This window comes from Xenorhabdus koppenhoeferi (assembly GCF_900116635.1).
GTDB classification, from domain to species: domain Bacteria; phylum Pseudomonadota; class Gammaproteobacteria; order Enterobacterales; family Enterobacteriaceae; genus Xenorhabdus; species Xenorhabdus koppenhoeferi.
Genome location: NZ_FPBJ01000025.1, coordinates 1 through 48,224, shown reverse-complemented (window position 1 = coordinate 48,224; position 48,224 = coordinate 1). Strand labels below are relative to the sequence as shown.

The window sequence follows — 48,224 nt, the reverse complement described above, 5'->3', positions numbered from 1 at the left end:
ACCCGTTACGCCAAAAACAGTGCATCGTTTCTTGCCGCAGTCCAAATCCGCTGCCTTGCTCTTTGGTTGAGTATTTCATGACGACGCCATCTAATCATTTGTTTTTTATGCTGAATGTGTGTTGTTGTCATTAGGACGCTATATGAGTAATGTTAGCTGTGTTTTTGGAGGATTTATTTTCAGGGCGTAAATGACACGTAATTGGGGTCTATTGAATATATCTGTCTAATAATCAAAATAATGTCATTTTTAAGAAAATTATGGTCTTCGGATGAGTCATAGCTTTTTGGAGGGTGGAGTGAGAAAAGTTTCCATTATCGGATTGGGTTGGTTAGGTATGCCACTGGCGCAAGCACTACAAAGCAGGGGCATGCAAATTGTTGGCAGTAAAACAACACTAGATGGCGTTGAAGCTGCATGTATGTGTGGTATAGATTGTTATCTGTTGAATTTGAACCCCCAGATTATTTGTGAAGCGGATAATCTCGATCAATTGATGTCCGTCGATGTGTTGGTTTTGACGCTACCCGTTAGTGGTGTTGCTGGTGGTGGGGAAGGGTATGTTAAAGCTGTGCAGTTAGTTGTTGATACAGCACTTTCTTATTCGGTTCCGCGGATTATTTTCACTAGTTCAACCTCAGTTTATGGTTCGGCTGTTGGTTGTCTCAATGAAGATGTGTCCTTTTCCCCTGAAACACGATCTGCAAGAGCATTGGTTGAATTGGAAAATTGGCTGCATCAACTACCCAATACATCAACTGATGTATTGCGTTTGGCTGGTTTAGTAGGCAATGGGCGTCATGCAGGGCGTTTTCTTTCTGGGCGCAAGGCTGTTGCAGGTGGGGATAATGTGGTTAATCTGGTTCATCAGGATGATGTGATTTCTGCCATTAAACTGCTTATCCAACAACCGGAGGGTGGGCATATTTATAACCTGTGTGCACCAATACACCCTAAAAAATCAGAATATTATCCATTGGTCAGCCGTCAACTCGATTTGGTGCCACCGGAATTTTTACAATCAGAAGACAAAAATATTGAAAGTAAGATAATTGATGGTAGCCGTATCTGTCGGGAACTGGGATTTGTGTATCAGTTTCCAGATCCCGGTAGAATGCTAATGACTTAATGACTCACTTATTTCGGTCATAAAAATTTATTTGTAAATAAAAAGTCGGGTAGTAGAGAAAAAGGGCGAGCGATGATGAAAAAAAGACGACAGACACCGGTAATAAAATCTTTTGCTGTTGGCTTGAGTGTTTTTTGGTTGGCGAATGTCAATGTATATGCAATGGACGAACCCGCAGCACCAGAAATTGATGCTAAGGCCTATGTTTTAATGGATTATTCCAGTGGGAAAATTTTGGTCTCAAATAACGCTGATGAGCGGTTAGACCCAGCCAGTTTGACAAAGATGATGACCAGCTATGTTGTTGGGCTGGCGATCGCGTCAGGAAAAATTTCCACAGAAGATATGGTGACAGTGGGTAAAGATGCTTGGGCGACGGGTAATCCAGTGCTTAAAGGTTCGTCCCTGATGTTTTTGAAGCCCGGGGACAGAGTTAAGGTTATTGATCTGAATCGCGGCGTTGTTATCCAATCAGGTAATGATGCCAGTATTGCTTTGGCGGATTATGTGGCTGGCAGTCAGGATTCTTTCGTCGATTTGATGAATAAATACTCGAAAACACTGGGATTAACGAATACTCATTTCAAGACTGTGCATGGTTTGGATGCAGCGGGACAGTATAGTACAGCCCATGATATGGCACTTTTAAGTCAAGCTATGATCCGTGATGTGCCGGATGAATATGCGTTGAATAAAGAAAAAGAATTTACTTTTAATAATATCCGCCAGCCTAACCGCAATCGTTTATTGTGGAATAAAAATATGAGTGTGGATGGTGTGAAAACCGGACACACCAGTGGTGCTGGCTATAACCTTGTTGCATCAGCAACGGAAGGGCCAACGCGTCTGATTTCAGTGGTGTTGGGCGCTCCCAGTGATCGGGTTCGTTTTTCTGAGAGCGAAAAACTATTGTCGTGGGGATTCCGTTTTTATGAATCGGTAACACTACTGAAGGCCTCTGACACACTGATGACAAAAAAAGTGTGGTACGGAACTCATTCCGAAGTAGCTTTGGGAGTGGAAAAAGATGCTTCGATAGTAGTACCTCGGGGACAGGTTGGGAATTTAAAAGCGAGTTTTACATTGAGTCAAGAATCCCTTGAAGCACCATTGATGAAAAACCAAGTGGTGGGAACTGTGAATTTTATGCTGAATGATAAAATGATCGATCAGTGTCCATTGGTTGTTAAAGAGGCTGTCGAGGAGAGTGGCTTTTTTGGACGTATATGGGATTTTGTTGTCAAGACGGTTAGTAGCTGGTTTAAGTCGATTTTCAGTTAGTGGAAGTGCGAAAGATGTAAATTGTCAACAAATAGAATAATGCCAGCCATTGATAAAGATGACTGGCATTTTTTTCGGCGTTGCCCAGTGATAAAGAGTAACCCAACTCTTTGAGTTAAAGCAGAGAATAAACAGCAGCAGAAATTGCAATGCTTCCCATCACAACAACAAAGATGTTGCTTAGTTTGCCGGAGTATTTGTGCATAGCTGGAATTTTGCTAATAGCATACATTGGCATGATGAACAGGATTATAGCAATGACTGGTCCACCCAAGGTTTCGATGATATTCAGGATACTTGGATTAAGAGTTGCAATCGCCCAAGCACTCACCAACATAAAGACACTAGTGATACGATTCAGCGTCTCATGCTGAATAATTTTGCCTTGAGCGCTTAACGCCTTGTTTACGATACCGTTGAAACCTTCACGAGCACCCAGATAGTGGCCCAGGAAAGATTTAGTAATTGCAATGAAAGCGATAAATGGAGCAATGTACTCAATAGTTGGCACTCGGAAGTGGTTAGCCAGATAAGAGAGGATGGTAATGTTCTGTGCTTTTGCTTCTGCCAAATTTTCAGGTGACAGGCTCAGTACGCAACTGAAGACAAAGAACATGACTGTCAGAACCATCATGATGTGGGCATAGGCAAGAATATGTGAACATTTTTTCTCTGCGTTCTTACCATATTCCTCACGTTTTGCCACTGCAAATGCAGAGATGATTGGGGAATGGTTAAAAGAGAAAACCATGACAGGAATTGCCAGCCACAGAGTGAACAGAAGGCCATTACTGTTTGTTGAAGATATTGCGCTATCCAGTGACAGGGTGTCAAAGATAGTCGTGTTCCAGTGTGGGATAAGATACACGGCCAATAGCATCAAAACAGTAACAAACGGGAATACCAGTACACTCATTGCCTTGACGATGGTTTGCTCACCGAAGCGGATAATGCTCATCACGCCAAGAAGCAATACCAGAGCTAATAGTGCACGTGGAGGGGCATCTATTTGCAGCTGGTGGATGATAAAACTCTCTACTGTGTTGGTCAGCGCAACGCTGTAAACCAGCAAAATAGGATAAATAGCAAAAAAGTAGAGGATCGTAATCAGAAAACCTGCAACTTTACCAAAATGTTCTTCTACCACACCGGTGATATCTTCACCTGTGGCTTTGCCAGACAGAACAAAACGACACATCCCACGATGCGCAAAAAATGTCATAGGAAGAGCAAATATTGTCATGATAATGAGTGGAATTAAACCACCAATACCTGCATTGATTGGGAGAAACAAAACACCAGCACCAATTGCAGTGCCATATAATCCCAACATCCATACAGTGTCTGATTTACGCCAAGTAGTGTAATCGCTTTTGACGGAAACAATGGTTGCGATTGTGCCTGATTGAGATGTGTCCATAAATATCTCCGAAATGACGCGATAAAAGTAAAATTTAAAAACTAGTAAACTCGCACATTATTTAAATGCGCGAGTTGGGTTTTTTTATATGAATAATAAGTTGTCAGATATTGTGCTGATGTTTATCTAAACGTTTTTATTACTACATTAATAAGCTGGCTAAAATATGTTCGCCTAAATCAAAAGATTTAGTTCCAAGCTTTTGATAAGGGAAATATAATTATTTTTAGTGAAATGTACCGTGATCATTCTCGCAATTGCAAGATTTATATAGAAAATAAAGTATGTTATAAGTTTGCCTAAAATGTTAATTAAATATTAAACAAAATAATAAGCTAAATTTAATTAAATCTCAGAAGGGGAAATGTAAATTTTTCATGGAAAGCTTATTGATAGCATCCATTTTAAGCAAAGTATCTATACACTTCGTCTTTCAAACTGCCTCTTTGTTGGCTGCGCTCACTCACCCCGGTCACATAGTTATCTATGCTCCCGGGGATTTGCTCTCTTGCCGTCGCGATGCAACTTGAAATCCATTGTGTAGATGCTCAATAGATTTCTCAAGCTGCAACATCATAGTCAGCAGAGCTGCAACTTAAAAAATAAAGATAGCTATCTGTATTCGATTAATTTCTTATCCATCCTTTTCGGATCAAGAATGCGCAGCAGAATTGATAAAGTTGAGTAAGTTTGTTTTGTAAGAACTGACCATGTAGATTCCAAAATATCTGGGAAAGTGCACATCCCAATAGGCTGACTAAAAATGCACCAATCATATCTATTGGCCAATGAACACCCACATAAACCCGAGACCAGGCAATTGCACAGGCAAGAATTATTAAGCACAAACCTGACCAAAGACGGTGCCAGAAAAGAAATGCTAATGCGAAAGTGAATACTGCAGTGCCGTGGTTACTGGGAAAAGACTCCGTAGGGGCATGATAGAGAAAATTATAGCCAACGCCTTCAACAAAGGGGCGGGCGTGAGGAACAAATATTCCAATGATATATGATGTTGCCATTCCCAAAGCAAAAGCAATACAGGATTTACTGACTACAATGCGTTGATGTGTGATGGATTCTTCTTTTCCCCAAAACCAGCAAATGGCTAATGTGACAGGATAAATAAATACGCAATATTTCGAGATAAAGATTGTGAGCCAGATCATAGCTGGTGATGAATCTGGAGTTGCATTGATAAAAGTAAACAAATTATGGTTAAGTTGTTCTAGCAAAGTAAGCCTCACAAGCGCGATATTTACGTAAATATGATCAATCTATTTTATCAACTCATTGTTAAAATTAATATTTTATAATTCCGAAATGTAAAAAAGGATTATTTTATTTCATAATTTTATTTAACGATTGTTGATGTTGCATGAGTAAATAATATAGCAGTGATAGTAAAGAAAGATAGCCGATATTTTCTTCATCTTTCTATCAAAGAACAGCCCTGGTTATCTATGATTTTAGAAGGCTATTTTCTTGCCAGTGTGCACAGATCTAACATTATTGGATGTGTATTGTGTATGTAAGGATAAACGACAAAAAAACCCGATAGTCTTTAACCAAAGTGGATGACTACCGGGCTCCTCAAAATGGGGACATCAAAGAAAAACAGTGGCAATAGTTAAGACTGCACTATGATATAAAAGTTCTAATCATTGAGAAAAAAACGCAAAATTTTTTCAGTAAAGTGACATTTAGGATTAGCGAGTATGGCTAAACTTACCGCTATCCCGTAGGATGAAGACGATTTGGTTGGATAGCGGCTTTTTTTGGGATTTATTCTTAACTATTTGTATATAGTTCCAGATTTTCTTTAGCATAAGCTTCAAAATCAGTGCAACCACCGATATGTTTCTCATCAATGAAGATCTGAGGAACCGTTTCAACGGGTTTACCCACCGTTTTTGATAAGTCGTCTTTGGTGATGCCTTCTGCCCAGATATCAACATAACGATAATCAAAATCTTCGCGATTTGTTTTTAATTTTTCAGCTAGCTTTTTGGCGCGAACACAATATGGGCAACCTGGGCGGCCAAAAATGACAGTATACATACAGACTCCTTTAATGGTAATGATCATGAACTTCATGGATTGTCATCCAGAGTTACTATGCCTGTAAGCAGGGTTAAAAAAAAGCAGGAATTACCTTTTATTGTAATTAGCCCTGACAATTGAAGGGATTTGTTCTGCTTACTATATGATAGTTTTGCGATAATCTACGGAGAGTCTGTTTTTTCAGGGTGGGAAGCAGGTAAAGTATGAAAACAAATTCGTCAAAAGAGATGCATTCATTGGCTGATATGCCTAAGTTGGTTATTTTATTGGAAATATTGGGAATAGGCTTATTAATTCTGGCCTATTTGTCGATAAGTGATAGCATAATTCTATCACCTTTATTAATGACGACAGAAGCGCACATTGCTATGATCTTACTGGGTATCGGTTGTTTGATACCAGCAGCTATCCATATTATCTGGCGTGCGGTCTATAATCTTTCCTTTCTGGGAATTGATCATAAGAAAGCAGATAAAAATCATCAGACTGTTTCTGATGATGAAAAAACAAAATAGTTAATTATTGGTCATACTGCTACCCGTCAGGGAATGTTTCCCCAAGGTAGCATGTGTAACTTTCTGGTCATATGAGGTTAATTCGATGGATTCTATGGTTATTCCCGATATGTCAATATTGCGCACATGGCTTGAACAGCTAAAAATCTCTTACTTTGAAAATGATTCATGTTCAGTCTTACACTTACTTCATATGCAGAATATTGATGGCTTGTTTGATGCCAAGATCGATCTGTTGGGTGATGTTCTATTGTTTTCTGCTCTTGCAGAAGTAAGACCAACTGCGATAATTCCATTAGTTGCCAATTTGAGTCAGATTAATGCTAGTTCCCTCACCGTTAAGGCATTTCTTGATGTTCAAGATGAAAATTTACCCAAGTTGATTGTTTGTCAGGCATTTTCTGTCGCCGGGGGTATGACTTGCAGGCAGTTTTCTAATTTTATGAAACAAGGTGAGGAACAAATTGCTAACGTGATCTTTGAAATTCATAGCAATAATCTTCTCTATGTCAATCATGATATGGAAAGTGAGATGGAAGTAGAAGATGAAGAAGCATTAATCTCAACGGAAACATCAACGTTTACCTTGCACTAATATTTTTTGATACGGTTTTTTTACAATGCAATGTGTGCAGTATACCGCGGGGCATTGTCACTCATGCCAGTGGCTCGATAAGTCCTATTCACAGCAATTATCTGATAAACAACAACATTTAAAACAACTTTTACAGGAAGCATCAATAATACACTGGTTATCACCAGTAACGAGCAAGACGAGTGAGTTTCGTAATAAAGCAAAGATGGTTGTAAATGGCAGTGTTGAGCGCCCTTTGCTCGGCATGTTGCATCGTGATGGCAGAACGGTAGATCTTTGTGATTGTCCATTATATCCACACTATTTTCAGCCAATTTTTGAAGTAATAAAAGTATTTATCGCTAAATCTGGCTTGGTTCCGTACAACGTGGCACGTAAAAAGGGAGAGTTGAAATATATTCTTCTGACGGAAAGTCGAGCCAATAATGAAATGATGCTGCGGTTTGTTTTGCGATCAGAAACAAAATTAGCTCAGTTCGAGCGTGCATTACCGTGGCTGAAGGAACAATTGCCACAAATTACGGTGATTTCCGCGAATATCCAGCCGACTCATATGGCAATTCTCGAAGGGGAGAACGAGATTATTTTTACTGAACAGAAGATGCTGAAGGAAATTTTTAACAGTATCCCGTTGTATATTCGTCCGCGGAGTTTTTTCCAGACTAATCCAGATATTGCCTCGGAACTGTATGCAACAGCGGGGCGTTGGGTCAGAGAGCTGAATATCAGCAGCATGTGGGATCTGTTTTGTGGTGCTGGCGGCTTCGGGCTGCATTGTGCGGATAAAGAGACTAAGTTGACGGGCATTGAGATCAGTGCTGAGGCTATTGATTGTGCTAAAAGTTCAGCTGAAAGTATGGGATTGAAATTCGTGGAATTTCAGGCATTGGACTCTACCTATTTTGCTCTCGATAAATCGCAGATACCTGAGCTGGTGTTGGTAAATCCTCCCCGAAGAGGTATTGGCAAAGAGCTTTGTGAGTATCTTAACCATATGTCTCCTAAGTTCGTGCTTTACTCCAGTTGCAATGCTCAGACGATGGCGAAGGATATTGCTATGCTTAAACAATATCGAATAGAAAAAGTACAGTTATTTGATATGTTTCCTCATACTGCACATTATGAAACTCTGGCATTATTGGTTCTCGATATTAGCTAAGCTTTCGTTATTGGGTAAAAAATGCGATAAACAAGGGAGTCATCAAGCTCAATATAAAACCATGAACAATAGCGGCTGGTACAATCCCTGCTCCACCACAGCGTTGTAAAATGGGTAAGGTAAAGTCAATTGAAGTCGCTCCGGTTAAACCCAATGCGGTTGAACGGTAGCGATTTATAAGTATAGGAATAAGTATAATTGACGCAAGCTCACGAACTAAGTCATTGAAAAATGCTGCGCTTCCGAGTACGGGACCATAAGCATCCGAAATTAATATACCGGAAAGGGAGTACCATCCATATCCAGAAGCAATGGCAAGACCAGTTTTGGCGGGTAATCCGAGTAAAAATGCTGCTAGCACGCCACCTAACAAAGAACTGACGGCGACTATTATAGCAACAATTGTGCCGCGGCGATTCAGTAGCGTTTGTTTTAAGCTCATGCCGTTATTGCGTAATTGAACTCCTACCAGAAATAGCAAAATAATCAAGACAATTTTGCTGGCATTACTGGAGAAATGGAACCATGACCAGCCTGTTAAGCCAATAATAAATCCGAATATCAATGCACTGCATAATTTGACGGAATCCAACGCCATATGTAATCGGGAAAGGGGGGAGACCTGCTTATGGGTATTAATAATCCATGGAGCTCGTTTATCCAAGAGGAAAAGCGCTAGCATATTAAAGACAAAGATACATAGAAAAAATGTCGTCGCATACAGCAGGATAGAAAGTAAATTGCTGCCTAAATTTTCCAGCATAGCGAGGTTAATACCCATAAGGAGGAGAATAATATAGACCATAGCATTGAGTAGCTCGTGGACTAGGGCTAACACTGATTTATTATTCAAGTGAATAAGGTAGCCTAGACTTAATGGTAGGAGAATAATTAATAATCCTGAATACATGATTCATATCCTTATCCAAAAAATATCTTTTTATCTATTTTTAATAACGGAAAACAGTCACAAAGACTAATAAATTCATAGAAACAAAATGGTTACACAAAAATAACAAATAGGGTAAAGGTAAATGCACTGAAATTCAACGCTTTTTTATTCTAAAAAAATGTAAATGTTATAAATAAAATCAAATAAATGCTGTATATAAAAAAGAGAAGTGTGTGTTCCTGAACGTATGGAAATTTTCCGGCATAAGAGGTATAAAATAGATTATCATTTGTACTTGACGATAATATGATCCTGATAGTTAAAAAATAGTTAAAAATGCGTCGTGTCTTGTTCCATATTCACTTTAATTGACCATCTTTTAGTGAAGGCGAACCAACACTTCTAAACTGGATTTGACCATTGCTGTTGTTCATCATGCAGCAGAACGTGGCGTTACTGTTATTCCTCCTCTTTTTGAGAAATATGTTTTCCGGGATTGTTGGGTTGACGAGAAGAAAAGACAATGAAACGTGTATACACTTCGTCTTTCAAACTGCCTCTTTAGTTGGCTGCGTTCGCTCACCCCGGTCACATAGTTATCTATGCTCCCGGGGGTTTGCTCTCTTGCCGTCGCGATGCAACTTGAAATCCATTGGGTATAGTTTTGACTCATTTCTATTGATTATTTTTGGGTAGGGGAAAGTACACTAGAAATTTTTCTTATCAAAAATATCTCGTTGAGAGGATGTGTTGATGTTGTATACAGTACATTTAGATAATTAGATAGCGTTTTCTAATTGTGGGTATTTGTTGATGAATTTTCTCAATGCTAAGCGTCGCTGGATTTTTGCAGGAATTGTCCTCATTGTAGTGGCATTTGCATTAAACTATTTCTTTCACCAAAATAAAATCATTAAATATCAGACTAGTGCGGTGATAAAAGGGAATTTTGAAAGAAATGTTTTAGCGACAGGTAAGCTTGATGCTGTCAGTAAAGTTGATGTCGGTGCCCAGGTTAGTGGTCAGTTGAAAGAATTGTATGTGAAATTAGGGGACACAGTTAACAAAGGTCAACAGCTGGCAACAATTGATCCTCAAACAGCGAAAAATACTGTGATAGAAACGGAGGAGACAACAAAATCACTGAAGGCTGATCTGCGTGGGGCACGGGCAGAATTTAAACTTGCCTGGCTCAAATTCAGGCGACTGAAACGATTATTTAAATTACATGCAACGTCAAATCAGGAACTGGATAATAGCATAACGGATATGCACTCTAAGGCTGCCAGAGTAGATAATTTGATAGCTCAAATTAAAAAAAATAGAGCCAATCTTGATACTGCGAAAACAAACTTACAATATACCAATATCATCGCCCCAATCACGGGCATTGTGACAGATATCAAAACATTCCAGGGACAAACCGTAATTGCTGCACAAGAAGCACCAACGATCCTGACACTGGCCAATCTCGATACTATGATTGTCAGCGCAGAAATATCAGAAGCGGACGTTATCAACCTAAAGCCCGGGCAAAAAGTATCATTTACCATATTAGGTGCCCCTGACAAACAATTTCATGGTGTTTTAAAAGATATTTTGCCAACACCGCAAGTTGTCAATAAAGCTATTTTCTATTACGCCCGTTTTGAAGTACCTAATCTTGATCATATTTTACGTTTACAAATGACGGCTCAAGTTAAAATAGAACTTCAATTGCTGCATAACGTATTGATGATCCCTATTTCAGCTTTGGAAAAACAGATATCGCCTACCGAATACGAAGTTAGTGTGCTGCATAATGATAAAGAAATAAAACGTAAAATAACGACAGGCGTTTTTAATAATGTCAATGTTCAAGTTATCACTGGATTAAAAGAGAACGAACGCGTGATCACCGCTCGCAGTGAGGATACTGAGGCATTATGATAAAAACTTTACTGGAACTGAAAGGCGTTAACCGTAGTTATCTTGCCGGAGGAGAGTGCGTTACTGTGTTGGATAATATTTCATTATCGATTCAGGCGGGTGAAATGGTAGCTATTGTTGGTGCATCAGGTTCGGGTAAATCTACCCTGATGAATATACTTGGTTGTTTGGATAAACCAAGCAATGGGGAATATTGGATTTCAGGAACAAATATCGCCAATTTTAATAGCGATGAGTTGGCGGAATTACGCCGGGAATATTTTGGATTTATTTTTCAGCGTTATCATTTACTGAGCCACTTAACTGCTGAACAAAATGTTGAAATTCCGGCGATTTATTCAGGTACTTCTAAAATACTGCGTCGTGAGCGAGCAATTGAATTACTTAAGCGCCTCGGGTTGGGTACTCGCATCAGTTATCGGCCAAGCCAGCTTTCAGGAGGCCAGCAACAGCGCGTAAGTATTGCCAGAGCACTTATGAATGGGGGGCAGGTTATTCTTGCTGACGAGCCAACAGGGGCTTTGGACAGCACTTCCGGTCAGGAAATGATGGATATATTGAAACAACTGTGCCAGCAGGGGCATACGGTTGTTATTGTGACTCATGATCCAAAAATTGCAGCGCAGGCTCAAAGGATAATTGAAATTAAAGATGGGCGTATCATAAGTGATTCACGCGTTTCTGATAATAAAATAGTGACTCATTTTTCTCCTGTGGAGATAAAAACTTCTTCAATTCAACAAATCTGGGGAAGTTTCAATGAGGCACTGTGGATGGCATGGCGTGCCATGGTCGCCAATAAAATGCGGACTTTGCTGACGATGCTTGGCATTATTATTGGTATTGCTTCTGTCGTCACTATCTTAGTGATAGGTAATGCAGCAAAATCGAAAGTGCTATCACATATTAAAGCTATTGAAACCAATTCCATTGTGGTATATCCAGGGAAAAATTTTGGCAGTGATGACAGTTTAGGCATGCAATCATTGAAACTTACCGATATTCCGGCAATAAAATCCCAGTATTATGTTCAGGCTGTTTCCCCTGAGATTGATCAACGTGGAAATTTACGTCACGGTAATGTTGATGCTGGTGTCAGTATATCTGGTGTAGATGGCGATTTTTTTCATGTGTATGCCATGAAGTTTTCGCAAGGTATGCCCTTTACCTCAGAAATGATTTATCAGCAAGCTCAAGTCGTTGTCATTGATGATAATACACGTAAAAAACTATTCCCTTATCAACGTGATGTAATAGGTAAAGATTTACTGCTGGATAATATGCTGTTGACTGTGGTTGGGGTGATTGAGCGTGGGCCGCGTTTTTATGATAATTCATTACAAATTTGGTTGCCTTATAGCACGATGAATAGTCGTATGCTAAACCAAGATTATTTGGGTTCGATTGTTATCAGGGTGAAGGATGGCTATTCTCCTGATGAGGCAGAAGAAAAAATTACCCAATTGTTGGCATTTCGTCATGGTAAAAAGGATTTCCATATCTACAATGCGAATACAATAATTGCCGCAGTAGATCAAACAACTCAAACTATGCAAATATTTTTAACATTGGTAGCGGTTATATCTTTAGTTGTTGGTGGTATTGGTGTGATGAACATTATGTTGGTGTCAGTAACAGAACGCACCCGAGAGATTGGTATTCGCATGGCTGTTGGTGCCAGAACCAGTGACATTATGCAGCAATTTCTTATTGAAGCCATTTTGGTCTGTTTGATGGGCGGAGCATTGGGTATCTCCCTGTCATATAGCTTTGCTTTGATTGTGCAATTAATCTTACCAAAATGGGATTTCGGTTATAATCTCACTGCATTTTTCATCGCCTTTGGTTGCTCAACTACAATTGGAATAATATTTGGTTTTTTACCTGCACGAAACGCTGCCCGTCTTGATCCTATCGAAGCCCTGGCAAGGGAATAGCTACGAAACTGCGGTTAAATTAAAATCATCTCAGGCAATCTGGACACGCCATGCATGTGTTAAAACGAAGAGAAAAAACGAAGAGAAAAATGAAGTGTGTTTATAGCACGAGCACGCCGCAAATAAGCCCACTGTTTATTTGTGGCGTGGAATTATAATTTTATTGAGTCACTATTTTCTTGATTTTGAATCGTTTTATTTCGATTTCGAATCAATTTCCAGAGGTACAATAAGGCTAGCGTGATGACCTTTCGGGCCTTGATTGACACTAAAATTCACTTTTTGCCCAGCTTTCAGAGTCCTATAACCATCCATCTGAATGGTTGAATAGTGAGCGAATATGTCATCCCCTCCGCTGGTCGGGCAAATAAATCCAAAGCCTTTTGCATTATTGAACCATTTAACAGTACCTGTTTCCATACTTCTCTGTCCCTCGTATTACGATTTCGGATTTAGGAATCATAAAAAATTAAAAATAAGAACAGAAACCCAGACAGGGCTGGTGTTCACAAAATATACTGTAGTGAAATTCATTGCGCCGTCAAGCATATAAATAACGTCAGACTGTCTCAAATGATTAAAGTTTGATATAGATAACGGTATCTAATTCTTAAGCGAATTTTTTATCCGATAATCGAAGGGGGTAAGCAGAGCGCTTTATGAAGTGATAAAATATATAGCAGTGTAATGGATTAGTTCATACTAAAATCCAACGGAAAGCTAACACCCAACGGAAGAATGATGATTGAGTTTTATAACGGTTTGAAAATTAAAGAATTTATTAATGAAGACGCAAAACAAAAGTTACAACCCCCATCAATGTATAAGGTCGTTCTTAACAATGACGATTATACCCCTATGGAGTTTGTGGTTGACGTATTGCGAAAGTTCTTTTCTTATGATGTTGAACGAGCAACGCAACTAATGCTGGATGTCCATTATAAAGGGAAAGCAATTTGCGGAATTTATACGGCAGAGGTCGCAGAAACTAAAGCTGCGCAAGTGAACATGTATGCTAAGGAGCACGAGCATCCGTTACTTTGCACGCTAGAAAAGGTCTGATCTGGCTCACTGATTTTAGGAGGAGATGCTTATGCTCAATCAAGAACTGGAGCTTAGTCTCAACATTGCTTTCGCCAAAGCAAGGGATAATAGACATGAATTTATGACCGTAGAGCACCTATTGCTGGCGTTGTTAAGTAACACATCAGCGCGGGAAGCTTTGGAGGCTTGTAAAGTCGATCTGGCGATGTTACGCCAGGAATTGGAAAGTTTTATTGTCCAAACAACCCCTTTGTTATCTGAAAATGATGACAGGGATACACAACCTACATTAAGTTTTCAGCGTGTATTGCAACGAGCAGTATTTCATGTTCAGTCTTCAGGGCGCTCAGAAGTTTCTGGAGCAAATGTTTTGGTTGCCATTTTCAGTGAACAGGAATCTCAGGCTGCTTATTTGCTGCGTAAACATGATGTCAGCCGCTTGGATGTTGTAAATTTCATTTCTCATGGAACACGCAAAGATGAGCCTGATCATGATTCTCATCACAGTATTAATCCTGTTCAGGAAGAACAGATAATTAGTGAAGATAGGCTGGAGAATTTTACAGCTAACCTGAATCAACTGGCACAAAAAGGTCAGATCGATCCACTCGTCGGGCGCCACCATGAATTGGAGAGAACTGTTCAGGTACTTTGCCGTCGTCGCAAGAATAACCCACTGTTGGTGGGTGAGTCCGGTGTTGGTAAAACTGCCATTGCAGAAGGGCTTGCATGGCGTATTGTACAAAAAGATGTTCCTGAAGTTATGCTGGGCTGTACTATCTATTCCTTAGATATTGGTTCACTGCTGGCTGGTACAAAGTATCGTGGTGATTTTGAGAAGCGCTTCAAATCATTGTTAAAAACTTTAGAGCAAGACAGCAAAAGTATTCTCTTTATTGACGAAATCCATACTATTATTGGTGCTGGTGCAGCTTCTGGTGGGCAAGTGGATGCAGCCAATCTTATTAAACCTTTGTTATCCAGTGGACGGATCCGGGTAATTGGTTCGACGACCTATCACGAGTTCAGCAATATTTTTGAAAAAGACAGGGCGTTAGCTCGTCGATTCCAGAAAATTGATATTCTTGAACCTTCGCCACAGGAAACGATACAAATTATCAATGGGTTACGTGCTAAGTATGAAGCGCACCATGATGTTCGCTATACGGCGAAAGCTATTCGCGCCGCAGTTGAGTTATCTGTGAAATATATTACAGATCGCCATTTACCGGATAAGGCTATTGATGTTATTGATGAAGCGGGTGCGAGAACAAGATTAATTCCGGTCAGCCGTCGTAAGAAAACAATCAACGTTGTTGATATTGAATCCGTTGTAGCTCGTATTGCCCGCGTTCCAGAAAAAACTGTGTCAGCCAGCGATAAAGATGTATTGAGAACGCTGGATGATCGTTTGAAGATGTTGGTCTTTGGTCAGGATAGAGCCATCGGTGCATTGACGGAAGCGATTAAAATGAGCCGGGCTGGGTTGGGGCAGGAACATAAGCCAGTGGGGTCTTTCCTGTTTGCCGGGCCTACGGGGGTCGGTAAAACGGAAGTCACGGTTCAGCTTGCGAAAGTATTGAATGTCAAATTACTGCGATTTGATATGTCGGAATACATGGAACGCCATACTGTCAGTCGATTGATTGGTGCTCCACCAGGTTATGTGGGATATGATCAGGGAGGGTTATTGACTGACTCAATTATCAAACATCCTCATTCTGTACTGTTGTTGGATGAGATTGAAAAAGCCCATCCTGATGTATTTAATCTGTTGTTACAGGTTATGGATAATGGCACATTGACCGATAATAATGGTCGCAAGGCGGATTTCCGCAATGTTATTTTAGTAATGACAACCAATGCAGGAGTACGTGAGACTCAGCGTAAATCCATTGGTTTCTCTGAGCAAGATAACAGCATAGATGGAATGGAAGAAATTAAACGGATCTTCACGCCTGAATTCCGCAATCGACTTGATGGCATAATTTGGTTTGATACACTTTCCTCTGAAGTTATTCAACAAGTTGTTGATAAATTTATTGTTGAATTACAAGCTCAGCTGGATGAAAAAGGAGTTTCTCTTGAAATTAGTGCAGGTGCCCGCCAGTGGTTATGCGACAAAGGCTATGATAGGGCTATGGGAGCACGTCCTATGGCTCGTATTATTCAAGATAATCTGAAGAAACCACTGGCAAATGAACTACTATTTGGCTCTTTGATACATGGTGGCTCCGTCAAGATTAATCTTGATAAAGTTAAACAAGTATTAACATACGATTTTAAAAGCTCACAGAAATCAAGTAAAAAGAGATCAGAAGATGCCGTGTTATAAGTAAATTATAGGAATTGGCATTAAAACCAGAGTCACACCACAGGTGCCATTGAATAAACATCACCTGTGGTGTTCAAGTTACTTAATTAGCGGCTACGGAAGGTGATACGACCTTTGTCCGTGTCATATGTAGTTAGCTCAACAGTAACCTTGTCTCCAGTCAGGATGCGGATATAGTTTTTACGCATTTTCCCTGAAATGTGAGCAGTAATGACGTGTCCGTTCTCTAGTTCAACACGGAACACGGTGTTTGGCAGTGTTTCTAACACAGTACCTTGCATTTCAACATTTTCTTCTTTGGCCATCTAATCCTCTAAATGTAACAACCATAAGTTTTTAGTCGGCAAGATAATGCCGAAAAACCATCATCATGTAAAGGAATGTCGTATTTTAAGCCATCATTTTAGGCCTGATAGATAGCGACATTCCCACCGTAAACAGCATTAATCCTTAAGAGGTAATGATAAATCAAGCACCTGAGTAGACCAGCAGCCTGATTGTAATGACTGACCTCGTAATTGATAAAGATGCTGGAGAAATTCTTCCCTTGGAATATTTTTGGCACCCAATGATTCTGTATGAGGGTTTAATACCTGACAATCAAACAGTTGGCCACCATGACGTAAAAAGTGGTGATAAAATGCTATAAAAGCGCACTTGGATGCATTCTCCATTCTGCTAAACATCGATTCACCGCAAAATAATGCACCTACACAAACGCCATATAAACCGCCCACCAATCGGTGCTCATGCCAGACTTCAATTGAATGGGCCAAACCTTTGTGATGCAGGGTTTGGTAACCTCTCTGAACTTCCGAACCGATCCAGGTACCTTCTGGCCGTTGGGCGCAACTATACATTACTCTATTGAAAGCATAGTTTATCGTAATTTGGTAAATATGTTTGCGAATAAAACGACGCAATGTTCGGCCTGTATGCAATTCCCCAGGAATTAATACAGCCCGAGGATCTGGAGACCACCATAAAGGAGACTCGTTGGGCGAATACCACGGAAAAATGCCCTCATTATAAGCCACTTTTAAACGTTCTGCACTCATATCTCCACCAAATGCCAGCAAACCATTGGGTTCAGCCAGGGCATTGGCTGGATGAGGGAATTCGTATGAAATATCCAGCTGAGCTATTGACATAAAGTGTGTCACTCCTGCCCAGAGTAATTTTGTCGCTGATAAAATTGGTAATAACGCCCTTGTTGAGCTAGCAAAACGTCATGTTTACCTTGCTCAATAATGCGTCCCCCATCCATAACACAGATCCGATCCATATGTTGTAAGCCCGTTAGTCGGTGGGTAACAGTAATCAGTGTCTTGTTTTGGCAGCTATGGCGTAGCAGCGATAAGATTTGTTGCTCAGTACCTGCGTCAAGCCCTTCAGTCGGTTCATCAAGAAGCATTAAAGGAGCATCATGTAACAATGCTCTGGCAATCCCTAAGCGGCGTTGCTCTCCACCAGAAAGCTGGCGTCCGCCTTCGCCCATCCAACAGTTTAGATTTTCATCATTATCCAGCAAGTTTCCTAAACCTACCTTCTTCAATATGGTTATTAATTCATTATCACTGGCATCTGATTTTGCCAATAAAAGATTTTCGCGCAGGGTATGGCTGAATATATGTATTCTCTGGGGAACGATAGACATCATTGAGCGCAATGTTGTCTCATCATAGCGGGAAATAGGTTTCTGATTTAGTTGGATCTCACCGTTATTGACATCCCATGCACGGGTCAATAGTTGTAAAAGCGTCGATTTACCACATCCTGTTTTTCCCAATAAAGCAATATGTTCACCCGAGACCAAAGTGAGAGAAATATTTGTTAGCACTGGCAGAGGTTGGTCAGGGTAAGTGAAATCAATGTTTTTTATTTCAATGCTGATATCACTATCTGTCTTAGGCCCATTAGCAGGGAAAATAACTTCCGGCTTTTGATGCATTAATTGAGAAACACGAGTAGCGGATGAAATAACCTGCCCCATGTGCTGAAATGCTATGGTAACTGGCCCAAGGGCTTCAAAAGCAGCAAGGGTACAAAATGTAAATAGAGCTATTAATGCCCCAGGCTGGCTCTTTCCCCCCACACCGTCGGCTGCTAGCCAAAGCATCAGCGTTACCGCTATACCTGTGGAGAAAATCATTATCGCCTGCGAAAGTCCGGTTAAGTTGGCCTGTTTTTGCTGACTTTTCAGCCAATCATATTCAACTTCTACCATAGATTGACGAAAACGCTTAAGTGCTCCGAATACGGTCAATTCAGCCTGCCCCTGTAAGGCACTGATCAGTAATGTACGATATTGGGCCCGTTGTAAGGTGATGTTTTTGCCATAGGGTTTCCCGGCATGATAAAACCCGAAAGGCAATATCAACAGCAGCCCTAACATGATACTGCCGAGAATATAGGCAAGCGAGACATCAAGGAATCCCAAGCCAAATGTCAGTACTAAAATTACGACAAATGCAGCGAGAACAGGGGAAATAACGCGCAGATAGAGATGATCCAACGTTTCGACATCGGCAACGAGCCTGTTTAACAATTCACCTTGACGAAAACGGGCAATTCCTCCCGGAGAAAGCGGCAGAATTTTTTGAAAAGCAAAAACGCGTAAATGAGCCAGAACACGGAACGTTGCATCATGGCTGACAAGACGTTCACCATAGCGGCCAGCAGTGCGGAAAATGGCAGCCCCACGGACACCAGCAGCAGGTAGCATATAGTTAAACGTATATAACCCCGAAAATCCCGCCAGAGCTGTGCCGGCAAGGAACCATCCGGAAAGTGTCAACAGGCCAATGCTGGCTAACAGGGTTACAATCGCCAATACCATTCCTAAACTAATGAGAAACCAGTGGCGACGGTAGAGGGCGAGAAAGGGGAGTAATATACGCATGGTTAAAGCTCCACACTGCGGTGAGACAACAGACGGGAAAATGCACCTTGAGATCGGCTTAAACTCTGATAATCACCTGTTTCAATCAATAGTCCATTCTCCATTACCCAGATCTGGTCATATTCCAGAGTTTCTTCTAACAAGTGAGTAACTAATAGGGTGGTTTGTTGATAGGCGGCTTGATTTAAGGCCATCATCACGCGCTGTTCACTGTGGGCATCAAGGCTGGCGGCAGGTTCATCCAATAACAATAATTGACTGGGATTTAATAATGCCCTTGCTACCGCGATACGTTGAGCTTGCCCGACAGACAGACGAGCCGCATTGTCACCAATTACCGTATTGATGCCATCTGGTAGCGCGTGAACAAACTCATCAACATAAGCTTGTTTCATCACATCATTGATTTGTTCTTGTGTTGCATTATATTGACCGAGACGGATATTATCTAACAGAGTCTGCTCTGGCAGATGAGGATTCTGACCAACCCAACTCAAACACTCACGCCATTTAGTGAAATCAAGTTCACGCAGTTCAATACCATTGATTTTCAGTGAGCCACGATAAGGCAAAAATCCCAGCAACAGATTGATCAACGAACTTTTGCCAGCACCACTTTTGCCAACCAGCGCGATTCGCTGATGTTTGTCAATCGTAAAATTCAAAGGACCAGCAAGACGATGACCATCGTGAGACAAAATGACCAATTCGTTGGCTTCAATAGCCACTGATTTTTCATCAGGTAGCCTTTTTTTACCGCTGATAACAGCCTGTTCTCCATCACTGCTGAGTAGGGTGAAAAGTGATTCAGCCGCCCCAATTGCCTGGGCTTTTGCGTGATAAAATGTTCCAAGATCCCGTAAAGGCTGAAAAAATTCAGGGGCGAGGATCAGTGCAAGGAAGCCGGAAAACAGCGTGATGCCCATTCCGTAGCTGCCAAAGTGCAATTCTCCCAGATAGGAAAAACCAAAATAGACGGCAACAATGGCAATGGAAACCGCAGCAAAAAACTCCAATACAGCTGAAGATAAGAATGCCATGCGCAGCACTTCCATTGTTCTGCGGCGGAAATTTTCTGTTGATTGAGTAATTTGCTTAACTTCAGCTTCTCCCCGGTGGAATAAGCGTAAAGTTTCCAGACCCCTTAAACGATCGAGGAAGTTGCCGCTTAAACGGCTGAGTGCGACAAAATTTCGTTGGTTAGCATCTGCTGCGCCTAATCCTACCAGAGCCATAAATAGGGGAATCAAGGGTGCAGTCACAAGCAAAATCAACCCAGCTGCCCAGTTAACCGGAAACACGGTAATCAGAATTAACATTGGGATCATGGCGGCCAGAGTCATTTGGGGCAGGTAGCGAGAATAGAAATCCTGCATATCTTCAATTTGTTCCAGGATAATGGTCGCCCAACTGCCGGCTGGTTTCCCCTTAACCCATACTGGCCCCAACTTTTCCAATTTATCTAAAACCATACTGCGAATTTGCTGGCGTACAATTTTGCCACAGATAAAACTAACACGTTCCCGGACGGTATTGATGATTGCACGAAATATAAAGGCAGCTGCCAGCATCAGAAACTGATTGATGAGGTTTTCACGGGGAACATTATCCATAATCAGGGCTTGAAGGATTGAAGCTAAAAGCCAGGCTTGAGAAATGATCAGTAATCCACCGATCAGCCCTAGTATCATGGATAGACGAAGCCACCGACGGGCTGGGGCACTTTGTTGTCTCAGCCATCGAACAAGTTCAGATTGTCTTGTTTTGTCCATAAGAAAAATTTCTGATTAGCAGGTGATGATACGAAATATCAAAACAAACTTTATGTTACTTATTTAAAAGCGCTATTGAAATAGCGCTTTTAAGGAGGATGGATTACTTGGTTGCCAAACCATCAAGAAAACGTTCAGCATCCAGCGCAGCCATACAGCCCGTACCGGCAGAAGTGATTGCTTGACGATATATATGATCCATCACATCTCCGGCGGCAAAAATGCCTGGCATGGAGGTTTGGGTAGCATTACCGTGCAATCCAGACTGGACTTTGATATATCCATTTTCCAGTTCAAGCTGCCCGTCAAAGATACCTGTATTTGGGCTATGACCGATGGCGATGAAAACACCAGCGACATCCAGTTCTTCGGTATTGCCGCTTTTCGTATCGCGAAGGCGGATCCCCGTAACCCCCATATCGTCACCCTGAACTTCATCCAGAGTTCGATCGATATGCAAAATGATATTACCGTTTTTCACTTTTTCCATCATACGGTCTATCAGGATTTTTTCTGAACGGAAAGTATCACGGCGGTGAATCAAGTGGACTTCAGAGGCAATGTTTGCCAAATAAAGTGCTTCTTCAACGGCCGTATTACCACCACCAACGACGGCAACTTTCTGTTTGCGATAGAAAAAACCATCGCATGTTGCACAAGCGGATACACCCCGACCTTTAAACGCTTCTTCGGAAGGCAATCCTAGATAACGGGCAGAAGCACCTGTCGCTATGATCAACGCATCACAAGTATATTCCTGATCATCCCCATATAAACGGAGTGGTCTGTTTGAGAAATCAACTTTCTTAATATGGTCAGAAATCATCTCAGTTTGAAATTTCTCAGCGTGTTGGAACATACGCTCCATCAAGTCTGGACCAGTAAGCCCTTCAGGATCACCGGGCCAGTTTTCAACCTCAGTCGTGGTGGTCAATTGGCCGCCTTTTTCAATTCCAGTAATGAGAACCGGATTTAGATTAGCGCGGGCTGCATAAACGGCAGCGGTATAACCAGCAGGACCTGAGCCAAGAATGATGAGTTTACTGTGTTTGGCTGTGCTCATGAATACCTCATTTCCATTACCTCATATTGCGGATTTAGGGATTGTAGGAGAAATAATAAGTTAAAAAAAGCGATTATCAGATAAAATATTCATGTTATTAACGATTTTACCGATAGATAGTAACTATGATGTGATCGAAATGTAAGGGGGAATTGGTTAACCTTCTGAATTGAACATCATTTATACATTTAAGATATGAAACCAGTTATTTGAACGTCTTACTGAAAATTTGTTTGGTATGTTGTTCTGGTTTTCGTTCATTTATTTTGACAATCGGCTGTGCATTTGCGAAAACATCTGTGTAAGAGATAATTATCTACCTCGCTAATCAATTGTTTCTATAGAATAGACAAATTGAAGTGGATAATTTTCTCATAGAATATTAAAAATTGCCGTTAAGCTACTTTCTGAAAGTCATTGTGTTTTGGGAGATAATATCCTGGAAAATGGTGTTCTGGTTAATTGAACGCTGGAAAACCAGATACTGGGAAATTGTAGTAGGCCTCAAAACTTGGTTACAGATTGGGCTTTACCTTTGAAGACATCTTTTCCAGCTCAGTTGCTTGCTTCAAAGAGATAGGGAAAAGTTATAGGTGTAGGAATATAAAGAGAGAGCAATAAGATGATTGATAATAAGAAGCGTCCCGGAAAAGATCTTGATCGTATAGATCGCAATATCCTTAACGAATTGCAAAAAGACGGCCGTATTTCTAACGTGGAGTTATCCAAACGTGTTGGTCTGTCACCGACACCTTGTCTGGAACGTGTACGTCGTTTGGAGCGCCAGGGCTTTATCTCTGGTTATACAGCTTTGCTGAATCCTCACTACCTGGATGCATCGTTGCTGGTATTCGTTGAAATTACGCTGAACCGTGGTGCAACAGATGTGTTTGAACAATTCAACACGGCTGTCCAGAAATTAGAAGAAATCCAAGAATGTCATTTGGTCTCTGGTGATTTTGACTACTTGCTGAAAACGCGCGTACCAGATATGTCCGCATATCGTAAGTTACTCGGTGAAACTCTGTTGCGTCTTCCGGGAGTTAACGATACGCGTACTTATGTTGTTATGGAAGAAGTAAAACAGAGTAATCGCCTAGTGATTAAGACTCGTTAAGCTTTTGTCTAAAATGCACAGATGCAAAACAGGAAAAACTTAGGTACACTCCTGTTTATGCATACAGTTTCAACGCTGAGCTATCCTCAGCGTTGTTCCGTTTAATCAACAGGAAAACCTGGAGAGTCTTTCTTGAACCAGGAATATACAGAAGACAAACGCGTTAAGTTAAAGAAAATAAGCAGTGGCCGCCGGCTTCTGGAAGCCGTTCTGTTGGTAATTGCTATTTATGCTGTGTACTTGATGATAACGCTCATTAGCTTTCACCCATCCGATCCAAGCTGGTCACAAACGTCATGGCATGAACCCATCCACAATTGGGGGGGAAGCGTAGGAGCTTGGTTGTCAGACACGCTGTTCTCGGCATTTGGTATTCTTGCCTATGCAGTCCCGCCGTTAATGTTTTTAGTTTGTTGGAATGCTTTCCGTCAGAAAGACAGGCAAGAGTACGTTGATTTTTTTACCCTCGCATTACGTGTTATCGGCGCTTTAGCCTTGATACTGACTTCATGTGGCTTGGCAGCACTCAATATTGATGATTTGGATGATTTTGCTGCCGGTGGTGTTGTTGGTAATTTATTTAGTAACGCGATTCTGCCTTGGTTCAATATACTTGGTGCAACATTAGCCCTGCTTGGTATTTGGGCGGTTAGTTTTATTTTGTTTACGGGTTGGTCATGGCTCACTATTGCAGAAAAGATTGGTGCAATCATTCTGGATTCTATAAGTTTTGTGGTAAACCGCAGTCGTAATGCATCAGAATATGACCGTAATGAGTTGGAAGATGAATATTTAGCCAGTGAGCATCAACAAGCCGAACATATTGACCAAAATGAATTGGCTGAGACAACGATTGAAACAGAATTTATTGAGAAAACACAGGAAAAGAGCTCTTCTGAGCATATCTCCGTGCAGACAGTACTAACACAAACTGTGTTACCAGAAATGTCTGAGCAATCATTCAGCAGTAGCAATGATGAACACATACCGCAATCAGTAATACAACCAGTGGCAACTTCGTCAGAACCTGTACAAACTGAAATAATGCATAATGCAAAAGATGAGCAAGAGAAAGAGCCTGTTCGTTATTCCTTTGAATTAACAAACGATTATCAATCAAATTCAGAACCAGACAATCTTTCTCCAGCTATTGCTGATACTGACAGCACCAACCTGAAAAATACGTTTGCGAATATTGCCGGCACTTCTGCCATAACGAAAAACCCTCAGATTAAACTGGGTATTGGCCCTGAAATGCCACGCCCTAATCCTGTCAGAATACCTACACGTCGTGAATTGTATGGTATTAAAGTGCCTTCTCATCGTTTGGCGGAACATCTGCAACGGGAAGAAAAAGAAAAGCAGAATGAACTGCTCGCAGAAACTCATGAACAGGACATGGATGAGCAACAGCAAAATATGTTGCGTCAGCAATTTCTTGAACAACAACGTGAACGTTATGGCAATAATTTTGAGACAGAAGTAACTGCATTTACAGAGCAGAATAATCTGGAAAATAGTGTAGATGAACAGGAAGCGCAGCAAGAAGAAGCGCTGCGAATGGCATTTGAGCAACAGCAGCATGAGCGTTATCAAATGAATCAACCTGTTATTTCAACACACATTTCAGAACAAGATGAAAGATCTGAGTTAAATTATTCTCCTCAGGTTGTTGATCTTGATCAATCTGAGTCAACTGAGCCTGCATTCAGGGCACCAGAGCCATTGATTCAACAAGAGGTTCAGGAGAAAAAAATAGTTCCTGCACCTGCTTCCCATGAATCGGGAATTCAGCATACTCTTGCACAGCAAGACAGCTTGTTCCATCCATTTTTGATGCGCAATGATCAGCCATTGCCGAAACCAACAACACCTATGCCTTCTTTAGACCTTTTGGCTAAGCCGCCGACAGAAGAAGAACCGGTCGATATGTTTGTTCTTGAACAAACCTCTCATTTGATTGAATCGCGTCTAAATGATTATCGCGTCAAAGCAGATGTTGTTGGATTTTCGCTTGGTCCTGTGATTACAAGGTTTGAGCTGGACTTAGCTCCGGGTGTCAAGGCTTCCCGCATATCTAACTTATCACGTGACCTTGCCCGCTCTCTTTCCGCAGTAGCTGTCCGTATTGTGGAAGTTATCCCTGGGAAACCTTATGTCGGGTTGGAATTACCCAATAAAAAGCGCCAAACAGTTTACCTGAGGGAAGTACTGGATTGCGATAAATTCAGAGACAGTCCATCGCCGTTGACTATTGTTCTTGGAAAAGACATTGCAGGGCAGCCTGTTGTGGCTGATTTGGGTAAAATGCCTCACCTGCTTGTTGCAGGGACAACGGGTTCGGGCAAATCGGTGGGGGTTAACGCCATGATCCTCAGTATCCTGTATAAAGCGAAACCGGAAGATGTTCGTTTTATCATGATAGATCCGAAAATGCTTGAATTATCAGTGTATGAAGGAATTCCGCACTTATTGACTGAAGTTGTCACTGATATGAAAGATGCGGCCAACGCCTTGCGCTGGTGTGTGAATGAAATGGAACGACGTTACAAACTGATGTCAGCTTTGGGAGTGCGTAATCTCGCCAGTTATAATGACAAGATAGAACAAGCGGAAAATATGGGGCGGCCAATCCCTGATCCGTTCTGGAAACCGGGTGATAGTATGGATGCAACGTATCCTATACTGAAAAAAGAGCCTTATATCGTCGTTATGGTTGATGAGTTTGCAGACCTGATAATGACAGTCGGGAAGAAAGTGGAAGAATTGATTGCCCGTTTGGCCCAGAAAGCGCGTGCAGCAGGTATTCACTTGGTGCTGGCAACCCAGCGTCCTTCTGTTGACATCATTACGGGATTGATTAAAGCTAATATTCCAACACGTATTGCATTTACAGTGTCCAGTAAAATCGATTCTCGAACCATTCTTGATCAAGGTGGTGCAGAATCATTGCTTGGCATGGGAGATATGCTTTATTTGGCACCAAACTCTTCCATTCCTGTGCGTGTTCATGGTGCATTTGTCCGTGACCAAGAGGTTCATGAAGTCGTTAATGACTGGAAAGCTCGTGGGCGTCCTCAATATATTGATAGTATTATCAAGGGTGGAGAAGATGGTGATGGCGGCTTAGGGTTTGACAGCGATGAAGAGCTGGATATTTTGTTTGATCAAGCAGTTGAATTTGTGGTTGAAAAGCGCCGTGTTTCCATTTCGGGCGTGCAACGTCAATTCCGTATCGGATATAACCGGGCGGCTAGGATTGTTGAACAAATGGAAGCACAGCAGATTGTCAGTACACCCGGACATAATGGCAACCGTGAAGTTTTGGCACTTCCGCCACACGAACATTAATTAATGCTGTTAAATGCAATGCAGTATCAGCCACTGATGCTGGCAATAATACGAATTGAAGGTATCTCGCACATGAAAAAGCTGATGTTGATTGGTTGTCTGATGATGGGTGTGAGCGTAGGTTCTGCATGGGCTGATGCCACGCAAGATCTGCAAGGGCGTTTAGGAAAAGTAAATAGTTTTCATGCTGGTTTTACTCAAACAGTGACTAGCAATGATGGGGCTACAATCCAAAAAGGGGAAGGAGAACTTTGGATCAAACGCCCTAATTTATTTAACTGGCACATGACCTCGCCTGATGAAAGTGTTTTAGTCTCTGATGGTAAAACTCTGTGGTTTTATAACCCCTTTATCGAACAAGTAACGGCAAACTGGTTAAAAGATGCGACGGGAAATACACCATTTATGTTGATTGCCCGTAATGATCCTGCAGATTGGAAACAGTATAAAATTGCACAAAATGGTAATCATTTTGAGCTGACTCCGAATAATGCCAATGGTAATTTGAAACACTTTTCAATTACCGTGACACCAGAGGGAACTATCCAGAAATTTACGGCGATTGAACAGGATGGGCAAAAAAGCGCTTATCAATTGCAAAAACAGCAAAATACCAGCGTAAATGCGGATAAATTCAAATTTACAGTACCAGATGGTGTTACGCTGGATGATCAGCGCCAGTGAGGTTTAAGTGAACAATCTTTCCCTCGATTTTTCACAAGATGAATTTCAGCCACTGGCCGCAAGAATGCGTCCAGTCACATTAGATCATTACATTGGACAGCAGCATTTATTGGCAGAAGACAAACCTTTACCAAGAGCTATCCGGGCTGGTCACCTTCATTCCATGATTCTGTGGGGACCACCAGGAACGGGAAAGACAACGCTGGCTGAAATAATTAGTTATTACGCCCAAGCTGATATCGAACGAATCTCGGCAGTGACATCGGGCATTAAAGAAATCCGTGAATCAATAGAAAAAGCACGTCAAAACCGGAATGCAGGTCGCAGAACCATCTTATTTGTCGATGAAGTTCATCGATTTAATAAAAGCCAGCAGGATGCATTTTTACCGCATATTGAAGATGGAACGATCACCTTTATCGGTGCAACGACCGAAAATCCTTCTTTCGAATTAAATTCAGCCTTGTTATCACGGGCGCGAGTTTATTTATTGAAATCTCTCTCGACGACAGAGATTGAGCAAGTGCTTATTCAGGCCATGAACGATAAAGAACGGGGGCTTGGCGGGCAAAAGATCGTATTGCCGGATGATACCCGCCAAATGATTGCTGAACTTGTCGCGGGAGACGCTCGTCGCTCACTGAATTTGCTGGAAATGATGTCAGATATGGCAGAATTGAATCGGCAAGGTCAGAGAGTTCTGACACCTGAACTACTGAAAGAAGTCAGTGGGGAGAGAAGCGCACGCTTTGATAATAAAGGTGATCGGTATTACGATTTAATTTCTGCCCTGCATAAAGCAATCCGTGGTTCAGCACCTGATGCTGCACTTTACTGGTATGCCCGAATCATTACCGCAGGTGGTGATCCACTTTATGTTGCTCGCCGGTTGCTGGCGATTGCTTCTGAAGATGTTGGTAATGCCGATCCACGCGGAATGCAGATCGCGATTGCTGCATGGGACTGTTTTACTCGTGTGGGTCCGGCGGAAGGAGAGAGAGCAATTGCACAGGCAATTGTGTATCTTGCTTGCGCACCGAAGAGTAATGCGGTTTATACCGCATTTAATGCGGCAATGGCGGACGCACAAAACAAACCGGATTATGATGTGCCTATCCATCTGCGTAATGCACCGACGAAACTGATGAAGGAAATGGGCGTGGGCGAAGCATATCGCTATGCTCATGATGAACCGAATGCGTATGCTGCCGGTGAAGTTTATTTTCCACCTGAAATGCAACAAACACGCTATTATTATCCGGCAACCAGGGGGCTGGAAGGGAAGATTGGTGAGAAATTAAACTGGTTGCTGGAACAGGATCAAAATAGCCCGATAAAACGCTATCGTTAATCTTATTGATACGGTAAGGTTTATATCCAATAGATTCCACCATGTTATTCTCGATAACAAGTATCTCAATAACAACTTTTCAATAACAACTTTTCAATAACAACAAACACAGGACTAGCATGCTCGATCCAAATATGCTGCGTAATGAGCTAGACGCAGTCGTCGAAAAACTGGCTCGCAGGGGTTATACCTTTGATGTGGAGATGCTGCGCAAACTAGAAGAGCGCCGCAAAGTTTTACAAGTTGAAACTGAAACCCTGCAGGCAGAACGCAATTCCCGATCGAAGGCTATTGGTGCAGCGAAAGCCCGTGGTGAAGATATTGAACCACTGCGTCAGGAAGTGAATCAGTTGGGAGAAAAGCTGGATTCAGCAAAAGCTGAACTGGAAACATTGCAGACTGAAATTCTTCATATTGCCTTAAGTATGCCGAATATTCCTGACGATTCCTCCCCTGACGGGAAAGATGACAGTGATAATCTGGAAATCAGCCGTTGGGGTGAACCACACCAGTATGGTTTTGAAATCAAAGATCATGTATCACTGGGTGAACTGAGCGGTGGTCTTGATTTTGCGGCAGCAGTTAAATTAACTGGCTCACGTTTCGTGGTTATGAAAGGTCAGATCGCTCGTCTGCACCGTGCTATCGCTCAGTTTATGCTGAATCTGCATACTGAACAACACGGTTATCTGGAAACCTATGTTCCTTATTTGGTTAACCATGATTCACTGTATGGTACAGGTCAATTGCCGAAATTTGGTGAAGATTTGTTCCATACCAGACCGTTGGAAGAAGAATCTGCCAGTAACTATGCTTTAATCCCGACTGCGGAAGTGCCTGTCACTAACTTGGTTCGTGATGAAATTCTGGATGAAAGCGAATTGCCACTGAAAATGACGGCGCATACACCTTGTTTCCGTTCTGAAGCGGGTTCTTATGGTCGTGATACCCGTGGCCTGATCCGTATGCACCAGTTCGATAAAGTCGAGTTGGTTCAGATTGTTCATCCAGAAAAATCTATGGAAGCACTGGAAGAATTGACGGGTCATGCAGAAAAAGTATTGCAGTTGTTGAATCTGCCATACCGCAAAATGCTGCTGTGTACTGGTGATATGGGTGCAAGTGCAAGAAAAACTTACGATCTGGAAGTTTGGTTACCGGCACAGAATACTTACCGTGAAATCTCATCTTGCTCAAATATGTGGGATTTCCAGGCGCGTCGTATGCAGGCACGTTTCCGCGCTAAGGACGGCAAAAAACCACAGTTAGTACATACACTGAATGGTTCTGGACTGGCGGTAGGCCGTACTTTAGTTGCTGTGATGGAAAACTATCAGCAGGCAGATGGCCGTATCGAAATTCCAGAAGTATTGCGTCCTTATATGAACGGATTGAAATATATCGGTTAATAACCTATACCCGTCGTCTTTCAAGTTGCAGCTTTGTTGGCTGCGCTTACTCACCCCAGTCACATAGTTAGCTATGTGACTGGGGATTAATGAAAGGCTCCTGCCTGTCACCGGAGGCCAGCCTTTGGCTGGGCAAATTCGTTCCCGACGAATTTGTCATTCCCTTGCCGTCGCACTGCATCTTGAAATCCATTGAGTATATACCCAATGGATTTTGAGCTGAAACTCGGAAAACGAAGGGTGTATATTTTTAGTAAAAAGCGCCGAGTGTGAAGTAACGGTGCTTTTTTATGAAAAAGTAAAATAAAAGGTTAAATTGCCATTTATTTGTTATTTTCAAATAAACTATATTTAACCTGAATTTCACTTTTAATAAACTTTAATCTAATCGTTTATTTATTTGCCCAAAATTTACGCTTGGCTTTTTGCAGTTTTTCATAGGCATTCAATAATGCCTGATGTGCTGGCAATGATTTCAACTCTGAATCGATAGACCATAAACCGTAGAAACAGTTCTCTCCGGCAATAGCAGCGGAAGCTGCATCAACAGTATCCTGACCATACATTTTCACAAACGCTTGATAATATTGTTCTGGTTTGCGATCCTCTTCTTGGGTCAATAACAATAAAGTTTGCAGGCAACGGTAATAATTTGCTCGCTCAGCGGTGAAAATAGAAGTATTGAAATCTTGTGTCCATTCAACCCAAATCAGCGCTTGTTCCAGATCGTTACCAGCCAATGCCAGCATGGATTTCAATTCACCGATACGCAGGTTGCTCCAGCCGTTATCTTTGCCCGCAGCAATTCCCAGCAATTCACGAACACGGGTGAAATCATCTAACCCCTCATCATCCAATTGTTCAAGGAAAGCAAGATATTCTTCTGGTTGCCATTGGCTTACCGGTAACGCTAGAATGGTATCACGAAGATGAGTTCCCATGGTGTTATTGGCAATATGCAGATCTTCAACTGGATAAATATCTGACATACCGGGAACCAGAATACGGCAGGCATAAACGCCAAGATGCTCATAATCAGCAATGTAGACATCAGCATCCAGTGTATTGAAGATCCCCATCAAAGTGTCAAATTCTTCTTCTGTTGTTCCGCTGAAATTCCAGTCAGAAAATTCATAATCAGCATCTTGTTTAAATAGATCCCAACTGATCGCGCCGCTTGAATCAATAAAGTGAGTTTCCAGATTAGTATGCTCAGAAACTTCTTCATCATCGAAACTGGGTGGAGTGAAGACATCCAGATCTTTCAGGCTGCGCCCTTGCAGCAACTCTGTGACAGTACGTTCCAGTGCAACGCCAAAATCAGGATGGGCACCAAAGGATGCAAAGCAAGTTCCATTATTCGGATTGAGTAATACAACGCAAATGACCGGGAATTGGCCGCCGAGTGAAGCATCGTAGCAATAAATCGGGAAGCCTTCTTCCTGCAATTTATCGACGGACTCAACTACGCCAGGGTAGCGGTTCATAACGTCTTGTGGAATTTCAGGTAAGCTGATGAGTTCTGCAATAATACGGTTTTTCACATAGCGTTCGAACACTTCAGATAATCCCTGAACGCGCGCTTCGTTAATGGTATTACCGGCTGACATGCCATTTGAAACATACAGGTTTCCGATAATATTCATTGGAATATAAATAGTTTGATTATCTGACTGACGAGAGAATGGCAGGGCGCAGACTCCGCGATCTTCATTGCCTGATTGAAGATCAATCAATTGGCTGGCATTGAGGGTATTGTCTGGGTTGTAAAAACGATGGAGACGTTCGTCTAAAATGCCTTCTGGCAGGGAATCATCTTCTGGTAATGGAAACCATTTTTCATTTGGATAATGAATAAATTCACCATTGGCTACCGCATCGCCAAGAAAAAAATCCGCAAAGAAATAATTTGTCGATAAGCGCTCAAAATATTCTCCCAGCGCAGAAGCCAAAGCGGCTTTCTTGCTGGCGCCTTTGCCATTAGTAAAGCACAGTGGGCAATCGCGATCACGGATATGTACTGACCAAACATTAGGGACCGGATTCAGCCAAGAGGCTTCTTCGATATTAAAACCAAGGGATACCAGCTTGTCTTGGAAACGGTTAATGGAGTCTTCTAAGGCGGCATCTTTTCCTGGGATATAGGTTTGCGTCATCATAATTCACTTCAATTTATGTTAGAAGCCACATATCATACGGCGTTTTTTTTGTCCGCTCTATCAATTCCCAAAAATTATTGTTAATTAGAGTTTATTTATTCTTGCTTTACATAATAAAATAGTTTTTTTACAAGAGGTTAAATAATGAAAAAGACTAAAAAAACAGCAATAGTCGGTTTTCTGGCTTTAGTTAGTGGTTCTGCTTTTGCTTTGCCAAACATCACCGTTTTAGCAACAGGGGGTACAATTGCCGGGGGCGGTGAATCCGCAACTCAATCTAATTATACTGCGGGTAAAGTGGGCATTGATTCTCTGTTAAACGCTGTGCCAGCTATCAAGAACATTGCTGATCTGAAAGGTGAACAGGTTGTCAGCATCGGTTCTCAGGACATGAACGATCAGGTTTGGCTGACTCTGGCGAAAAAAATCAATTCAGACTGTGATAAAACTGATGGCTTTGTTATCACTCACGGCACTGACACTATGGAAGAAACCGCTTACTTCCTCGATTTAACGACTCAATGTCAGAAACCTATCGTGATGGTTGGTGCAATGCGCCCATCTACTGCACTGGGTGCTGATGGCCCATTGAACCTGTACAATGCGGTTGTTGTTGCATCTGACAAAAACTCTGCAAACCGTGGCGTTCTGTTTGCGATGAATGATTCCGTTATTCATGGCCGTGATATCGCTAAATTGAGCACAACTGCAGTGCAAGCGTTCCAGGCTGTCAATTCGGGTGATCAGGGCTTTGTTCACAACGGTAAAGTTAACTATTACTCTGCGGCTCCTGTAAAAGCAAATAAAGCCGTGTTTGACGTTAGTCAACTGGATAAACTGCCAAAAGTTGGCATCGTTTATAACTACTCCAACGCCTCTGATCTGCCAGCAAAAGCGTTTATTAAAAACGGCTACCAAGGCGTGATCAGTGCAGGTGTAGGTAATGGCAACATCTATAAATCCATTCTTGATATTCTGGCTAAGGCCGCTAAAGATGGCGTTGTTGTAGTTCGTTCCAGTCGTATTCCTTTCGGTTACACTACCCAGAATGCGGAAGTTAACGACAGTAAATACGGTTTTGTGGCTTCAGAGCGTTTGAATCCACAGAAAGCACGTGTTCTTCTGCAATTGGCTCTGACCCAGACTAATAACGTAGAAAAAATTCAGGAAATATTTTCTAAATATTAATTTCTGATTCAGGTATATATACATAATGGATTTCAAGTTGTATCGCGCCGGCAAGAAAGCAAATTCCCGGGAGCATAAATAACTATGTGACCGGGGTGAGCGAGCGCAGCCAACAAAGAGGCAGTTTGAAAGACGAAGTGTATATACAGAAAGACGTTTTTAAACGTCTTTCTGTACTAAATTCTATGTTATGACAAAAAACCTATGTGCTTCCAATATGCAAGATAACGTTTCAGTAAGTCACTATCCATTGGTGTATATGTAACGGGTGTCTCTTGTAGTGCTGATTCTGTATTTCTTGCATCATATGTCGGCATATTTTCATACACTTCCCACCGCGTGAGTTCCCCATAGATTTTTTCAGATAACATCGGTAATAATGGCATTAAAGGGTTATCTGTTAGTTTTTTATTTGTTTCTAATTCTTTTAGCCACTCAGAATAACGCATACCTTTAAGGTGGTAACCACACTGGTTGAGTAATGAAAAAAAGGTATTTAAATCGACAGACTGTTTACTATCAGGAGAAATTAAGTGATAGGATTTTCCTAAGTTGCAATTATTTCTAGATATATTAAGTAAAGCTTGGCTGACATAATCAATCGGAACAAACTCTTTTCGTTGACTATCTAATAGTGGATAGGCTCCTATTATTATACAACCTTTGATTAATCTGGAGACAAAATCATTATGATTATTTGCACCGGTCAGGCTGTCTCCCATGATAAAACCAGGACGATATACCGCAAGAGGTACCCCTCTGTTTTTAGCCTGCCATATTATTTTCTCAACAACCCACTGGCTTTGTGAATATCCTGAATCATATTTTAGGTTGTTCAAGTAAGATGTTATGTCATCATCTTCATATATCCTAGATACAGAAGAGAAAAACCCGTCGGGACCAAAAACAGCAATAGTAGAGACATAGTGTAAAGGTTTTGTTTTTTTGCTGACAGCAAAGCGTAATATATTCAGTGTTCCCAATATATTGCTAGAATAATGCGTTGAGTAAGGTTGAGTATAACTTACATGTGCAGCCAAATGAAAAATGACATCGCACTCTGTAGAGAGTTGATCATAAATTTGAGGATTAAGAGCTAATTGAGGTTTTCCAAGATCACTGGCTATAACTTGCAATCGTAATAAAAATTCCTCTTTCCATAAACCATATTTATTCAGATTTTCCTTAACCCTTAGTAAGGCCGATTTATCATCATGTGAACGTACTAGACAAATGACTTTATTAATTTCTGTTTGTAATAATAGGTCGCGCAGAAAAAATGCACCTAAAAATCCAGTTGCCCCGGTTAATAATACTCTTCCTGAGTTTGAATTCATCCAAGATTCGGGTGATTGTGATAACGGCTGAATATCTGGAGGAAGCTCGCTATCTTTGAGCATAATAGTACATATGTCATCTGATGAACTCTTTTTTTGTCGTAGACTGGCGACTAATTCTCTTGGAGTAGGTGAGTCATATAAGAGTTGAATTGGTAAACGTTGCTGCATCTTATTCTCTATTTCAATAATGAGTCTGGCTGCTTGTAATGAATTGCCGCCTGATTCGAAGAAATTGTTATCTAACGTAATCTCTTCATCATCTAAGATTTCTCTACAAATATTCAAAAGAATCAATTCTTCTTCACTCATTTCAGCATTTGATTGAGATAACAACCTTTGTTCTCTCTTTTGAAAATATTCGGTTAACAAACGTGATTTATCCATTTTTCCATTTAGAGTCAGAGGGATATTTTCGACAATGTTTAACCGGGGTCGCATATATTCAGGTAAATAGTCATTAATCCATTTAATAAGGGTTTGTTTAGAAAAAGTCTCTGGTTCTTTGGGAACAATAAAAGCAATCAAATAGGGTTCTATATTCTCTTTTTTTATTATACATACGGCAGCAGATTGCAACAATTTGCTTCTAATGAGTTGAATTTCAACTTCTTCAATTTCTATACGATGGCCGCGTATTTTTATCTGATTATCTACTCGTCCTGAGTATATATAAATGCCATCAGAACGTTGTAACCCTAAATCACCGGTTTTGTATATTCTTTTTAATTGATTATTTTTTCCGACGTCAACCATAATGAAACGTTGCGCATTAATTTCTGGGCGATTCCAATAACCGCGGGCTAAACCCTCACCGCCAAGATACATCTCTCCTATTTGATTTGGTGCAACAGTTTGTTGATTTTCATCTAAAATATAGATATCAGTATTAGCAATTGGCTTTCCTATAGGCACACTTTCTTCTGTTAATTCATCCAGTGTGATTTCATGTATTAGGGACATAATGGTACTTTCAGTGGGACCATAACAGTTTATTAAGTGCTTAGGAGGGGCAGAATATAAAACTTGGCGTAAAGCATGTGGATTTAGGGCTTCACCGCCTATGAGAAGATAACGTAAATGACGAAATGCCTGAGGGCATGTATGGGCGGTTAAGTGAAATAGAGAGGTGGTTATGATTAGGATATTTATGGAAAATTTTTCCAATATGGCTTCAAATTGATAAGGGTCAATAATTATTTTCCTTGGGATAACAACTATTGAAGCTCCATTTAATAATGCTCCCCAGATCTCAAATAGATAGACATCAAATGTAGGATTGCAAATAGAGGCCATTTTATCAGTGGCAGTTAAATTGATATAAGTTGGATTAACAACGATCCGAAGAATACCACGGGCTTCAATTTCAACTGCTTTAGGGGTTCCGGTTGTTCCAGAAGTAAATAAAACATGGCTGCGATGACTTTTACCTCTATGAATATTAGGGAGATCTTCCGTTTTTGGGTTTTTCAGTATGTTTTCATGGATAATAACAAATCCTGTTGGTAAAACGCGCTCTTGATATTGATGGGTTGTTAATGTTAAATTTATTTTTAAATCTTGTAACATAAAACATAATCTGCTATCAGGCATGGCAGGATCAAGAGGAACACAACTTCCACCTACCATTAAGATGGCAATCTGACTAATAATTTGTTCAATTCCGGGTTCTAGTAAAATGGCGACCGGAGTTTCATGCTTTACACCAATATTGTATAAATGAAATGCTAATGATTGTGATTGATGGATTAAATCTCGGTAACTGATAACACTTTCTTCGGTAATTATTGCATAGTGTTCAGGGTATTCTGAAGCTTTTTTTTTAAAATATCAATTAAATCGTAGTCAATAGAATATATTGATTCATCATCGAAATTATTAGAAGTGGTGTTTATCATTGGTTGAGTCATTATTATTCCTTTGTTAAGCTAGTTAAAATTATCTTTATTGATATTATGAGTGACTGAGGTTTTTCTTTTATTATGTTAATGATTAATAAATAATTTTATATAACTTATATTCCTAATTTAATGTGATGTGTAGATTTTGTATCATGTATAATAAGTGAGGTTTTATTAATCTGAAATGGTTATTTTTTATTGGTTTTTTAATATTTAACTATACCCAATGGATTTCAAGATGCAGTACGACGGCAAGGGAATGAACCCCAAGAGCATAGCTAACTATGTGACTGGGGTGAGTGAGCGCAGCCAACAAAGCTGCAACTTGAAAGACGACGGATATATAAGTAATGCTACTTAACAGCAAGCAAGTGATAGTTGATAACAATCTTTTAATAACCATTGCAGCGGCAGGGCGGGAGTGATAAAACCAATGTATCCGGTTTTATTGTATCCATTGATAGGGTGAAATTAATGAATCAAGTATATAATTTCAGCGCTGGTCCAGCAATGTTGCCAGCAGAGGTATTGCGTCGCGCAGAACAAGAGCTTTGCAATTGGCATAATCTGGGAACATCGGTGATGGAAATTAGCCACCGTAGCAAAGAGTTTATTGCAGTGGCATCTGAAGCAGAAAAAGATCTACGAGATTTGTTAGCGATACCTGGGAATTACAAGGTGTTGTTTTGTCACGGTGGAGCTCGTGGGCAATTTTCGGCGTTACCTCTGAACTTGCTGGGTAACAAACCGACAGCAGATTATATTGTTAGTGGTTATTGGTCTGAGTGTGCAGCGAAAGAAGCAGAAAAATATTGCACTCCAAACGTTATAGATATCAGGACTGAGTCGGATGGCATTAACAGTGTAAAACCGATGAGTGAATGGGTCTTGAGCAGTGATGCTGCTTATGTCCATTATTGTCCTAATGAAACCATTGAAGGTACAGCTATTTTTGAAGAACCTAATTTTGGCGATAATAAAATTGTGATTGCCGATTACTCTTCAACGATTCTTTCCTCGCCAATTGATGTGAGCCGTTACGGCGTTATTTATGCTGGAGCCCAAAAAAATATTGGGCCTGCGGGAATTACAGTTGTTATTATTCGCGAAGATCTGCTGGGCCAGGCCCACAAACATACTCCATCTATTCTGGATTACACTGTGCAGGCTAAAGCGGATTCTATGTATAACACGCCACCGACATTTGCATGGTATCTCTCTGGTATGGTATTTAAATGGCTGAAAGAGCAAGGCGGATTACAAGAAATCAGCAAACGCAATCTTGCGAAAGCAGAATTTCTCTACCGTGCCATTGATAGAAGTCATTTGTATATCAACCGCATTACTCCTCAGAATCGCTCTATAATGAATATCCCATTCCAATTATCCAACCCTGAGCTGGATAGCAAGTTTTTGGAGGAGGCCTATTCCAATGGGCTGCATGCTTTGAAAGGGCATAAAGTTGCAGGTGGTGCCCGGGCTTCCATTTATAATGCTATGCCATATGAAGGTGTAAAAACATTGGTTGAATTTATGGCTGATTTTGAACGTCACAATGGATGATAAAGTTTTTGATTTAATCTAAAAATTCAAATTAAAGATAATATTACCCGGTAAATTTCTGAGCCATGGCCGGAAAGATGAAGGGTAGAACGTATTAAAAACCGGAGACTCCTCTCTAATTATGCAATTCCTGACGTTACAACCTATTTCTCTTATTAATGGAACAATTAATTTACCCGGCTCTAAAAGTGTTTCCAATCGTGCCTTGTTACTCGCTGCTTTTGCCAAAGGAACAACTCGGCTGACCAATTTATTGGACAGTGATGATATTCGTTACATGCTCAATGCCTTGACTGCATTGGATATTTCTTATCGTCTCTCTGCCGATCGCACTGCTTGTGAAGTAGATGGTATGGGAGGGTATATCACAGGGAAAAGTGGACTGGAATTGTTTCTGGGTAATGCAGGTACGGCAATGCGACCATTGGCGGCAGCGTTGTGTTTGGGAGATAACAACGTGGTGTTGACAGGGGAACCACGGATGAAAGAGCGCCCAATTGGTCACTTAGTGGATGCATTACGTCAAGGTGGCGCGAAAATTGACTATCTCGAGCAGGAAAATTATCCGCCATTGCGTATTCAGAGCGGTTTTTCTGGAGGAAGAGTGGCAGTTGATGGCAGTGTTTCCAGCCAATTTTTGACAGCTTTGCTGATGATGGCACCACTGGCAGTGAACAATACGGAAATTCATATCCAAGGAGATCTGGTTTCTAAACCATATATTGATATGACGCTGGCACTGATGAAAAGTTTCGGTGTAACGGTAGAAAATCACCAATATCAGATTTTTTACATTAAAGGACAGCAGCAATACTTATCGCCTGGGCAGTATTTGGTAGAAGGCGACGCTTCATCGGCATCTTATTTTCTGGCAGCAGCAGCGATTAAAGGCGGAACAGTCCGTGTCACAGGCATTGGCAAGAATAGTCTGCAAGGGGATACTAAGTTTGCCAATGTATTGGAACAGATGGGAGCAACGATCCGCTGGGGTGACGATTTCGTCGAATGTGAACGCGGTACATTGACAGGTATAGATATGGACATGAATGCTATTCCTGATGCGGCAATGACCATTGCAACAACTGCGTTGTTTGCACAAGGTGAAACTGTTATCCGCAATATTTATAATTGGCGGGTGAAGGAAACGGATCGGCTCAACGCGATGGCAACTGAATTGCGTAAAGTAGGGGCAGAAGTGGAAGAAGGCCACGATTATATTCGTGTCATACCGCCAGAAAAGCTCAACCATGCTGAAATTGAAACTTATAACGACCATCGAGTAGCGATGTGTTTCTCGTTGGTGGCGCTGTCAAATATTCCTGTCACAATTCTTGACCCAGGCTGTACGACAAAAACATTTCCAGATTATTTCAATCAGCTTGAAAAACTCAGCCAATATACACAATAACCAGAAATAAATGGGTTTTTACAGGATTATTCATGATGAAAAAATATCCCACCACGAAAATTTGGGATAATTATGTCGCGCCTGTTTCGCTCATTTGCTGAGTGCGTATAATAAGACAGATTTTCATTGCTTATTAATTAAGCAACTACCTGCATTCGGTAGATGACCTGTTGGTTATGCGAATGTTATGCGAGAAGGAGGATAATGATGGCGGCAATAGCCCCAGTAATAACCGTTGATGGGCCAAGTGGTGCTGGCAAAGGAACACTATGTCAGGCATTAGCTGAAGCGTTAAATTGGCAATTACTTGATTCAGGTGCCATTTATCGTGTGTTGGCACTGGCTGCCATCCACCATCAGGTGGATATCCAGTCTGAAGATGCTTTGGTTCCTCTGGCTGCAAATCTGGATGTTCGTTTTGTGCCTGCAAATGGTGAACTCCGGGTGATTTTGGAAGGTGAAAACGTCAGTAATGAAATACGGACTGAAACTGTCGGAAATACGGCTTCACAGGCAGCAACATTTCCACGTGTCCGTGAAGCGCTCCTGCGCCGGCAGCGGGCTTTCCGCATTGCACCAGGTCTGATTGCGGATGGTCGTGACATGGGAACAGTCGTGTTTCCTGATGCCCCAGTAAAAATTTTTCTTGATGCGAGCGCGGAAGAACGTGCTCGTAGACGCATGCTACAGTTGCAGGAAAAAGGTTTTAGTGTTAACTTCGAACGTCTTTTGTCCGAAATACAAGAACGTGACTTCCGTGATCGAAATCGGGTAGCTGCGCCATTAGTGCCTGCACAAGATGCATTAATCTTAGATTCGACTAGCATGTCTATCGAAGACATGATTGATAAGGCACTGAATCATGCGAAAAACGCGTTGGAAATACCAGCATAATTGTTAATTTTCGCAAATGCGCTATTGCAGTAGCATATAAAGAAGATGTATATAGAATTCTGGTGTGTGGGTAGTGAAATATGCTGGCACACCAAAACACCTTGTAACAGGGATAAAGTTGCGGGGTATGTAAAACAACCCCATTTGGCTGGATGCTCAATGGACGTTAATTAAAAACCTTGAAGATCATTAACATGACAGAATCTTTTGCTCAACTCTTTGAAGAATCCCTACAGGTTATCGAAACTCGTCCAGGTGCAATCGTACGTGGTGTTGTAGTTGCTATCGATAAAGACGTTGTACTGGTTGACGCAGGTCTGAAATCAGAATCTGCAATTCCTGTAGAACAATTCAAAAATGCTCAAGGCGAGCTGGAAATCCAGGTCGGTGATGAAGTTGACGTAGCCTTGGATGCGGTAGAAGATGGTTTCGGTGAAACTATCCTGTCCCGTGAGAAAGCAAAACGTCACGAAGCATGGTTGATGCTGGAAAAAGCATACGAAGAAGCTGAAACTGTCACTGGTGTTATCAATGGCAAAGTAAAAGGCGGCTTTACTGTAGAATTGAACGGTATCCGTGCGTTCCTGCCAGGTTCACTGGTTGACGTTCGTCCTGTTCGTGACACTGCTCACCTTGAAGGCAAAGAGCTTGAGTTCAAAGTCATCAAGCTGGATCAGAAACGCAACAACGTAGTTGTTTCTCGTCGTGCTGTTATCGAATCAGAAAACAGTGCTGAGCGTGATCAGCTGCTGGAAAATCTGCAAGAAGGCATGGAAGTTAAAGGTATCGTTAAGAACCTGACTGACTACGGTGCATTTGTTGATCTGGGCGGCGTTGATGGCCTGCTGCACATTACTGATATGGCTTGGAAACGTGTTAAACACCCAAGCGAAATCGTCAATGTGGGCGATGAAATCACAGTTAAGGTACTGAAATTCGATCGTGAGCGTACCCGTGTATCTCTGGGTCTGAAACAACTAGGTGAAGATCCGTGGGTAGCTATTGCTAAGCGTTATCCAGAAAGTACTAAACTGACTGGTCGCGTAACCAACCTGACTGACTACGGCTGCTTCGTTGAAATCGAAGAAGGCGTTGAAGGTCTGGTACACGTTTCAGAAATGGACTGGACCAACAAAAACATCCACCCATCCAAAGTTGTTAATGTTGGTGACGTTGTGGAAGTTATGGTTCTGGATATCGACGAAGAACGTCGTCGTATCTCCTTGGGCCTGAAGCAGTGTAAATCCAACCCTTGGCAGCAATTTGCTGAGACTCATAACAAAAACGACCGTGTTGAAGGTAAAATCAAGTCTATCACTGACTTCGGTATCTTCATTGGTCTGGACGGCGGCATTGATGGTCTGGTTCACCTGTCTGACATCTCCTGGAACGTTGCAGGGGAAGAAGCAGTTCGTGAATATAAGAAAGGCGACGAAATCGCTGCTGTAGTTCTGCAAGTAGATGCAGAACGTGAGCGTATCTCTCTGGGTATCAAGCAACTGGCAGAAGATCCATTCAACAATTACCTGTCTGTAAACAAAAAAGGTGCAATTGTTAATGGTAAAGTGACTGCTGTTGACGCAAAAGGTGCTACAGTTGAATTAGCTGACGGCGTTGAAGGTTACCTGCGTGTATCGGAAGCTTCTCGTGACCGCGTTGAAGATGCAACTCGAGTTCTGAACGTTGGCGATGAAGTTGAAGCTAAATATGTTGGCGTTGATCGCAAAAACCGCGTAATCAACCTGTCTGTTCGTGCGAAAGACGAAGCTGATGAAAAAGACGCTATCGCTTCCGTGAACAAGCAAGAAGATTCAAACTTCGCTAACAACGTAATGGCTGAAGCTTTCAAAGCAGCTAAAGGCGAATAATCTAAGTCAATAACGGCGGGTAATATTATCTGAAACGGCAATATTACCCGAATACGGTAGTTTAGGGAGGTACTATGACCAAGTCTGAATTAATTGAAAGACTTGCAGAGCAACAATCTCACATGCCGGCTAAAGCCGTTGAAGATTCAGTGAAAGAAATGCTTGATCATATGGCAGAAACATTAGCCGCAGGTGAACGTATTGAAGTTCGCGGATTCGGCAGTTTTTCTCTTCACTACCGCGCTCCGCGTGTGGGTCGTAACCCAAAAACAGGTGATAAAGTGGAATTGGACGGTAAGTACGTTCCTCATTTTAAACCAGGTAAAGAGTTGCGTGACCGCGTGAATATCTATAGCGATAGCTAAAGATAAGTTATTACTTAATTAAACTAACGGCACCTTAGGGTGCCGTTTTTTGTGATGATAACTGTAATTCTATGAATCGTTTCTTTTTCGTTATAGTTGATTTGCGAAGCGATTCCATAATGGCATTTATCTGACTGGCAGCTTGTTCCTATTATGAAATAATCTCCTCTGCGTGAATGGAATATTAGCACAGAGGCATGAATGGATGCAGTCTATAATCTCTTACCATTTTATTTATTTCTTCTCTATCTGGCGAAAATCACCCCCTGTTATCAGTTTAAATTTGGTGGCGTTAGTCGTTGTTTCGGGAATCTCTCCTTTATTATTCCTTGTAGAGCTTCCTCAACAAAACGTTATTCAATATCTGATTTTTCTTGCATTTTTCTTGTTATTTTTTCCTTATAAATTTGTCCGAATAATATCAATAGGATTATGGGCATTTATTTTCGGAAACTGGCATGGTAACCAGATATTGGAGCAAATAACGTATTTCAGTGAAACTCCCCGTACAGCAACCGTCATGGTTGATAGTGTATCGTTAGGCACTAAAACAGAGGAGAATAGACAGAAGATATATTACCGTATTCGATTAATTGAAAGTAATGGTAGATATATTTTCCCCTCTTTATATGCGTCGGTGTCATGGAATTCTCAAAAAGAACTGTGTGCAGGTCAGAAATGGCAAGTGACAATGAAACTAAGGCCAGTGCATGCTCAATTAAATCATGGTAGCTATGATAGCCAGCGATATGCGTTATCCATACGCCAGCCATTGAATGGCAAAATTATTAAGGCAAAATTACTCGATGGGAGTTGTAGTTTCCGGCAAGATTTCATTGATAAATTGGCTCCTGAAATTCAGTCGCTAAAATATGCGGGCATTGCATTAGCACTCTCTTTCGGTGAAAGGGCGTGGTTGGATAAATCAACTCGCTTACTGTTACAGCAGACCGGTATCGCACATTTAATGGCGATTTCAGGGCTGCATATTGCAATGGCGAGCTTATTTGGCTGGATTCTTGCGAGAGCGGCACAATTTTTCTTTCCAGCAAGATGGGTTGGGTTTCGTTTTCCAATAATAATGGGATGGTTGACTGCGATATTATATGGATGGTTATCTGGTTGGGGGATTCCCTCGGTTCGGGCAATATTGGGGTTAACATTATGGATTTATCTGCGGTGTAAAAGTAGATTTTGTTTTTCATGGCAATGGGCTTTATGGAGTGCTGCCCTCATTTTACTTTTCGACCCCTTGGCGATACTTTCTGACAGTTTTTGGCTTTCATTTACGGCGGTTATGGCGCTGTTATTTTGGTTTCACTGGATGCCCTTGCCAGAGAAAATCCGTCATGGATGGAAATGGGTCTTATTGCGTGGATTGCACATGCAACTAGGAATGATGTTAATGTTGTTGCCGTTGCAGCTTTTGTTATTTCAGGGAATTAATATTGCCTCATTAGTCGCGAATCTATGGGCTGTTCCGATAATTTCTTTTTTATCAGTACCATTAGTTATGTTAGGTTTGTCTTGTATTTTAATCCCGATTATCCAGCCAGTTTTATGGTTACTTGTTGATTACAGTATTTCGCTTGCTTTGGTTCCTTTACCTATTCTAGCGCGCCCATGGTTTGAAACTGGTCATTATCCTGTGGTTATGACGCTTGCAGGGTGGAGTTTTGTCGTGATTTGGCGTTTGGGTTGGTGGAAGTCTTATAGGTGGCTACTGGGTGCCTCAATCGGCATTATTGCCTGTTACTCGAAACCTACCAGTAAATATCAATGGCGTTTTTCAATGTTGGATGTTGGACATGGGTTGGCTATAGTGATTGACAAAGGAGGAAAGGCGATCATTTTCGATACAGGAAATCGTTGGGAAACGGGTAGTATGGCTGAAAAAGTCATTGTACCTTATTTACGATGGCATCGGTTAACACCAGAACAGATAATTCTGAGTCATGATCATTTGGATCATACGGGAGGTCTGGATTATCTGAATGGAAGATATGCTGATATCCAAATTCGAAGCCCTTTTATGAATCAAAACCATTTGCCTTGTGTTCGTGGTGAACAATGGATATGGCAGGGATTGAATTTCAAAGTCCTCTGGCCGCCACAAAAGGCAGCCACTGTCGGTAATAACCAATCTTGCGTGCTTCGCATTGATGATGGTAAGCAGAGTCTATTACTGACGGGGGATTTGGAGAAACAAGGGGAATATCGCTTGTTGGAACTTGAAAAGAACTCACTGAGTACAACAGTATTACAAGTTCCTCACCATGGGAGTAATACCTCTTCTACAGCCGTGTTTATACGTAACGCTATGCCTCAATATGCTTTGACTTCGGTTGCTCGCTATAGCCCATGGAAATTACCTTCAATAAAAGTGAAACAACGTTATAAAAATTCCGGAGTTCAATGGAGTAGCACCGCAGTTTCCGGTCAGATAACGGGGTATTTTTATCGTGATCAGATTAAATTGGAAGGTTATCGACAACAAATAGTGTCACGGTGGTATCATCAGTGGTTTGGTATTCGCGGTGATCATGAGTAAAATGAGCCGCTATTTCTTTTGGTTTGGTAATTCAATAATGAATGATAAAGATCTTTCTACCTGGCAGACCTTTCGCCGATTATGGCCGAACATCAAACCCTTTAAGGTCGGTCTGTTAGTCGCGGCGGTTGCGTTAATTATCAATGCTGCCGGTGATACATTAATGCTTTCCTTGTTGAAACCTTTGCTGGATGAGGGTTTTGGCAAGGCAGACATTAGTGTATTAAAGTGGATGCCACTGGCTGTGATCGGATTGATGTTGTTACGTGGCATATCTGGTTTTGTATCAAGTTATTGTATTTCTTGGGTATCAGGCAAAGTAGTCATGCAGATGCGCCGTCGTCTGTTCAACCATATGATGGGGATGCCAGTATCCTTTTTTGACCAGCAATCAACGGGAACTTTACTTTCTCGCATTACATATGATTCCGAACAGGTTGCTTCTTCTTCCTCTGGTGCATTAGTGACAGTTGTTAGGGAAGGGGCATCAATTATTGGCCTGTTTATACTGATGTTCTATTACAGCTGGGAGCTTTCCCTTATTTTGATTGTCATTGCGCCGCTCGTTGCAGGGGTTATTCGCCTTGTTTCCGTGCGCTTTCGCAACATCAGTAAAAATATGCAAAACAGTATGGGACTGGTGACTACCAGCGCAGAACAGATGCTGAAAGGGCATAAAGAAGTTTTAATTTTTGGTGGTCAACAAGTTGAAACTGAACGTTTTAATAAAGTCAGTAACCACATGCGTCAACAGGGCATGAAAATGGTTTCTGCTGATTCTATTTCAGATCCGATTATTCAGATTATTGCCTCCTTTGCTCTGGCATTTATTCTATATGCAGCCAGTTTCCCTGAAATTATGGGCGCTTTGACCGCAGGGAAAATCACCGTTGTATTTTCATCCATGATTGCTCTGATGCGCCCATTGAAATCATTGACTAACGTTAATGCGCAATTCCAGCGTGGTATGGCTGCTTGTCAGACTTTGTTTTCCATTTTGGATATGGAACAAGAGAAAGACGACGGGAAATTGGAAATTAAAAAGGCAAAAGGCAATATTGAATTCCGTAATACTACTTTCTGCTATCCAACTAAAGACCATCCTGCATTAAAAAAGATTTCGATGACAATTTCGGCAGGGAAAACTGTTGCCTTAGTTGGGCGCTCTGGTTCAGGCAAATCGACTATTGCGAACCTTCTTACCCGTTTTTATGACGTGAATGAAGGTGGAATTATACTGGATGGTCATGATTTACGAGAATATACGTTGGCTTCACTACGTAATCAAATAGCCTTGGTATCGCAGAATGTGCATTTGTTCAATGATACGGTTGCCAACAATATTGCCTATGCCAGCGAAGGGCAGTTCAGTCGTGAAGAGATTGAACGCGCAGCGGAGATGGCTTACGCAATGGACTTTATCAAAAAACTTGATAACGGTCTCGATACGATGATTGGTGAAAATGGCGTCTTGCTTTCCGGCGGACAACGTCAGCGTATCGCCATTGCCCGTGCTTTATTACGTGATTCGCCAATTTTGATCTTGGATGAAGCAACTTCGGCATTGGATACAGAATCTGAGCGTGCTATCCAAGCAGCATTGGATGAATTGCAGAAAAACAGAACATCATTGGTTATTGCTCATCGCCTTTCTACCATCGAAAATGCTGATGAAATTATTGTCATTGAAGATGGCAATATTATCGAAAGAGGTAACCATGCTGTTTTGTTGGAACATGAAGGTGCATATGCACAATTATATCGGATGCAGTTTGGCCAATGATTAAACGCATATGGTCAGGTTGCTCATGGCTTTACATTGCCCTCTTGCCATTATCAGCTTTTTATGGGCTGATAAGCGGTTTGTTTCGCTTAAGTTATAAATTGGGATTGAGCCGCTCTTGGAAAGCCTCAGTACCGGTTGTTGTGGTCGGTAACTTGACGGCAGGGGGAAATGGCAAAACACCTGTTGTTATCTGGTTGGTTGAACAATTGCAGCTTAAAGGTTATCGAGTAGGTGTTGTTTCGCGTGGTTATGGCGGGAAATCTGAACGCTACCCGTTACTAGTTACAGACGAAGTAACAACAATACAAGCGGGAGATGAGCCGGTCTTAATTCGTCGGCGCACCGGGGTTCCTGTTGCAGTTGCACCGAAACGAACGGAGGCGGTTAAGGCATTGCTGGCACATGCCCCGGTTGATATCGTGATTACGGATGATGGTCTTCAACATTATGCCTTACAGCGTGATTATGAAATTGTAGTGATTGATGGGATCCGTCGTTTTGGCAATGGCTGTTGGTTACCCGCAGGCCCAATGCGTGAACTGGCTGGGCGCTTAAATACAGTCAATGCTATTATTGTCAATGGCGGGATACCGCAAACAGGTGAATTACCTATGGCTCTGAAAGGAGAATTAGCGGTTAATTTACTGACAGGTGAAACGCGAAAAGTCTGCGATATTCCAAATGGTATTGCAATGGCGGGGATTGGTCATCCACCGCGTTTTTTTGCGACATTACAGCAATTGGGAGCCGACTTACAGAAAACCCATGCTTTTGCTGATCACCAATCTTATGAAAAATCACAATTATTGGCTTTGGCAGGGAATAATCAGAACTTGCTGATGACAGAAAAAGATGCAGTTAAATGTTTCCAATTTGCCCAGCCCAATTGGTGGTATTTACCTGTATATGCTTATTTGCCGGAGAAAGAAGGGCAAAAAATATTGAATGAGATTTGCTCTTTGCTTCCTTAGCTGAACATATGTACTTCCTGTAAATTTCAAGTTGTGTCTTTATTGACTGAATATCTGGAAGTTCAGGGTTATAAATAATACTGAAATATTGTCGCAATACGGCAACCAGTATAAACAAAACAACAAGAGTTAACGGTGAGACATTGCTTGTGGTATTCTGAGCCGCATTGAATTTGAAGTCCGTCTCTTGGGGAATGAGATGAACGCATCCCAACTATTTGCTCCGGAGCAGGACTGATGAAGGGAGAGGTGTGGAGTCTCTCAGATTTCCGGCATCATAGTGC

Annotated in this window: 35 protein-coding genes and 1 pseudogene; 24 read left to right on the top strand and 12 right to left on the bottom strand. The window is 41.5% G+C overall.

What is annotated here, in order from left to right; translation table 11 throughout:
- The 3 genes and pseudogenes from BM329_RS14485 to BM329_RS09545 all read left to right on the top strand — a co-directional run.
- Positions 1–81 (top strand): annotated as a pseudogene (locus BM329_RS14485) (IS5/IS1182 family transposase); the annotation flags it as partial.
- A 217-nt stretch (positions 82–298) separates the two neighbouring features.
- Positions 299–1,129 carry an SDR family oxidoreductase gene (locus BM329_RS09550; protein WP_177216243.1) on the top strand — a complete coding sequence of 277 codons (831 nt, stop codon included), beginning with the start codon at positions 299–301 and terminating at the stop codon, positions 1,127–1,129.
- A gap of 72 nt (positions 1,130–1,201) precedes the next feature.
- A complete protein-coding gene (locus BM329_RS09545; protein ID WP_092552220.1) occupies positions 1,202–2,410 on the top strand; it encodes a serine hydrolase in 1,209 nt (402 codons plus the stop codon).
- A 115-nt stretch (positions 2,411–2,525) separates the two neighbouring features.
- Here the strand turns inward: BM329_RS09545 and BM329_RS09540 are convergent, their stop codons facing one another.
- The 3 genes from BM329_RS09540 to BM329_RS09530 form a co-directional block, all read right to left on the bottom strand.
- Positions 2,526–3,830: a serine/threonine transporter gene (locus BM329_RS09540; protein ID WP_092552218.1), complete on the bottom strand. Its 1,305-nt coding sequence runs from the start codon at positions 3,828–3,830 to the stop codon at positions 2,526–2,528.
- A gap of 626 nt (positions 3,831–4,456) precedes the next feature.
- The gene (gene ybjG, locus BM329_RS09535; RefSeq protein WP_092552216.1) at positions 4,457–5,065 is read right to left on the bottom strand and encodes an undecaprenyl-diphosphate phosphatase; all 609 of its coding nucleotides are present in this window, start codon (positions 5,063–5,065) and stop codon (positions 4,457–4,459) included.
- A 556-nt stretch (positions 5,066–5,621) separates the two neighbouring features.
- Complete coding sequence (locus BM329_RS09530) at positions 5,622–5,891, bottom strand: GrxA family glutaredoxin (RefSeq protein WP_092552214.1); 270 nt, start codon at positions 5,889–5,891, stop codon at positions 5,622–5,624.
- A gap of 206 nt (positions 5,892–6,097) precedes the next feature.
- On the opposite strand from BM329_RS09530, the gene BM329_RS09525 reads away from it, so the two are divergent.
- From BM329_RS09525 to rlmC, 3 genes are all read left to right on the top strand, one after another.
- Positions 6,098–6,409, top strand: coding sequence for a YbjC family protein (locus BM329_RS09525; RefSeq protein ID WP_092552212.1), 312 nt, complete (start codon positions 6,098–6,100; stop codon positions 6,407–6,409).
- 85 nt (positions 6,410–6,494) lie between these two features.
- A complete protein-coding gene (locus BM329_RS09520; protein ID WP_092552211.1) occupies positions 6,495–7,004 on the top strand; it encodes a type III secretion system chaperone family protein in 510 nt (169 codons plus the stop codon).
- Positions 7,005–7,029: 25 nt separating this feature from the next.
- Positions 7,030–8,163: a 23S rRNA (uracil(747)-C(5))-methyltransferase RlmC gene (rlmC, locus tag BM329_RS09515; RefSeq protein WP_092552209.1), complete on the top strand. Its 1,134-nt coding sequence runs from the start codon at positions 7,030–7,032 to the stop codon at positions 8,161–8,163.
- Positions 8,164–8,170: 7 nt separating this feature from the next.
- On the opposite strand, the gene BM329_RS09510 is transcribed toward rlmC, so the two are convergent.
- On the bottom strand, positions 8,171–9,073 hold the full coding sequence (locus BM329_RS09510) for a LysO family transporter (RefSeq protein ID WP_092552207.1): 903 nt from the start codon (positions 9,071–9,073) through the stop codon (positions 8,171–8,173).
- 795 nt (positions 9,074–9,868) lie between these two features.
- Here BM329_RS09510 and macA point away from each other — a divergent pair.
- Complete coding sequence (gene macA / locus BM329_RS09500) at positions 9,869–10,984, top strand: macrolide transporter subunit MacA (RefSeq protein WP_092552201.1); 1,116 nt, start codon at positions 9,869–9,871, stop codon at positions 10,982–10,984.
- Positions 10,984–12,921 (top strand): macrolide ABC transporter ATP-binding protein/permease MacB, encoded by a 1,938-nt coding sequence (gene macB / locus BM329_RS09495; RefSeq protein ID WP_092552231.1) that lies wholly within the window; start codon positions 10,984–10,986, stop codon positions 12,919–12,921. Before macA ends, macB begins: the two co-directional genes overlap by 1 nt.
- Positions 12,922–13,116: 195 nt before the next feature.
- On the opposite strand, the gene cspD is transcribed toward macB, so the two are convergent.
- The gene (cspD, locus tag BM329_RS09490) at positions 13,117–13,341 is read right to left on the bottom strand and encodes a cold shock-like protein CspD (RefSeq protein WP_092552198.1); all 225 of its coding nucleotides are present in this window, start codon (positions 13,339–13,341) and stop codon (positions 13,117–13,119) included.
- A 321-nt stretch (positions 13,342–13,662) separates the two neighbouring features.
- On the opposite strand from cspD, the gene clpS reads away from it, so the two are divergent.
- Entirely contained in the window at positions 13,663–13,983 is a 321-nt protein-coding gene (gene clpS, locus BM329_RS09485; protein ID WP_092552195.1) for an ATP-dependent Clp protease adapter ClpS, read from the top strand.
- Between the two features lie 31 nt (positions 13,984–14,014).
- Positions 14,015–16,300, top strand: coding sequence for an ATP-dependent Clp protease ATP-binding subunit ClpA (gene clpA, locus BM329_RS09480; RefSeq protein ID WP_092552192.1), 2,286 nt, complete (start codon positions 14,015–14,017; stop codon positions 16,298–16,300).
- Positions 16,301–16,386: 86 nt separating this feature from the next.
- Here clpA and infA read toward each other — a convergent pair whose 3' ends face one another.
- From infA to trxB, 5 genes are all read right to left on the bottom strand, one after another.
- Positions 16,387–16,605 (bottom strand): translation initiation factor IF-1, encoded by a 219-nt coding sequence (gene infA, locus BM329_RS09475; RefSeq protein ID WP_092552189.1) that lies wholly within the window; start codon positions 16,603–16,605, stop codon positions 16,387–16,389.
- 138 nt (positions 16,606–16,743) lie between these two features.
- Positions 16,744–17,451 carry a leucyl/phenylalanyl-tRNA--protein transferase gene (gene aat / locus BM329_RS09470; protein WP_092552186.1) on the bottom strand — a complete coding sequence of 236 codons (708 nt, stop codon included), beginning with the start codon at positions 17,449–17,451 and terminating at the stop codon, positions 16,744–16,746.
- An 8-nt stretch (positions 17,452–17,459) separates the two neighbouring features.
- Positions 17,460–19,202: a heme ABC transporter ATP-binding protein/permease CydC gene (gene cydC / locus BM329_RS09465; protein ID WP_092552183.1), complete on the bottom strand. Its 1,743-nt coding sequence runs from the start codon at positions 19,200–19,202 to the stop codon at positions 17,460–17,462.
- A gap of 2 nt (positions 19,203–19,204) precedes the next feature.
- The gene (gene cydD, locus BM329_RS09460; RefSeq protein ID WP_092552180.1) at positions 19,205–20,974 is read right to left on the bottom strand and encodes a heme ABC transporter permease/ATP-binding protein CydD; all 1,770 of its coding nucleotides are present in this window, start codon (positions 20,972–20,974) and stop codon (positions 19,205–19,207) included.
- A gap of 103 nt (positions 20,975–21,077) precedes the next feature.
- Positions 21,078–22,037: a thioredoxin-disulfide reductase gene (gene trxB, locus BM329_RS09455; protein WP_092552177.1), complete on the bottom strand. Its 960-nt coding sequence runs from the start codon at positions 22,035–22,037 to the stop codon at positions 21,078–21,080.
- 622 nt (positions 22,038–22,659) lie between these two features.
- Between trxB and lrp the strand changes: the two genes are divergently transcribed.
- The 5 genes from lrp to serS all read left to right on the top strand — a co-directional run bounded on the left by lrp (position 22,660) and on the right by serS (position 29,949).
- Positions 22,660–23,154: a leucine-responsive transcriptional regulator Lrp gene (gene lrp, locus BM329_RS09450; RefSeq protein WP_092552174.1), complete on the top strand. Its 495-nt coding sequence runs from the start codon at positions 22,660–22,662 to the stop codon at positions 23,152–23,154.
- Positions 23,155–23,286: 132 nt separating this feature from the next.
- Positions 23,287–26,505, top strand: coding sequence for a DNA translocase FtsK 4TM domain-containing protein (locus tag BM329_RS09445; protein ID WP_092552171.1), 3,219 nt, complete (start codon positions 23,287–23,289; stop codon positions 26,503–26,505).
- A gap of 72 nt (positions 26,506–26,577) precedes the next feature.
- Positions 26,578–27,189, top strand: coding sequence for an outer membrane lipoprotein periplasmic chaperone LolA (gene lolA / locus BM329_RS09440; protein ID WP_092552228.1), 612 nt, complete (start codon positions 26,578–26,580; stop codon positions 27,187–27,189).
- A gap of 7 nt (positions 27,190–27,196) precedes the next feature.
- Positions 27,197–28,540: a replication-associated recombination protein A gene (locus BM329_RS09435; RefSeq protein WP_092552168.1), complete on the top strand. Its 1,344-nt coding sequence runs from the start codon at positions 27,197–27,199 to the stop codon at positions 28,538–28,540.
- A gap of 119 nt (positions 28,541–28,659) precedes the next feature.
- The gene (gene serS, locus BM329_RS09430; RefSeq protein WP_092552165.1) at positions 28,660–29,949 is read left to right on the top strand and encodes a serine--tRNA ligase; all 1,290 of its coding nucleotides are present in this window, start codon (positions 28,660–28,662) and stop codon (positions 29,947–29,949) included.
- A gap of 392 nt (positions 29,950–30,341) precedes the next feature.
- On the opposite strand, the gene ycaO is transcribed toward serS, so the two are convergent.
- Positions 30,342–32,105 carry a 30S ribosomal protein S12 methylthiotransferase accessory factor YcaO gene (gene ycaO, locus BM329_RS09425; RefSeq protein WP_092552162.1) on the bottom strand — a complete coding sequence of 588 codons (1,764 nt, stop codon included), beginning with the start codon at positions 32,103–32,105 and terminating at the stop codon, positions 30,342–30,344.
- Positions 32,106–32,252: 147 nt separating this feature from the next.
- Between ycaO and ansB the strand changes: the two genes are divergently transcribed.
- Complete coding sequence (gene ansB / locus BM329_RS09420; RefSeq protein WP_092552159.1) at positions 32,253–33,296, top strand: L-asparaginase 2; 1,044 nt, start codon at positions 32,253–32,255, stop codon at positions 33,294–33,296.
- A gap of 188 nt (positions 33,297–33,484) precedes the next feature.
- Here ansB and BM329_RS09415 read toward each other — a convergent pair whose 3' ends face one another.
- Complete coding sequence (locus BM329_RS09415; RefSeq protein WP_245759050.1) at positions 33,485–36,418, bottom strand: non-ribosomal peptide synthetase; 2,934 nt, start codon at positions 36,416–36,418, stop codon at positions 33,485–33,487.
- 590 nt (positions 36,419–37,008) lie between these two features.
- On the opposite strand from BM329_RS09415, the gene serC reads away from it, so the two are divergent.
- From serC to lpxK, 8 genes are all read left to right on the top strand, one after another.
- Entirely contained in the window at positions 37,009–38,097 is a 1,089-nt protein-coding gene (serC, locus tag BM329_RS09410) for a 3-phosphoserine/phosphohydroxythreonine transaminase (RefSeq protein ID WP_092552156.1), read from the top strand.
- 121 nt (positions 38,098–38,218) lie between these two features.
- Positions 38,219–39,505: a 3-phosphoshikimate 1-carboxyvinyltransferase gene (aroA, locus tag BM329_RS09405; RefSeq protein WP_177216242.1), complete on the top strand. Its 1,287-nt coding sequence runs from the start codon at positions 38,219–38,221 to the stop codon at positions 39,503–39,505.
- Positions 39,506–39,712: 207 nt separating this feature from the next.
- Complete coding sequence (gene cmk / locus BM329_RS09400; RefSeq protein WP_092552150.1) at positions 39,713–40,399, top strand: (d)CMP kinase; 687 nt, start codon at positions 39,713–39,715, stop codon at positions 40,397–40,399.
- Positions 40,400–40,593: 194 nt separating this feature from the next.
- Complete coding sequence (gene rpsA / locus BM329_RS09395; protein ID WP_092552147.1) at positions 40,594–42,267, top strand: 30S ribosomal protein S1; 1,674 nt, start codon at positions 40,594–40,596, stop codon at positions 42,265–42,267.
- 74 nt (positions 42,268–42,341) lie between these two features.
- A complete protein-coding gene (gene ihfB / locus BM329_RS09390; RefSeq protein ID WP_092552144.1) occupies positions 42,342–42,632 on the top strand; it encodes an integration host factor subunit beta in 291 nt (96 codons plus the stop codon).
- Positions 42,633–42,837: 205 nt separating this feature from the next.
- Entirely contained in the window at positions 42,838–45,183 is a 2,346-nt protein-coding gene (locus BM329_RS09385) for a ComEC family protein (RefSeq protein ID WP_092552141.1), read from the top strand.
- A 34-nt stretch (positions 45,184–45,217) separates the two neighbouring features.
- The gene (gene msbA / locus BM329_RS09380; protein ID WP_092552225.1) at positions 45,218–46,966 is read left to right on the top strand and encodes a lipid A ABC transporter ATP-binding protein/permease MsbA; all 1,749 of its coding nucleotides are present in this window, start codon (positions 45,218–45,220) and stop codon (positions 46,964–46,966) included.
- Positions 46,963–47,940 carry a tetraacyldisaccharide 4'-kinase gene (gene lpxK / locus BM329_RS09375; RefSeq protein ID WP_092552138.1) on the top strand — a complete coding sequence of 326 codons (978 nt, stop codon included), beginning with the start codon at positions 46,963–46,965 and terminating at the stop codon, positions 47,938–47,940. Before msbA ends, lpxK begins: the two co-directional genes overlap by 4 nt.
- Positions 47,941–48,224 lie beyond the last annotated feature (284 nt).

Coding starts and splice junctions, on each gene's coding strand:
- BM329_RS09545 (WP_092552220.1), top strand. CDS start 1,202: ATGATGAAAAAAAGACGACAGACACCGGTAATAAAATCTTTTGCTGTT.
- BM329_RS09540 (WP_092552218.1), bottom strand. CDS start 3,830: ATGGACACATCTCAATCAGGCACAATCGCAACCATTGTTTCCGTCAAA.
- BM329_RS09530 (WP_092552214.1), bottom strand. CDS start 5,891: ATGTATACTGTCATTTTTGGCCGCCCAGGTTGCCCATATTGTGTTCGC.
- BM329_RS09525 (WP_092552212.1), top strand. CDS start 6,098: ATGAAAACAAATTCGTCAAAAGAGATGCATTCATTGGCTGATATGCCT.
- BM329_RS09520 (WP_092552211.1), top strand. CDS start 6,495: ATGGATTCTATGGTTATTCCCGATATGTCAATATTGCGCACATGGCTT.
- rlmC (WP_092552209.1), top strand. CDS start 7,030: ATGCAATGTGTGCAGTATACCGCGGGGCATTGTCACTCATGCCAGTGG.
- BM329_RS09510 (WP_092552207.1), bottom strand. CDS start 9,073: ATGTATTCAGGATTATTAATTATTCTCCTACCATTAAGTCTAGGCTAC.
- macA (WP_092552201.1), top strand. CDS start 9,869: ATGAATTTTCTCAATGCTAAGCGTCGCTGGATTTTTGCAGGAATTGTC.
- cspD (WP_092552198.1), bottom strand. CDS start 13,341: ATGGAAACAGGTACTGTTAAATGGTTCAATAATGCAAAAGGCTTTGGA.
- clpS (WP_092552195.1), top strand. CDS start 13,663: ATGATTGAGTTTTATAACGGTTTGAAAATTAAAGAATTTATTAATGAA.
- clpA (WP_092552192.1), top strand. CDS start 14,015: ATGCTCAATCAAGAACTGGAGCTTAGTCTCAACATTGCTTTCGCCAAA.
- infA (WP_092552189.1), bottom strand. CDS start 16,605: ATGGCCAAAGAAGAAAATGTTGAAATGCAAGGTACTGTGTTAGAAACA.
- aat (WP_092552186.1), bottom strand. CDS start 17,451: ATGTCAATAGCTCAGCTGGATATTTCATACGAATTCCCTCATCCAGCC.
- cydC (WP_092552183.1), bottom strand. CDS start 19,202: ATGCGTATATTACTCCCCTTTCTCGCCCTCTACCGTCGCCACTGGTTT.
- cydD (WP_092552180.1), bottom strand. CDS start 20,974: ATGGACAAAACAAGACAATCTGAACTTGTTCGATGGCTGAGACAACAA.
- trxB (WP_092552177.1), bottom strand. CDS start 22,037: ATGAGCACAGCCAAACACAGTAAACTCATCATTCTTGGCTCAGGTCCT.
- lrp (WP_092552174.1), top strand. CDS start 22,660: ATGATTGATAATAAGAAGCGTCCCGGAAAAGATCTTGATCGTATAGAT.
- lolA (WP_092552228.1), top strand. CDS start 26,578: ATGAAAAAGCTGATGTTGATTGGTTGTCTGATGATGGGTGTGAGCGTA.
- serS (WP_092552165.1), top strand. CDS start 28,660: ATGCTCGATCCAAATATGCTGCGTAATGAGCTAGACGCAGTCGTCGAA.
- ycaO (WP_092552162.1), bottom strand. CDS start 32,105: ATGACGCAAACCTATATCCCAGGAAAAGATGCCGCCTTAGAAGACTCC.
- ansB (WP_092552159.1), top strand. CDS start 32,253: ATGAAAAAGACTAAAAAAACAGCAATAGTCGGTTTTCTGGCTTTAGTT.
- serC (WP_092552156.1), top strand. CDS start 37,009: ATGAATCAAGTATATAATTTCAGCGCTGGTCCAGCAATGTTGCCAGCA.
- aroA (WP_177216242.1), top strand. CDS start 38,219: ATGCAATTCCTGACGTTACAACCTATTTCTCTTATTAATGGAACAATT.
- cmk (WP_092552150.1), top strand. CDS start 39,713: ATGGCGGCAATAGCCCCAGTAATAACCGTTGATGGGCCAAGTGGTGCT.
- rpsA (WP_092552147.1), top strand. CDS start 40,594: ATGACAGAATCTTTTGCTCAACTCTTTGAAGAATCCCTACAGGTTATC.
- ihfB (WP_092552144.1), top strand. CDS start 42,342: ATGACCAAGTCTGAATTAATTGAAAGACTTGCAGAGCAACAATCTCAC.
- BM329_RS09385 (WP_092552141.1), top strand. CDS start 42,838: ATGCAGTCTATAATCTCTTACCATTTTATTTATTTCTTCTCTATCTGG.
- lpxK (WP_092552138.1), top strand. CDS start 46,963: ATGATTAAACGCATATGGTCAGGTTGCTCATGGCTTTACATTGCCCTC.